This window comes from Bacteroides sp. AR20, assembly GCF_964250605.1.
GTDB lineage: Bacteria > Bacteroidota > Bacteroidia > Bacteroidales > Bacteroidaceae > Bacteroides > Bacteroides uniformis.
The window spans coordinates 57672-106941 of record NZ_CAXUGK010000013.1; the positions used below are offsets into that span (position 1 = coordinate 57672).

Annotated in this window: 31 protein-coding genes (1 of these 31 running past the window's edge); 11 read left to right on the forward strand and 20 right to left on the reverse strand. The window is 47.8% G+C overall.

Features of this window, described 5'->3' with window-relative positions:
- The 13 genes from ACESTD_RS08740 to galA form a co-directional block, all read right to left on the reverse strand.
- On the reverse strand, positions 1-590 hold the 5' portion of the coding sequence (locus ACESTD_RS08740) for a hypothetical protein (protein ID WP_005834823.1). Its footprint begins 268 nt before the window's first position; only the first 590 of its 858 coding nucleotides appear in the window; the start codon lies at positions 588-590; the stop codon falls past the left edge of the window.
- A gap of 26 nt (positions 591-616) precedes the next feature.
- Positions 617-2386 carry a RagB/SusD family nutrient uptake outer membrane protein gene (locus tag ACESTD_RS08745; RefSeq protein WP_175332373.1) on the reverse strand — a complete coding sequence of 590 codons (1770 nt, stop codon included), beginning with the start codon at positions 2384-2386 and terminating at the stop codon, positions 617-619.
- 12 nt (positions 2387-2398) lie between these two features.
- Complete coding sequence (locus tag ACESTD_RS08750; RefSeq protein WP_005825009.1) at positions 2399-5647, reverse strand: TonB-dependent receptor; 3249 nt, start codon at positions 5645-5647, stop codon at positions 2399-2401.
- 405 nt (positions 5648-6052) lie between these two features.
- Entirely contained in the window at positions 6053-7750 is a 1698-nt protein-coding gene (locus ACESTD_RS08755) for a glycosyl hydrolase (RefSeq protein ID WP_005825012.1), read from the reverse strand.
- Positions 7751-7817: 67 nt separating this feature from the next.
- A complete protein-coding gene (locus ACESTD_RS08760) occupies positions 7818-9803 on the reverse strand; it encodes a hypothetical protein (RefSeq protein ID WP_117713817.1) in 1986 nt (661 codons plus the stop codon).
- Between the two features lie 21 nt (positions 9804-9824).
- Positions 9825-11126 carry a glycan-binding surface protein gene (locus tag ACESTD_RS08765; protein WP_005834814.1) on the reverse strand — a complete coding sequence of 434 codons (1302 nt, stop codon included), beginning with the start codon at positions 11124-11126 and terminating at the stop codon, positions 9825-9827.
- Positions 11127-11142: 16 nt separating this feature from the next.
- Positions 11143-12864 carry a RagB/SusD family nutrient uptake outer membrane protein gene (locus ACESTD_RS08770; protein WP_373158805.1) on the reverse strand — a complete coding sequence of 574 codons (1722 nt, stop codon included), beginning with the start codon at positions 12862-12864 and terminating at the stop codon, positions 11143-11145.
- Positions 12865-12884: 20 nt separating this feature from the next.
- Positions 12885-16151, reverse strand: coding sequence for a TonB-dependent receptor (locus ACESTD_RS08775; RefSeq protein ID WP_117969094.1), 3267 nt, complete (start codon positions 16149-16151; stop codon positions 12885-12887).
- 225 nt (positions 16152-16376) lie between these two features.
- Positions 16377-17357 carry a glycoside hydrolase family 5 protein gene (locus ACESTD_RS08780; RefSeq protein WP_175332098.1) on the reverse strand — a complete coding sequence of 327 codons (981 nt, stop codon included), beginning with the start codon at positions 17355-17357 and terminating at the stop codon, positions 16377-16379.
- Between the two features lie 112 nt (positions 17358-17469).
- Complete coding sequence (locus ACESTD_RS08785) at positions 17470-18762, reverse strand: beta-galactosidase (protein WP_151853120.1); 1293 nt, start codon at positions 18760-18762, stop codon at positions 17470-17472.
- 91 nt (positions 18763-18853) lie between these two features.
- Positions 18854-20137: an acetylxylan esterase gene (locus tag ACESTD_RS08790; protein WP_151853119.1), complete on the reverse strand. Its 1284-nt coding sequence runs from the start codon at positions 20135-20137 to the stop codon at positions 18854-18856.
- A 72-nt stretch (positions 20138-20209) separates the two neighbouring features.
- Entirely contained in the window at positions 20210-21097 is an 888-nt protein-coding gene (locus ACESTD_RS08795) for an AraC family transcriptional regulator (RefSeq protein ID WP_009037794.1), read from the reverse strand.
- 350 nt (positions 21098-21447) lie between these two features.
- Positions 21448-23892, reverse strand: a complete 2445-nt coding sequence (galA, locus tag ACESTD_RS08800) for a beta-galactosidase GalA (RefSeq protein ID WP_118275024.1) — start codon at positions 23890-23892, stop codon at positions 21448-21450.
- Positions 23893-24114: 222 nt separating this feature from the next.
- Here galA and ACESTD_RS08805 point away from each other — a divergent pair, with 222 nt between their 5' ends.
- From ACESTD_RS08805 to ACESTD_RS08825, 5 genes are all read left to right on the forward strand, one after another.
- Positions 24115-26601 carry a GH36-type glycosyl hydrolase domain-containing protein gene (locus ACESTD_RS08805; RefSeq protein WP_005834800.1) on the forward strand — a complete coding sequence of 829 codons (2487 nt, stop codon included), beginning with the start codon at positions 24115-24117 and terminating at the stop codon, positions 26599-26601.
- A gap of 18 nt (positions 26602-26619) precedes the next feature.
- Complete coding sequence (locus tag ACESTD_RS08810; RefSeq protein ID WP_005825039.1) at positions 26620-27624, forward strand: aldo/keto reductase; 1005 nt, start codon at positions 26620-26622, stop codon at positions 27622-27624.
- Positions 27625-27630: 6 nt separating this feature from the next.
- Positions 27631-29646, forward strand: coding sequence for a glycoside hydrolase family 97 protein (locus tag ACESTD_RS08815; protein WP_005834798.1), 2016 nt, complete (start codon positions 27631-27633; stop codon positions 29644-29646).
- 191 nt (positions 29647-29837) lie between these two features.
- Positions 29838-30476 (forward strand): DUF4136 domain-containing protein, encoded by a 639-nt coding sequence (locus ACESTD_RS08820; protein ID WP_373158806.1) that lies wholly within the window; start codon positions 29838-29840, stop codon positions 30474-30476.
- Positions 30477-30599: 123 nt separating this feature from the next.
- Positions 30600-31229, forward strand: coding sequence for an outer membrane beta-barrel protein (locus ACESTD_RS08825; protein ID WP_117990750.1), 630 nt, complete (start codon positions 30600-30602; stop codon positions 31227-31229).
- 108 nt (positions 31230-31337) lie between these two features.
- Here the strand turns inward: ACESTD_RS08825 and ACESTD_RS08830 are convergent, their stop codons facing one another.
- From ACESTD_RS08830 to ACESTD_RS08845, 4 genes are read right to left on the reverse strand one after another with little or no spacing between them, the layout of a single operon-like run.
- Positions 31338-34382, reverse strand: a complete 3045-nt coding sequence (locus ACESTD_RS08830; RefSeq protein ID WP_117990752.1) for a glycoside hydrolase family 3 N-terminal domain-containing protein — start codon at positions 34380-34382, stop codon at positions 31338-31340.
- Positions 34383-34402: 20 nt separating this feature from the next.
- Positions 34403-37417 (reverse strand): glycoside hydrolase family 3 N-terminal domain-containing protein, encoded by a 3015-nt coding sequence (locus tag ACESTD_RS08835; protein WP_373158807.1) that lies wholly within the window; start codon positions 37415-37417, stop codon positions 34403-34405.
- Position 37418: 1 nt separating this feature from the next.
- Positions 37419-38336 (reverse strand): bifunctional UDP-sugar hydrolase/5'-nucleotidase, encoded by a 918-nt coding sequence (locus tag ACESTD_RS08840; protein ID WP_195292243.1) that lies wholly within the window; start codon positions 38334-38336, stop codon positions 37419-37421.
- 22 nt (positions 38337-38358) lie between these two features.
- A complete protein-coding gene (locus ACESTD_RS08845) occupies positions 38359-39129 on the reverse strand; it encodes a 5'-nucleotidase C-terminal domain-containing protein (protein WP_373158808.1) in 771 nt (256 codons plus the stop codon).
- Between the two features lie 259 nt (positions 39130-39388).
- On the opposite strand from ACESTD_RS08845, the gene rplS reads away from it, so the two are divergent.
- Positions 39389-39742 carry a 50S ribosomal protein L19 gene (gene rplS / locus ACESTD_RS08850; protein WP_373158809.1) on the forward strand — a complete coding sequence of 118 codons (354 nt, stop codon included), beginning with the start codon at positions 39389-39391 and terminating at the stop codon, positions 39740-39742.
- Between the two features lie 757 nt (positions 39743-40499).
- Here rplS and ACESTD_RS08855 read toward each other — a convergent pair.
- A complete protein-coding gene (locus ACESTD_RS08855) occupies positions 40500-41480 on the reverse strand; it encodes an ROK family protein (protein ID WP_005825067.1) in 981 nt (326 codons plus the stop codon).
- A 176-nt stretch (positions 41481-41656) separates the two neighbouring features.
- Between ACESTD_RS08855 and ACESTD_RS08860 the strand changes: the two genes are divergently transcribed.
- The 5 genes from ACESTD_RS08860 (at position 41657) to ACESTD_RS08880 (ending at position 47475) form a co-directional block, all read left to right on the forward strand.
- Positions 41657-42373 carry an ABC transporter ATP-binding protein gene (locus tag ACESTD_RS08860; protein WP_005825069.1) on the forward strand — a complete coding sequence of 239 codons (717 nt, stop codon included), beginning with the start codon at positions 41657-41659 and terminating at the stop codon, positions 42371-42373.
- A 54-nt stretch (positions 42374-42427) separates the two neighbouring features.
- Complete coding sequence (locus tag ACESTD_RS08865) at positions 42428-43687, forward strand: ABC transporter permease (protein ID WP_005825072.1); 1260 nt, start codon at positions 42428-42430, stop codon at positions 43685-43687.
- 5 nt (positions 43688-43692) lie between these two features.
- On the forward strand, positions 43693-44934 hold the full coding sequence (locus tag ACESTD_RS08870) for an ABC transporter permease (protein ID WP_195288371.1): 1242 nt from the start codon (positions 43693-43695) through the stop codon (positions 44932-44934).
- A gap of 78 nt (positions 44935-45012) precedes the next feature.
- Complete coding sequence (locus ACESTD_RS08875) at positions 45013-46116, forward strand: efflux RND transporter periplasmic adaptor subunit (protein ID WP_005834785.1); 1104 nt, start codon at positions 45013-45015, stop codon at positions 46114-46116.
- 30 nt (positions 46117-46146) lie between these two features.
- Positions 46147-47475 (forward strand): TolC family protein, encoded by a 1329-nt coding sequence (locus ACESTD_RS08880; RefSeq protein ID WP_272203066.1) that lies wholly within the window; start codon positions 46147-46149, stop codon positions 47473-47475.
- 84 nt (positions 47476-47559) lie between these two features.
- On the opposite strand, the gene ACESTD_RS08885 is transcribed toward ACESTD_RS08880, so the two are convergent.
- Positions 47560-48477 carry a hypothetical protein gene (locus ACESTD_RS08885; protein WP_035449740.1) on the reverse strand — a complete coding sequence of 306 codons (918 nt, stop codon included), beginning with the start codon at positions 48475-48477 and terminating at the stop codon, positions 47560-47562.
- A 14-nt stretch (positions 48478-48491) separates the two neighbouring features.
- Entirely contained in the window at positions 48492-49184 is a 693-nt protein-coding gene (locus ACESTD_RS08890) for a DUF4476 domain-containing protein (protein WP_005825088.1), read from the reverse strand.
- Between the last annotated feature and the right edge of the window lie 86 nt (positions 49185-49270).

The window sequence follows — 49270 nt, forward strand, 5'->3', positions numbered from 1 at the left end:
GAGAACCAACCATTTAATCCATCATCAGGCAATCCTTTTCCTACAGCTTGTTCATCAATTTGCCCTCTACCGTTTCCGACATCTCCCACAGCATCACAAATCCACCAACCGGGGCCGGTATTGCCGAGATAACCTCCATTACCCCAACAACCGTCTGCAGCTTCTGTATTCCAGACCCAAGTGGTTGTTCCATAACCACCGTCCGGAGTTGTGCCGAATACATCAGCATAAATAGCGGGAAGATCTGTATACTCCGTTACTGCTATTGATTTGGAAGCCGATTTTGTTATGGAGCCGTCCGAATTAATGGTTGTTACATATACTTGCAATTCTTTATTAGGAGGAGCTACTTGAACCGACGGAGCCGTACCTTCTGCCAACTTGATATCAGACGTAGCATCATAAACCTTCACATAACGTGACGGAGTAGGAACAATCTGAATGTTGTTGTTTCCCTGGTTCTTGGCCACAAGTTCAAAAGTAAGATTTTCCGGTGTGACATTGGGATCCGGACTGATTTCATCCACTATCGGATCGCAAGCCACCAGCAGCATTGCAAACAAAGGTATTGCGAATAATATCTTTTTCATATCTTTTTTCATTTTAAATTCATATTCTATTCTTGCCAACCATTATACTCAGCACTTGCATCCGTATAACCCTCATTTTGTTCTACCTTTCCTTCATTCAGGAGGACTTGGTTTTCGGGAATCTTCTGGAAACCTGCCGTAGCCTTATAACGTGCGGCATAACCACCGTTCTGCGCCACATTACGGCTTTCAGCCCCATTTGTATAAACCTTTGCTCCCGTCTGTCTTTCAAGGGCATCGGCAGCAATATGCCAACGGCGAATATCGTTCCAGCGAGTACCTTCAAAACATAATTCCCAACGGCGTTCATTCTGCAATGCAGCCAACGAATATGTACCAATAGGTTCAAGTCCGGCACGACTACGCACTATGTTTATACCGGAAACATCTTCCTTCAATTCAGACTGCATCAACAATACATCCGCAAAACGAATCAAAACCAAATCATGAATAGAACCGGTTTGCATCAGATTATCATTAATCCAGCCGTCGGCACCATACATTATCTTCTCAAATACCGGCTCAATCGTTTTATTTCCAGCCGCATCCGTACTATAAGCCATGATAGAACCTATTTTCATCTGATAATAATCCGTTTCTTGGATAAAGCCGTCACCACCACCTTTATTATAACTCGGCATATCCTCCGTCTTGAATACGGAGGCCGGACGACGGGCATCATCTTGTTCTGCCACACTCCAATCATTATAAAAATTGGGAGCTACAGGACCGGCACCCCATCCTTGTCCGAAGGGGAAAGAATTGGCCTGATCATTGCCACGTACACCAAAATGCAGAGCATAACCGTTACCATAACCGATAGTAGTGCTCCAAGATGCAAGTTTATTATATTTAATGGCAAACATGGATTCGGGATTTACCGCTGCATCATCTTCTACCCACTTCAATCCCTGACCGGCAGTAAACGGAAAATCTTCTACCGTACATTTATTGGTATATGCCCACAAATTACGAAACTCAGGAACAAGACTATAACCAGAATTATTCACACAATCATCAATATACCCAACCACATCCTGCTTGGTCAAAGTTGTCCCATCAGGCAAATCAACTGAAGTCAACGGACTATAGTTCGTACTAACCAAATCGTTCAGAGTTTCACCATTGCCATACATACCAGTATAATACAACCAAGCACGTCCTAACATAGCTTCAGCCGTATATTTATCAACATGCCCATCCGACTTGCGAACAGCCGGCATATTTGCAGCCGCATCGCGAAGATCCTGCAGAATCTGCCCCCAGATAACAGCGGCAGTCGGAGGAGTAGTATCTTCGGGCAACAAAGCAGTAATCACCAAAGGTACGCGCCCATACATGGAAGCCAACTCGTAGTAATAAAAAGCACGAAGGAACTTGGCTTCGCCCTCAGCCTGCGCTCTTACTTCCGGATCCATTTCAATACCAGCAAGAGCCTCCAACAACGTATTGGCACGGTTGATTCCTTGATAGCGAGCCACCCAGTAGTCCTGCGTAGCATTTGTACCCGTATTACAAATAAGGTCCAAAGATTGCATCAACTTATCATTGGGACCACCACCACCCAACATATCATCGCAAGCCAGCAGAGAATTATACAAGAAAGACTGCTGTGGAAAAGCATTGACATTATTCAGGTTCTGATATATGGCAGCTAAAGCCTGATTGGCATCTTCAGCCGTTTTAGGAAAATTGGTCGTATCTTTTTCCGTCAGACTCATCGAGTCCAAGCTACAAGAAGCAAACATTCCTGCTATCATCAAAGCTGCACCTATTAAATATGCTATTTTTTTCATCGTGTATCAATTTTAGAATTTAACATTAACACCTACCATATAAGTACGAGGTTGAGGATAGTTACCTACATCAACACCGGTTACCCACGGTTCTTTGTCATTGAGGGCTCTACCATTCTCCGGATCCATCCCTTTATAACCGGTAAAAGTAAATAGATTCTGTGCAGCAGCATACACACGAAGTTGCTGGAACGGACAGTTCTTCCAAATTCTCTTGAAATCGTATCCTATAGTCAGATTTTGAATGCGAACATAGTCGGCATCATCAATATAAATATCTGAAATGGCCTGGAAATTCTGTCCACTATTTCCCGGCGCAAGCAGCGGATATCTGTTTGAGGTTCCTTCGCCATGCCAGTAATCGTAAACTTCTGTCGTATAGTTTTCATACTGTCCATCTGAGAACTTTCGCCAAGAGCGAGCTACCTGTGCACCAAAAGCGCCATAGGTTGTTACAGAGAAATCAAATCCTTTATATTCCGCACTTAACGTAAGACCCATTGTCACGTCAGGATGAGGATTACCCAAATCAGTCTTATCGTCATCATTAATCACCCCATTTCCATCAACATCCACAAACTTCAAATCACCCGGTTTAATACTTGCACCTTGCTTAGAGTTTGCCGCATTTCCTTTACAATTCTGGTCAAGATATGCCTGCAAGTCATTCTGGTTCTGAATGACACCATCCGTCTTATAACCATAAAAATAGCCAATAGGATGTCCTTCTTCCATACGGACAAACCGACCCGTACTTTGAGCCAACAAATCATTACCGCCTTCAATAAAATGATTGGCGTTATTAACCTCCGTTACTTCATTCTTATTATAGGCCATATTGACATTCACCCCATACTTGAACTCCTTACCAATCTGATCTCTCCAGCCCATTGAAAGTTCAAGGCCAGTATTCTTTACCGTACCAGCATTTTGATATTGAGTAGCGAAACCGGAAGCCGCATTGGTACCCACTTCCACTAACAAGTCTTTCGTCTGCTTGCTATACCAGTCCATGGTAAAACTCAGACGGTTATCCAAGAAACGGGCATCAATACCGATATTGGTCTGTTCTGAAGTTTCCCATGTCAAATCGGGGTTAGCCAAACGATTCGGGTAAGCTCCGGTTGTACCTCCATTCTTATCCGAGCCAAATGTATAAAGACCATAATCGCCAAACTCGTAACCGGCACGCCAATTTGAGTTAGGGATATTGTCATTACCATTCTGTCCCCAACCAGCACGGACTTTCAAGAAACCAAGCCAAGAAGCAGTATTCTTCATAAAAGCCTCGTTTGAAATAACCCAACCAGCAGAGAATGATGGGAAATATCCCCATTGATTGCCTTTCGCAAACTTAGACGAGCCATCGGCACGAATGATAGCAGAAAACATATAAGTTTCCTTAAAGTCATAATTCAAACGTCCAAAATAAGACATCTTAGAACCATAATCCGAGGGATAACCATTTACTGTAGCAGTAGCTTTACGTTCTGTATTATGCAAATAAGCATGTGTAAAGTCACCAAAAGCACTATTATAACCGGTTGCCTCTACTGATTCGCCATAAGTTGGTCTTGATTTAGAATACTCTGTACCAGCCAAAACATCAAAATGATGTAAGTCTGTAATATCAAACCGATAACTCAACGTATTAGTCAAACTCCAGTTCCAACCCAAAGACACGTTATTTATCGTTTGGTCTTTATCACGGCTATCTCCCTGATTATTAATTTGGTAAACGGGAAGATATGAACGCCATGAACTTGACCATTGTTTGTAACTAACCTGACCTTTATAAATAAGATTCTTAAGTGGTTGTACTTCCAGATATGCCGCTGTGTTCAGATTAAAATTCTTATTCTTATTATTCCCAGCCTGATTATATACCATGTGAGCCATCGGATTAGAAGCATATGCAGTATAATCAAGTATACCATTAGCACTCGTTCCAAAATTCTTCAAATCATCATACATGAAGAAATCACCATTTTCATTATATACAGGAATCAGAGGAATAGCACGCAAAGCATTAGAAAGGTCATTCGAATATTGATTACCTAACTGCACACCTTGATTCTGTTTGTGCTGATAATATATATTCTCACCAAACTTTATCACATCCACATCTCCCTTACGATATATCACATGCTCAGAATTAATGCGGAAAGTAAAACGACGATAGTCAGTCTTCACCGGACCACCGAATGCACCATCCTGATACTGATAGCCTATACCTGTCGAAAATTTGGAGAATTCAGAACCACCTGTTACATTCAACGCATGATTAGTAACCACAGCATTTTTATTCCGGAATTCTTTTACCCAATCTGTACCAGGATTGGTACCATTCTGATAAGCAGTCAGCAAATCAGCATCTACGAATTTTGACCAATCATACGGTTGGCCTCCATTATTATAGGCCACTTGATCCATTACCGCCATATATTCTTTGGCATTCAACATATCAGGCATCTTATATATATTTGCCCAACCTATGTTTCCATCATAAGATACAGAAACCTTTCCTACCTTACCCTGCTTCGTAGTAATAAGGATAACACCGTTGGCACCGCTCGAACCGTAAATTGCACAAGATGCAGCATCTTTCAACACGTCAATACGTTCAATATCGGCAGGATTCAAGGCGTTAATATCGCCACCGGCTACACCATCAATAACGTAAACTGGAGCTGTATTTCCGTTAGTACCAGCACCACGAATATTAATTTTAAACCCATCACCCGGCTGACCGGAAACGGCCTGAATATTTACACCCGGAGACTGGCTTTGTAAAGCGCCCAATGCCTGCGTAGTATTTAATTTTGCGATGTCTTCGCCTTTTACCTCAACCGTAGCACCTGTCACCAGTTTCTTCTTCTGTACACCGTAACCCACTACGACTACTTCATCCAACAATTCCGTATCTTCCTTTAGCTGAATCTTGAAACTAGTCTGGTTACCTACCACTATTTCTTGCGGCTGATAACCGATAAAAGACACAACAATCGTTGCTCCCGGCTGAACATTCAATGTGAAATTACCGTCAATGTCGGTAATGACACCATTTGTGGTTCCTTTCTCCAATACATTGGCACCGATGACCGGTCCCATTGCATCTGTTACAGTACCTGTGATTTTTTTTGCTTGCTGCACAGCATCTATTGCATCGACCGATGCGGCGAAAAGTTGCGGAGTATAAGTCAGGCTGACAGCCGAACAGATACCCACGAGCAGCGCGGTTCTTCTGAAATTTAAATTCATACTTGTATTTTTCTTAGATTAATGAATTGGTATTGCCTGGCGGCATCTACCGTTTAATATAAGGTTAAACTTCTCTTTTTGAGGAAAAATTAAATATACCTTATTCTATAAAGTGGTTGGTATACATATCACTCCTTTCTCATAGGCATTTTTCATTTCATTAGCGGTTAAACATTATATGATTATTATCAAATTTTAATTAGGCTTGACAAAAGTAGACTTTTAGCAGCAAACCTTATAATACTATTTTATCAAATAACGACACTCATTTAACATCCATTACTATTTTTCCTAAAAAGTATAAAGCATGAATTCTATAACCAACAACTAAAAGCTATAAAAGACAGAAAGGGTTGCCCCGATACTAACCAGAGACAACCCTTTCTATTTTATTATTAAAAATTGCTATTCCATAGAAGGAAGCTCTTCACGGGAAACAACAAATTCCTGGCTCATAGCATCCTTCCACCATGCTTCATCAGCATGGACTACCGGGCTACCATCCTCATTTGTCCCGTCATACCACGGCATGAACCAACTCCAACGTGCACCAGATGCCCATTGTTCGGAAATAAGTCCGACCGTACCACATTCACTCAGCGAAACAATCTTGTTTCCATAATTTTCGGCAATGGAAGTATATTCTGAAACACAATCTGCAGTTTCCTTATTATAAACATCACGTCCCACGATGTCTACATATTGATCTCCCGGATACCAATCGGCATCATTGCCCTCGGTAGTCCAAACCCAGATAAGATTATCCAATCCTTCAGTCTTGAAGTAATTGAACATAGCAATCCACAGAGATTTAAAGCTGGCAGCATCCTTACCCCACCAGAACCAGCCACCGGCTGCCTCGTGGAATGGACGCCACAATACCGGAATATCCGCATCTCTCAATAGCTTCAAGTAAGCGGCAGCATTTTTCAAATCTTCGGTAAACACCTTGTTTTCCCAAGTGCCTTCCACTGTGGCATTGGTAGCATCAAACTCCGTATCTGCCTTATAAAAGGCATAATCCTTATTCGGGTCGAGAGCTGTACCGTTATTTTCAAGATAAACAGCAACTGCTGTATAATCATGTCCACCAATGATGAGACCACCTTCTTGCAGGGATTTCAAAACATCTTCGGTAATCACCAATGTATAGTCCCCGGATATGTCAAAATAATCAGTTCCTGAAGCAATCTCGCTCCAACCACTGTTTTTGAACGAACCTTGTGCACCCGCTGCCACATCCTTCACAGCCACGCGTATCACCTGACCCACTTGTGCATCAGCAAAGACAGCTTTTGCAGCATCATCCGTCATCTGTACATTTCCACTCCAATCACCCGGCATTACTGTCTCTCCTTCCCATATTTGGGTAGAAGAAGCTTCGCCTACAGCTTTCTTGGGTACATTCCAATGCCACATGGCAGCTACGATGCCACCTTTGTCAGACCAATCCTTAACAGGAGTAATGTCACCGTAATTAATCCAGTCTGCTCCAGCTACAGATGCCGGCAGATGAACATAGTCGAAACAGTTGATAGCCGGATATTTTCCAGTCCATCCATACACCTTTTCGGACATTTCCGTATTCCAGGCAACATTGGCCATCATAGCTGAAAGTGTCTTCGTCTCGAAGTTATCCAATAGATAATTGTACAGTTTCACAGCTTTGGCCGAACTAGCGGCAACCAGTGCCTTGTCCAAAGCGACAGTAGAGAACTGAACCGATACAGCCGGAGCAGGCATCTGGTTCGGTCCGGTTACTATTCCCTCGGGGATAGAGAGAGAACAAGCCGTCTCTCTCCCGGGAACATTCACTTTTACAGTCAGTATATTGCTTGCGCCAAGTACATCGGCACTTATCAGTTCACCACCGGTAAACTTGATTTCGCTCAGATTGTCTGTTGCAAAGAATATATTCTTGTCATATTTCACCTCAATAGTGATTTCTCCCGTTTTCACTTTGGCTGCTCCACTTTCAGGAGTAGTAGACACCAATACCGGTGTATCCACTGCTGGGATATCATGATCGACATCAGTATCGCAGGAGGCAAAAGTAAAAGCTGCTATCAACGAAAGCATCCATTTTATATTCAGTTTCTTCATCTTAATTATGATTTTATTTCATTCTTAATCAGGGCATCCATAGTCACATTCTTCAAGCCACAATTCATCAATTTACAATCGTTATTTTTGTAAACGTCAAATCACTGCCCTGAATAATGATACCTACATTTGTCTGGTCTTCACAATCTCCTTGTTTAGCTTGAATATTATCAAGTATCTCCTGAGTCAACGTCAACTCCATCACACGGCTCTCGAAACTCCAGCCGTAAATGTCGGTCGGTACCATAGTCTGATTAAACAAAGAGAACGTAATACCGCTCCAATCACCATAATTAAACTGAGCCTGTGCCCAAGTCTGGTCTTTCTGATCGAAATAGACTTTCATGACAGTACCTGCCGTTACCTTGGCAAAAGATGCAGCCGGTACCAATACACGTCCTCCATCACCCCAACTAATATCGAGCGGACCAGCCCAAACTGTTTCTTCATTGGCAACTACAAGAACATCATAAGCAATTTCACCATTTGAAGAAATCAGTTTCAGGCTATAAGTTCCATCCAGTTCAGCCGGTACATTCAACATCAATACCCCTTTAGCCGCATCATTGATATACTGGACTGAAGCCTCATTCAGCAATACATTTGTCAGTTTATCAGCATTAACAATCTCAAGTTCCACAATTCGTCCCCGAACCAATTTGTCAGGCAATGCCGGCAAATAGGCGCATACCGGTTTCTCTATTGTCAGAGACGGTGCTTCCACAGATTCACCATTGGCCATTTTCAAAAGTAAGGCCCCAGTTTCGGCAGTTGTAGGTACAGTCAAAGAAATGGCAGTAGCAGTGGCATCGGATACGGTAACTTCCACATTACCACTGAATACAACAGCCGAAACTACATCCATATTTATTCCTTTGACAGTCAAAGCCTCTCCTGCCGGGACCGTCGCCGCACTATAAGAAATGTTTTCCGGCTTTGCCGTTGCAATAGATACGGCAGTTGCTTTTCCACTATTTGTATTCAATTGCAAATCACCACTAATAGCCGCAGCCGGCATCAAGACCTTTATTTCAGTCGAGTTTTGTGATTCCAATCCTACTGCTTCTTCTACACCAGGGAACGTTACATCAGTCACCAAATCCATATTGGTACCTTTCAAGGTAATCATATCTCCACCACGCAAGTTCACAGCAGGAACAGCCACTACGTTCGAAGGCGTAGCTACTACAACAGTAGCAACCACAACTTTTACATCCGAAGCAGGAAGTACCGTAACTTCTCCGTCCGAGACATTATCCGGCAATGTAAAAGTAAGTTCATCTCCTTCGGAAGAGGCAGTCATCGTAAATTCAACTTCATCCCCATTCGGCATCTGCACTTTCTTCACCAAATCAAAGTTTTCACCAGAAACTCGAATGACATCCCCCGGCTTCTTATCTACCAGGTCGAGTGGAGCCTCTACCGATGGCAAAGTAACCTCCAGTTCCCCTTCAGAATAAATCCAATTGGGGATTTCAGCTCCATCAGACAAGATGAACTTACCGGTCTGAGCAGAATCAGGAACAATAACTTTAATCTCCTGACGGCTTTGACTGACAAACTCATCAGCAGGCACTGTTACCTCGTCAGCAAATATCACTTCTTTAATCAAATTCAAATATTCACCAGTAATGGTCAATTCACTACCAGGCTTTACTTCTGCCGGTGCAAAAGCCTCCAAAGCAATCGGCTCCGTAAATGTCAACTCGGTTTTTGTTGTAATATCCCCTTTCGGAGTCTTCAAGACAACCAACCCCGGCTGGGCTGTCTGAGGTACAGTGACACGGATTTCCGTATCACTGACTACTTCGATGTCTGTTATATCGTCGCAACCGGAAATAGCGACCGCAGTCACTTTATCCATGCCACTGCCTAGGAAACGGAGTACACCGCCGCGGGATACGGGACTCGGTCCGAATACATTCAGACTGATTCCCCCTTTATATTGGTTGGTATCTTCATCATCCCCATTGTCGCAGGCCGTAAACGTCAAGCAACTGAAGAGCATCAGGCACATCATCCACAGTGCCGGAAATTTATATGTTTTATTCATATCAGTATTCTATTTAAAAGGTTATTCAATAGGTACCACACGGATGTTGTCAATCATAATCACCGGATTGCAATCCTTACCTTCCACACCACCTGCCCAGACAAAGAATGTCAATCCGGTCAGCATAGTCTTGTCAAAAGTTCTATCACACTTATTACCTTCATGCGTCTTGTTGAACTCGGACAGATTCATGGAAACGGTTGTCCATTTACCACCCGTATCATACGAACCCGTATTCTTCCAAGGCAACCACAAACCGCGCGGCACATTCGTATCACTAAAATAAGCATTAGTTCCCGTCGCATAAGTCACCACATCATTACCCGTAAACATCACTTGTAGAGCGCAAGACTGCCACGGATTGGAAGAAGGAATATTCACCTCGAATTTCAGTTGCAAGCCATTGACGCCATACTCCTCGAGCAGTTCTGCAAACTCAGGACGTGCAGAAAGTTCGGGATAACCGGCAGACGGTTCCGGCCAATAGTTGAACGAGAACTCATCTTCTGCCCAAGTAGCTCCGATAGCACCGTCAAGTGCTCCGGTGAGACAGATATAAGCACCGTCAATACTGTTTTCATCGGCTTCTCTCAACACCTTGCTACCATCGCGCCAACCGTGGGCAATAGCCATACCGCCATGAGAACCGTCCCAGTCAAAGAGAATGTTACGTGTATCATAATAGCGGAACTTGGAACGTCCGGTACCATAAATGGACTTCACGTTGATATAGCCTGCAGGAGCATTGTCCGGAAGAATAAAGCTGACCGCAGTCTTGGTTATGTTCGTAATATTAGTCACTTCCACATTACCGGCCATCGTAATGGTCAGCGGCACATTCGGGTCATCAATGAAATAGTCACCAATCAGTGTCACCTCACTACCCGGCTTTGCAAACTCACAAGAAATGGAGTTCACGGTAGGAGCCGGAACCAACACCTTGAAATCATAATCTATGGTATCCTTTGCTTTGGTCACCATATAAATCTTATCAGTCACTACCGAAGGAATCTCTTTCGGAACATCTACCATAAGTGTATGGTCAGTGATGTAACTGGTATTAAGTATCGCCTTCTGGTCATTGAAATAGAGCTCGTAAACACTCCGCAGATTTTCACCGACCAGACAAATCGTATTCGCCATATAAGCCCCCGTCAGCAAAGAGTCTGCCGCTGCCGGATCAGGGACACGAACATATTTCAAGGTAGGCTTTCCCCCTGCCACTTCATATTTATCCGGTTCATCCTCACAAGCCGCCATGGAAAAGCCTGCTACAACAACAGCTGCCGCGAAGAACCAATTCGTATATCTATTATTTTTCATCTTTTCAAGCATTAAATTAATAACTGAATTCAGAACGTACATCTACGTGTACCGGGTCTTTCATCAAATTAGGATTGAACACCATGTCTTCTGTCGGGAACGGCAATGTAAAGCTGGAGACTGTCACATTCGGCGCCTTTGCATCCGGATTGTAACGGGTCTCGTCCGGATTCACCGTCCAACTGCCGTTTTCATAATAAGCCTTATAAGTAGTACCCAGACTATAATAAACATCACGGCGCTGTGCCTTCAGCTCATTGATAGCACGCTGGGAATCATAATATGCCAAACGTACATAATCATACCAACGGTCGCCTTCGCAAGCCAGTTCCAGCCGGCGTTCCTTCCAGACGTCCTCCCAAGTAATGGAGGTTTTCGGAGTAACTCCCGGAATGGCACGGCCACGTACTGCATTGAAAGCATCCAGTGCACTCTGGTCTGTAGTAGAGGTAGCCAGTCCCATTTTCGCCTCGGCATATACCAGATAGATATCGGACAGGCGCAGGATATGGGTTGCCAGGCCGCTGTACATATTACCAGCCGATACGCCCAAGCCCAATACATGGTCATTATTGTTACCATAGAGATGCTTCACGTGATTGGCACCGGTAGGAGACTGGTAATCGCCATTAGGTCCTCCCTTACCATATTCGGCATCATAAATAAACCGCAGATAATCAAATCCACCCTTGTCCTGCCAGAAATAATCGTATACATCACCTGCCATCATCATAGTAGCCTTACGACGGGTATCCGTATCCGAACGCGTCTCAGGACTTTCCAAAGCGGAAATTCCAAATGCATCCTGCAAATCAACCGACGGACCTGCATAGCCGCCCCAGCAATCACCAAATTCATCGAATCCCACCATTGCCAAGTCCGACTGCAACGTATTCTGCTGTGTCCAGGGGTCACGTCCTGCCGACCAGTGCCAGGAGAAGAGACACTCTTCATTCTTGTTGTTTGCCAAACGGAAAACATCGGAATAGTTAGCCAGCAAGTTACGGCCGGAATTATTAATTACATCCTTGGAATATTCTGCCGCTTTCGCCAAATCATCCGCATTGCGGGTACCGGAAAGGCCACTCTTAGTTAGATACACCTTAGCCAAAAGACCTTCGGCACAATAGCGGTCAATACGTCCCGTTTCACCTCTGGCCGGAAGCAACTCCATAGCTTTCTCCAGAGTCATAATGATATATTCGTACACATCTGCTGCCTCCACTTTGAATTTGGAGTTATAATTACCGGAATTCAATTCGTCCGTATTATCATGGATAATGGGTACTGCGCCAAAACTACGTACCAAATAGAAGTAAGCCATGGCTTTCCATGCCAGACACTCGCCCATACACTGATTTTTCACTGCTTCTGACGCATTTGCCGTCTTCAAACGAGTATATACAGTATTGGCATGGCCAATCACTGCCCATAGAGAATAGGACATGTTCACAAGGTTTTCATCCGTACCATTCACCGTAAAATTCAAGTAAGGGCTGTTTCCCTCGTATACGTTTCCGGACAAGATTTCACCGACTTTAATAAAACCGCGCTGAAAGTCATACCAAGGTGAGTTATAAAGATAATTAACCCCCTGCACACATTGTTCGTCATTCTGATAGAAGTTCGATTCGTTATAATTGTCTTCGGTAGGACGGTTCAGGAAATCCTCGCATGAAACTGTTCCCATACCGAGTACAGCTGCAAACGCCCAATATTTAATATATCTGATTTTCATGTTTTCTTCAATTTAAAGTGTTAGAATGAAACATTCAAGCCGAATGAATAAACTGTAGGAGACGGATAACGTCCGTTGTCCAAACCATAGACATTGACGCTTGAAGTGCTGGCACCAATTTCAGGGTCATAGCCGTCATAACCGGTAATGGTCAGCAGGTTCTGGATATTGGCATAGATACGCAAGTTGCTCAGTCCCAGTTTATCAATCGTCTTTTTCGGGAAAGTATATCCCAAAGAGATGTTCTTCAGACGGATATAAGAACCATCTTCAATATAACGGTCACTGATACGGTCGTTGTCATTCGGGTCATTGATAGTGGCGCGTGGAATGGAAGCTCCCGGGTTTGCCACCATGACGTTAGACACATCATTATACCACATCGTTCCATCTTCGTAGACCTTGTTCGGATTGATAGGAACAAGCTGTGCACGTCCGTTTACAGCATTCAGCTGGTTAGTCCAGGGAGAGTTCATATGTGTCAGCTTCATGGAAAGGTAGTTGTACACCTTGTTGCCATAGGAACCGTTGATGAAAACGGACAAGTCGAAGTTCTTGTAACGGAAAGTATTGGTCCAGCCAAAAGTAAACTTAGGCATCGGAGAACCGATATTGGTCTTGTCATAGTCGTCAATAACGCCATCGGGCACACCGTCAGGACCACTGATATCCTTATATTTCACATCACCCACCCATACGGTATTGGTACGGTCGAATACACCGTTTGCCGGGTACTTGGCAGGTTTCGGAGAAGTCTGAAGGTCCTCCAGGTCCTTGTAAACACCATCACAAACAAATCCATAGAAGTTATAAAGTGATTCGCCTACACTGGATACACTGACTACATCGGTCCACTGTCCGTAACCCACAATCTGCGCATTGGCTGTACCAGCCAATCCTTTCAGTTTGTTCTTGTTGAAAGAAATCTGGAAGTCAGAATCCCATTCAAACTTACCCGTAATAGGATGTGTGTTCAGAGAGATTTCAAAACCGGTATTCTCTATGTCACCATAGTTACCTTTCGGAGCAGCCAATGCAGAAGACGCATTACCGGAAGTACCCATATAAGAAGGCAACTGCAACGGCATCAACATATCACTGGAAGTTTTCTTGTACCACTCTACCGTCAGGTTGATACGGTCGTGCAGGAATCCCAAATCCACACCGACGTTCCATTGCTCCTGGGACTCCCATTTGATGGAAGTATTCGGTATATTGGAGGGGCGATACCCCATACCCAGACCGGAAGGCATACGACTCATGGATGTACCCCAAGCATAACCACCGATGTTGGCATTACCAGTTTGTCCCCATCCCAGACGCAACTTACCGTTACTGATGACCTTCTTCAACGGTTCAAAGAACGTTTCGTTGGAAAAGCGCCAGGAAGTAGCCAATGAATGGAAGCCTGCCCAACGGTTCTCGGGACCGAAGTTTGAAGAGCCGTCATAACGATAGGTATAAGTACCCAAATAACGGTCGGCATAGTTATAAGTCAGACGTGTAAAGAAAGATGCCATAGACGAGCTTCCAAAACCTGCATTGATAGTCGGGGTTCCCGTACCCAAGGCAGGATTGTGCACTTCATCCGAAGGCAGACCGCTATTGAACACACTCGTGAAGTCATAGCTGGACTCCCAGCACTCCTGGCCCACCATGGCTGTATAATGATGCTTGTCGCCTATGTTTCCGGAATAGGTCACATAGTTCTTCAATTGCCAGAATGTACTGCTGTTTTTCTGGATATTGCTTTCATTACTGGAACGTACCCATCCACCCAAATCAACCATCGGCTTGTAGCGCTCACCTTTGCTGGAACTGATGTCATAACCCAATTCGGCATGCCATACCAGATTTTTAATCGGAGTAACCTCAAAGAAAATATTACCCGTCAGTTTCTGACGGTCCAGCAGAATGTCATCCATCATGGCAAGGGCAATCGGGTTAGGATTCGTGTAGCCTTCGCGAACAACGGTGGCATAGCTGCCATCCAGATTATAGATAGGTATATCAGGAAGAGTGGTCAACGAGTAGTTAATCAAACCTTCATCACTGTCTGCCAGTTTCAGGTCATCACCCGTTGCTGTATAGGTGGCGGTCAAACCGAGTTTCAACCACTTCTTCAGTTGGGCATCCAAGTTGGCACGGAAGCTGTAACGGTTAAAGTTTGAACCGATGATGGTACCGTCCTGATCCATATAGGAAGCTGATACGTAGTATTGTATCTTCTCTGTACCACCTTGTGCCGAAATCTGGTGCTGATGCTGCAAAGCAGTCTGGAAGATGGCGTCCTGCCAGTTTGTACCTACTCCCAGCAGAGAAGGATCGGCATAATAATTACTAGGGTCAGAGATTTCACCCATGTTTGCCAAATCATTATAATAAATGGCATACTCACGCAGATTCATCATATCCAGACGCTTTGTCTGGCGTTGAACGGCAAACATACCGTCATAAGTAAACTTAGCCTCACCCGCCTTACCACGTTTGGTCGTAATCAAAACCACACCATTGGAACCTTGCGCACCGTAAATGGCGGTTGCCGAAGCATCTTTCAGAATTTCCATACTGACGATATCAGCAGGGTTGATGGTGGAAAGCGGAGAAATGGTGGAAACCGAGCCATTACCCAGTGCATCGCCCAAACCATAAGATGAACCGCTTTGTCCCTGACTCTGTACAATCACACCGTCAATTACATACAACGGCTCGGCATTAGCATTGATAGTGGCCTGACCACGTACGCGGATAGAGGAGGAAGAACCCGGAGCACCGGAAGTGCTGACTGCCGTCACACCGGCAGCACGCCCTTGAAGGGACTGGTCGAGATTGGTGATAATAGAACCCTTAATCTTGTCTTCACTCATGGAAACGGAAGCACCGGAAAGGTCGCTTTTCTTCATCGTACCGTACCCCACAACCACCACTTCGTCCAACATCTCGGAGTCTTCCTTCAGCGTGATGTTCACTGTTGTCTGGTTCGTTATCTTTATTTCCTGGCTGACATAGCCTATAAAGGAGACTACAATGGTAGCTCCCGGTTTCACATTCAAGGCAAAGTTACCGTCAATGTCGGTAATTACACCATTCGTTGTACCTTTTTCCAATACATTGGCACCGATAATAGGGCCCATAGCATCACTGACGACACCCGTAATTTTCTTTGTTTGCTGCACTGCCTCAACGGTATCCGTCGATGATACTGCGAAAAGCTGAGGAGCATAACCCAGACTGAACACCGAGCATATCCCCGCAAGCAGCGCTGTCTTTCTAAAATTCAAATTCATACTGTATTTCTTAGATTTAAAACAAACACAAAACCTCCCAAAAGAAGATTTTTTTAGTTAACAAAATGAGAGTAAGTCAAGAAACCGTGACATGCAATCAAGGCGTTGACACTTAAAATTACTTCCAAACAATTCATGTTTTCACAGCATCATTCTTCTTTTCTTCCATAAGCACAATTCTTTTTTCTTAATTATTAATGGTTAAATCATATTGTTTTTAAAGGGCTATTTTTTCAGTGTCGTCAATTCGTCACGAACCATTCTCCCCCACTCTTTCATGTCTGCATCTTTCCAGTTTCCCTCGGAAGAAGCCGACGGATAAAGCATGGAACAAGTCTCGTCTTTGTCCGACAAGGACCAAGCCACCCAACTGATGGAATGCCGCTGCATCCACTCCAGCCAATTCCCCCACTCTTCTTTACTGATGGGGCCGTCCCCACTTGCCTCCATACCGGCGCATTCGGAAACGAAAATCGGCAAGCCCTTGCCCAGAGCATAGTCGGCGCGGTCGCGCAGCCACTGTCCGTGGGTATTGGCATAAAAGTGAAGTGTATACATTATATTGTCATATACGGTAATAGGATCGTCCGCTGCCAAATGGATGTCCTGGTCCCAATGCGGACAACCAACGAGGATAACGGCATCCGGTTCTATGGCACGAATCGTCTTGATAACCTCCACAGAGTATGACTTCACCTGCTCCCAACTGTCTTCCACCGGTTCGTTGAAAACCTCATAGATGACATTAGGAACCCCTTTGTAACGGGTAGCCATTTGGGTGAAGAACTCCTTTGCTTCTTCCTGCCTCAGATTGTGGCTATGCCAGTCGATGATGACGTAAACGCCGTTCTCGATAGCAGCATCCACCACCTTTGTAACACACTCAATACCGAACTCGGGCTTGTTCACATAGCAGGCGCTATCCAAATCCACTCCCATAGAGGCCCGAAGCACCTGTGCGCCCCAGTCATTGACCAGATAAGCAACCGAAGAGGCATTGTAGAAACGAGGCCAGAACTGATGCCAGCCATAGCTGACACCGTGTAATACCACCGTATCGCCTTCGGTATTCATCAGCTGCGTACCATTGACCACCAATGCCGGTAGCGTTTCCTTTACATTTTCATTCTTCGACGGGTTTGTTCCACAACCAATGGTCATACCTAGGCAACAAACCGCCAACATAACTTTCCATATGCTTTTCATATCATACTTAGTATTTAGAGTAATAATCTTTCTTATATAACGGTACAAACGCTTTGTACACGCTTACATTCTAATTTTCAGGTAGGGATTACACGGAAAAGCACAGATAGGTTCAATTTTGCAGCTCCCGGTTTTCCGCTTTAATTATTTCAATAGTGCTGTCTGTGGCAAAGACAGAGTTCAGTCCTTGTTGTTCTTGAGCCGGGTCACCGGTATAGTCATCTCCCTTTTCCCAAAATACATGGTCGGGATTTTGTCCGGCAAAACCACCCCATGCCCAGAAATTGCATCCGGCAAAGAGTCCGCCGCTCTCACGGTCCTGGCGGATGAGGTCGAATACATAACGGTAATATTCATCGCGGGCAGTGGTCGGTGCCTCTTTGGAAAAGCTGAAACCGTCACGGGGAAAACCGAACTCCTCCAAAACAATCGGCTTGCTGTACTTCCGAGCAATGACCATGTGGTCATCTATATACTTCTTAGTATTTTCCTTGGCACGCGGAAGAAGTTCCTTCAGGCTGTCTGCCTTCACCCAACTCCAGTTGTAAGGCCAGATGTGGATATTCAGATAATTGATGTTGGGGTCGGCATGAATCTTCTCGAAAAGATTCATATCCATTTCGCATCCCCACGAGCCCTCACTGCCGGAAGACACCATGTGGTTCGGGTCGAGTGACTTGATTTGTGCAGCCACATCGGCCATCCAGCGGGCAAACGGTTCCTTGTTCTCGTCAGAGAAAGCGCGAGGCTCGTTACCAATCTGCCAGGACATAATAGTAGGGTCATCCACATATTTTATCTGATTATACCTATTGGTGCGTGAAACAATATAATTGACATGATTGGCAAACAAAGCCTTCGCGCTGTCCGATTGGGGGAACTGCTTGACATACTCCATATAGGCGGGCCATCCGTCTACGGCAGGTACCACGGCATCACCGTGTCCGGACCATTGCAGGTAAACGGAATAGCCACCGCTCCATTCCCAGGAATTGTTCAAATAGAGGACAGCTGTCATATCACGTTCACGCAGTTCATTCATAAAATAATCCAATCCGGCTAAAATAGTATCATTATAGACGCCCGGTGCCACTTGCAAAGAGGGCTCTACCCGCGTCTTTATGCCATTTTCACCGTCAGCACCCACCAATACGCGCAGGTTGTTGATGCCAATACTTTTCAGAAAGTCCAGCTCCTTATGCAACCGTTCACGATTGCCGCCTTCACCTTCGGAACCAAGAATAGCACCGTACCAGAAATTGGCACCTACAAAATAATAGGGTTTTCCGTCGCGAACGAACTGTCCATCGGCGTTGACCTTAATAAACGAATGCTCCGCAGGCTTAGGGGCACATGCTCCCAAAAAGAATAAAAGTACTGTCAGCAAAAAGAATTGTTTCTTCATATTATCAGTTTTTAAGCGATACACAAAGATACGCGGCTCATATCATAAAAAATGATACTATATTATCAGATTAATATGCCAATGTGATTAATCACATTGGCACATTAAGTTGTCTCCGTATCCAGTCCAGCCATTCATCCCACTGTTCCTGATACCAATAATGCCCGGTTTCCAGATAAGGATGCAATTCCTTCGGAGAAGAAATCACATTGTAGGCTGCATACATGGAAGTGGGAGGACAGACTTCATCGTTATACCCCCAACTGAACCAACCGGGCACATTCAGCAGGCGGGCAAAGTTTGCCGTATCATAATAGCGCACCGTTTCAAGCTGCTTTTCATCGGGAGCACCATAATAATAGAAATAATGGGGCCAGCCGCAAGCACGCTTCTTGAAGAACGCTTCGTGGTCGCACAGGGCAGGATGAACAGCCGCCAGGAAAGTAACGCGTGAATCAAGAGCCGCCGTAATCACAGACAAGGCACCGCCCTGGCTGGAGCCCGTAACGCCCAGCGCTTTCCCGTTGTACTGCGGCAGCGAACAGATAAAATCCACAGCACGCAAAGCGCCTACCACCACACGGTTATAGTAAGAAGCATCCCGATTGTCGCGGCCGAACATCCAATAATTGCTCAGCGCCCCACCTGCCAGCGCATCATATACAGACTGCTGCATCGTGACGGGAATTCCGTGGATACCCACCTCCAATATAATTACCTTTCCAGGAGCCGTATACGTATCTCCCGCATAAGGGCGGACACCCGCACCGGGCACACGCAGCAAAGCCGGATACTTCCCTTCTTTCTTGGGAATACTGAGAATACCGTAAAAACGTCCTCCCCAAGCTTTTGTCTGGAAGCTGACCTGATATACATTATCCGTTTCCGTACAGCGCTCGGGAAGCAGCGTCATAAGGGGATTCAACGGAGTCTTGCGCGCCTCTTCCAAGGTCTTGGCCCAATAATCCTGAAAATCGGCAGGAAGTTTCGTCACGGGTTGCAGCTGCTCAGGAGCATAGGCCGATGTAGCCAGCCCTTCATAAGTCCGGCCGTCCACATGCGCTTTGACCTTGCAGCGCAAGAAGCCTGCAGTCTTCATCGTGCCTTGCAACTTCAAGGTACCATCTTTCAGCACCACGTCTTTCTTTACTTCAGTAGGATACATTTCGGGGCCCAGTTCATAGTCAATCTTGACATCGGGCAAGAGGTTCTGTGCCTTCAGCACCCGGACGGTAAACGTACACTTCTCATTCAGACGATACACCCAATCGCTATGGTCGGGTGAAACGACTACACGAATTTCATTGCCGCGTATCTGCGCCGTCACAGCACATACACACAGCAGACATAAGAATAAGGAAAAAACTCTTTTCATGATATCAGATATTAGTATTAATCATCGGTGCAAAAATAGGCACTTTCAATGAAGAATACCAATACTTTTTTATCATATCACCAGCTTCTTTTTCCGATAATTCTCACGGAATTCCTTCGGCGAGCATCCCTTCTTCCGCTTGAACATACGATTGAAATTGGACAGATTGTTGAAGCCGCAGTCATAGCACACCTCTGCAATGGTACGCGTGGAATCTACCAACATACGCGTGGCAAAGCCCAGACGGATATCAATAATGTAGTCGGAAAGCGTCTTGCCGGTGCGCAGGCGAAAGAAACGGCTGAAAGAGACCGGGGTCATGCCCACCATATCGGCCAATGAAGCCAACCGGATATCCTCCTGATAATGGGTGGAAATGTATTTCTGCACCTTCTGTACCCGGCGGCTGTCAGAGAAAGTCTCTATCTTGGCAAACGAAGAACTGGACAACACCCGGGCATTGTCATAGAGGGAAAGTTCGTAAAGGATACGGAGAAAGTTCATCACGGCATAAAAGCCCTGCTCCTCGGAAGCCAGCTTATCCAGCCAGTTGTACACCTTCATGATGGCCTGCATGGGGAAACTAAGTCCGCACTGTGCACGCTCCAGCATCCGACGGATACTGTCGAACTGGTTCTTGTTGACAACGTTCCCGAAGAACAAGTCGGGAGAGAACTGGATGGTAATCTCCCGAATATCCCCGGAGGTACATTCATGTTGCTCCCATACATGCTCCAACTCCTTACCGGTTATCAGCACCAGGTCATAATCACCGATAATCTCGGCAGAATCGCCCACCACACGACGTACGCCGGAAGCATGTTCCGTGAAGTTCAGTTCATACTCTGCGTGACAATGGATGGGGTAGGTAAATTCTGTTTTGCGACGATCGGCAATATAGAAACAGTCACGTTCCGACAGAGGGGTTATCTCCCTCATGATATAGTTCTGGTTTTCCATAGGCATTGGTTAAAAAAATATCATGCCACAAATATACTCATTCTTTTTAATCCCACAACAGTACCATTTGTTACATTTAGAGGTAATAATTGTTATATATGAGCAGATACCCGGGAAAGTCCCACCCGGAAAAGCAAAACTTCCGTTCTTCTCCCCCTCAGGCTCTAATGTAAGGATGTATGAGATGTATATCTCATGCTGTACGAGATATACATCTCATACAACACGAGATGCGCATCTCGCACACTTACACACTATAGTTTGAGGAAGAAAGAAGCGGAGATCCCTCTCTTGCCCCATAGACAAAAGAAAGGTCTCCGCTTCGCCGGATGATATGAATGATAAGCTGCTTACTTCTGCAGCTTCAAAACGCAGGAAGTTTCCGGCAGGTTTTCCGAAACGACCGTCAGTGTGGCTTCTCCCGCTTCGCCGGTACTTTGCAACAGCACCTGTGCAAGTCCGTTGAATGCCTTTACCTGATAGGTGCGGGCATCGGCGTCGGCCGGACGTTCCGTAGCCTGATAAGCGGGGTCTCCATTCCCCACCCCAAGGATGCGTACCGGACCGGAGACGGTTATCGTCAAGTCGTTGCAGGCAGTGGGGACAAAACGTTTCTTCTTGTCCTGCAACTCAATGTTACACACTGCCACATCCCGATTGTCTGCCTGAATGACGGAACGGTCTGCCGTCAGGGAGATACGGGCAGGAGTACCGGTAGTCTCCACAGTACAGGCCAATATTTTCTTGCCGTTCTTATAGCCTACAGCCTTCACTGCACCGGGCTGGAAAACGGCTTTCCAGGAAAGATGGCCGTTTCGGGGCATCGGTTTGCGATCCAGTTTCTTGCCGTTCACAGTCAATTCCACTTCATCGCAGTTGCTGTATACCCAAATATCGATGCTATCACCTTCGTGACCTTGCAGATTCCAGTGAGGAAGGATGTGCAGCACCGGCTCATCCGTCCACCAGGACTTCAGATACCAGGCTTCGTCCTTGGGGAAACCGCAGTAGTCCAGAATGCCGAATTGTGAACCCGTAGCCGGGAACTTCATGGGGTTGGGCTCGCCGCGGTAGTCGAAACCCGTCCAATAGAAAAGACCCGCCAAATAGGGACGTTCGTCATAGAATTTCCAGCCACGCTCGATGCAGTTCAGCAGGCTGTCAGGTCCGTTCGGCTTGCGGTTGTGCGCCACCATGTGGCCTTTGTCGTGGGCATCGAAGTAGATGCCGCGCGTACCACAGCCCGTAGTCTCTTCCGAACCGAGCGCACGGCGGCCGGGATAATCCTTGCGGTGCTGCTCTACTGGATTCTGAAGGATGTAGTTATAACCGGCCACGTCTGCGGGAATCAAGATGGCAGGGCCACTGCTCGAAGCAACGGTCATGAGGCGCGTAGGGTCGAAACGGTGGCAATATTCGCGCATCGTGGCAGCAATGCGTGTACCGCTTTCTTTCCACTCGATGCCCCACTCCTCGTTGCCTACACTCCAAAGGATAATGCACGGATGGTTGCGGTCGCGGTCTATCATGCGTTTCAGCAGGCGAGTATGTTCCTCGTTGACACCCGTCAGACGGTTTTCTTCTATCACAAGGATGCCGAGGCTGTCGCAGGCATCGAGCATTTCGGGAGTCATCGGGTTATGGGAAGAACGGTAGGCATTGCAGCCGAACTTCTTCAGTTCCTTCAGTCGGTACACTTGCAGGGCATCGGGAATGCCGGCACCTACTCCGGGGTGGTCTTGGTGCATGTTCACACCTTTCAGTTTCAGAGGCTGTCCGTTCAAGAGGAAGCCCTTGTCGGCATCGAAGCGGATGTCACGAATACCAATCGGGGTGGCCACCACGTCCACCTGCCTACCGTTTTGCCAGACGCTGGTTTCCATTTTATAAAGGTAAGGATGTTCTGTACTCCATAGCTGGGGATTCAGCACTTTGGTACGCACCTTTACGCTACGCGTTTCTTGCGGCAGCAGGGTTATCTCTTCCGCCTCGTCCTCCATCTGCACTTGTCCGTCGGCATCAAGCAGACGGCACCATACTTTGCCGGAGACGGGGTCTTTTCCCGAATTCTTCATCTGCACTTCGGTCACCAGCACAGCCTTGTCGAAAGGAGCTTCCAGCGTGGAAGATACAAATACGCCGAAAGGAGCTACATGCAACGGCGCCGTCTTGTTCAGCCATACATGGCGGTAGATGCCCGCACCCTCGTAAAACCAGCCCTCCTCGAGCGTGGCATCCGCACGGACGCAGATAAGATTCTCTTCTCCGTAATTCAGGTATTCCGTAATGTCGTATACCTGCGTGGCATAGCCGCTGGGTTCGTGTCCCAGGTAGAAACCGTTTATCCAGATACGGGCATCACGGAAGATACCGTCGAACTGAAGATAAAGATGCTTGCCGAGGTCCTCTTGCGGAACAGTGATACTTTTCCGATACCATCCCACAGAGTTTTCGGGGAATTTATAGCCGACGGCTTTATAACCATGACTGTGGCTCGCCTCTTTGGCATAAGGCAAATCAACCACCCAGTCATGCGGAAGGTTGACCGTCTTCCAGTCCACGCCCCACTTCTCCGGATTGAACTTGGGGGAGTAAGGACCCTCGTTATGGATAGAGGCTGCCTTGGTCAGATAGTTGAAGTACTCCGTTCCGCAGCCGAAGTCTTTCTCCGGTGAGGAAGCATTGCCAAAAGCAAACTGCCAGCCGTCGTCCAGCAAAATACGTTCGCGGACGGATTGGGCAGAAAGAGAAAAGGTAATTCCAAGAAGGAACAGAAATGCGAATAAGTGTTTCATATCGGTTAATCATAAAATGTGTTTACAAAGATAGAGCGAAAAAGATTCGTGCGGTGATACTTTTGTATCATTTTCCGGTACTTCATGTTTCCGAGGGGAAAAAACACGCCGGGCAAACAAGGGTGATAGGAGAAAAGTTTTTAAATTTGAAGCGTGCTTCCGGGAAAATGGCCGGATGGCACAACTAATGAAGAATGTATCAAACTAAATACAAGAAATAATATGCAAGACAAAAGATTCGGATATTTCGATGACGACAACCGCGAATACGTCATTACCGACCCCAAGACACCTTGGCCATGGATTAACTACCTGGGCAATGAAGATTTCTTCTCACTCATCTCCAATACTGCCGGAGGCTATTCCTTCTACAAGGACGCCAAGTTCCGCCGCATCACCCGCTACCGCTACAACAACGTGCCGATGGACAACGGGGGACGCTACTTCTACATCAATGAAGGCGGCAACGTATGGTCTCCCACCTGGAAGCCCTGCAAGACTGCACTCGACAGTTACGAGTGTCGCCACGGCATGAGCTACACCCGCATCACCGGATCCAAAGACGGCATCGAAGCCAGCCTGCTCTTCTTCGTCCCACTGAAGACCTGGGGAGAGGTGCAGAAGCTGACCTTGCGGAATACTTCTGCCAAAGTGAGAAAACTCAAACTATTCTCCTTTGCCGAATGGTGCTTGTGGAATGCCGCTACGGACATGGAGAACTTCCAGCGTAACTTCTCCACGGGAGAGGTGGAAGTGGACGGGTCTGTCATCTACCACAAGACGGAATACAAGGAACGCCGCAATCACTACGCCTTCTACAGTGTCAATACACCCGTAGACGGTTTCGATACCGACCGCGAAACATTCGTGGGACTCTACAACGAGTTTGCCGACCCGGAACGGGTAGTAGAAGGCAGACCGGGCAACAGCATTGCCCACGGTTGGAGTCCCATCGCCTCGCACTATCTGGAAGTAGAACTGCAACCCGGCGAAAGCCGCGACTTCATCTTCCTGCTGGGCTATGTGGAAAACAAGCAGGAGGCAAAGTTCGAGGAACGTGAAGAATCTCTGCATGAAGCGTTCAAGCAGAGTGTACCCTCTTCACCTATTATAAATAAGGTAAAGGCTAAGGCGATGATTTCGGCCTTCGACACTACCGCCAAAGTAGATGCTGCCTTTGCCGAACTGAAAGCCTACTGGGACCGCCTGCTGGACATCTACGTCGTGAAGACCGACGAAGAAAAACTGGACCGCATGGTGAACATCTGGAACCAGTATCAGTGCATGATTACCTTCAACATGTCCCGTTCCGCCTCTTTCTTCGAGAGCGGCATCGGTCGTGGAATGGGTTTCCGCGACTCCAACCAGGACCTCGTGGGCTTCGTGCATCAGATACCGGAACGAGCCCGCGAACGAATCATCGACATAGCTTCTACCCAATTCCCCGACGGAGGATGCTACCACCAATACCAACCGCTGACCAAACGCGGCAACAACGACATCGGCGGCGGCTTCAACGATGACCCCATGTGGCTTATCTTCGGTACGGTGGCATACATCAAGGAATCGGGAGACTTCAGTATCCTGGATGAGCCCGTCCCCTTCGACAACAAAGAAGGTTCGGAAGTGTCTCTGTTCGAGCACCTGCGCGTCTCCTTCAACCACGTCATCGAGAACCTCGGCCCCCACATGTTGCCCCTCATCGGCCGTGCCGACTGGAACGACTGCCTGAACCTGAACTGCTTCTCCTGGGATCCGAATGAATCCTTCCAGACCACGGAAAACCAGACGGAAGGCAGCCAGGCAGAATCGCTGATGATTGCCGGCTTGTTCGTGGTATGCGGACGCGACTACGTGGAGCTGTGCCGCCGCCTGGGTAAAGACGACGAAGCAAACAGAGCGCAAACCTACATAGACAATATGGTGGAAGCCGTAAAAAAACACGGCTGGGACGGAGACTGGTATCTGCGCGCCTACGATTACTTCGGCCACAAGGTAGGCTCCAAAGAGAACGAAGAAGGACAAATCTTCATCGAATCGCAAGGCTGGTGCACCATGGCAGGCATCGGACTGGAAGAAGGCATGGTAAAAAAAGCGCTGGACTCCGTAAAGGAACGCCTGGACTGCGAGCACGGTATTGTACTCAACAATCCACCCTTCACCCGCTATGTTGTGGAGTATGGAGAAATCTCCACCTATCCCGCCGGCTACAAGGAGAACGCAGGTATCTTCTGCCACAACAACCCGTGGGTCATCATCGGAGAAACCGTACTGGGACGGGGTGACCGTTCCTGGGAGTATTTCCGCAAGATATGCCCGTCGTACACCGAAGAGCACAGTGCCCTGCATAAAGTAGAACCTTACGTATGCTGCCAGATGGTGGCCGGCAAGGACGCCGCCCGCCCTGGTGAAGGCAAGAACAGCTGGCTGACTGGAACGGCTGCCTGGATGTGGTATGCCATCACGCAATTCATACTCGGCATCAAGCCTTCGTATGAAGGTCTGGAAATCAATCCTTGTATCCCGGCAGGCTGGAAAGGCTTCAACGTGAAGCGTAGGTTCCGCGGGGCAGAATATCATATTACCGTGAAGAATCCCGATGGTGTGTGCAAAGGCATCAAGTCCGTCACAGTAGACGGCCAGCCGATAGAAGGCAATGTGGTGAACCATCTGCCGGGCACGCATACAGTAGAAGTAATAATGGGATAACCCACAAAATACAATATCATGATAAACCCTATTTATTCTCCAGCGCCCGAACGCTATGACAACGGCATGAAATTCCGCCGTTGCGGGCAAAGCGGCATCCTGCTGCCGGAAATATCACTCGGATTGTGGCACAACTTCGGCGACGTGAACACATTTGCCAATTCCCAGGCCATGGCGCACTATGCCTTCGACCGTGGAATCACACATTTCGACCTCGCCAACAATTACGGTCCTTCCTACGGTTCCGCCGAAGAGACTTTCGGAATGATTATGAAGAAATCCTTCATGCCCTATCGGGACGAACTATTCATCTCCACCAAGGCCGGACACGACATGTGGCCCGGCCCCTACGGGGAGTGGGGCTCACGCAAGTACCTGATGAGCAGCCTCAACCAAAGTCTGAAACGGATGAACCTGGAGTATGTGGACATCTTCTACTCCCACCGCTACGACCCGGATACTCCGCTTGAAGAGACCCTGCAAGCACTGGTTGATATCGTACGGCAAGGCAAAGCACTCTATGTAGGAATCTCCAAATATCCCAAAGAGGCGGCCGAGTTTGCCTACAAATACCTGGAAGAACGGGATGTACACTGCCTGCTCTATCAAGGCAGATACAATCTCTTCAACCGCGAACCGGAAGAAGAAGGTATCCTGCAGCAAGCCAAAGGGAACGGAACCGGCTTCATCGCCTTCTCCCCGCTGGCGCAGGGCCTGCTGACCAACCGCTACCTAAATGGTATTCCCGAAGATTCGCGCATGGCAAAGGGGGCTTTCCTAAAGAAAGAAGCACTGACCGACGAGACGCTGCAAAAAATCAAGGCACTCAACGAGGTTGCTGCCTCACGCGGGCAAACCCTTGCCGAGATGTCACTTGCCTGGCTGTTGAAGGACGACCTGGTGACAAGCGTCATCATCGGAGCGAGCTCCGTTGCCCAACTGGCAGATAACCTGAAAGCGACTGAAAATACAGACTTCTCTGCCGAGGAACTGGAGAAGATAAAGAAAATCATTCAAAAATAAATCAACATGAAAAGCCTCCTTATTCAAACCTTTTGTTTATTATTCCTTTGCTTGGGCACGGTCCGTGCACAGCAATACCAACTTGCATCACCCAACGGAAAACTATCCGTTACGGTAGATGCCGGAGAAGCCCTCACCTGGCAGATAGCACACGACGGAACCACGGTGCTGCAACCCTCTGCCATCGCCCTGCAAGGCAGAGATGAAAAATCAGCCAAGAAAGCAATAACTTTCGGTAAAAATGTAAAAGTAATCCGTGCAGAACGCAAGTCTGTAGAGTCCTCCTTCCCCACTCCCCTCTATAAAAAAGCAAGTGTGAAGGATGTCTACAACCAGCTGACACTGAAATGCCGCGGAGGCTACAGCGTACAGTTCCGCGCATACGATGACGGCGCTGCCTACCGCTTCATTTCCGAACAGAACAAGCCGTTTATCGTCCTCAACGAAACTGCGGACTTCAATTTCGACAAGGATTACCAGGCATTTGTACCTTACATAAACGACAACCGCAACGGTGAGCGCTATTGCTTCTCCTTCGAGTCTTACTACGACGAAGCCCCGTTGTCCAAAATGTACACCGACTCACTCTCCATCACCCCACTGATGGTTTGCCTGGACGGAGGAAAGAAAGCCGTTATCATGGAAGCCGGATTGGAAAACTATCCCGGCATGTTCCTCACTGTAAATCCCCAGACACGTCAAGGAGTGCAGGCAGCATTTGCCCCCTATCCGCTGGAGGAAATAATCGGCGGACACAACCGGCTGAACCTGATACCGACAAAACGTGCAGACTACATCGCCCGTTGTGCCAAGCAGGAGCTCCCCTGGCGTGTGGTGCTCGTCACCGAGAAGGACACGCAGCTTGCCGACAATGACATGGCACAGCGTCTTGCCCCCGCCTGCCGCATCAAAGACATTTCCTGGATTAAACCCGGCAAAGTGGCTTGGGACTGGTGGAACACCTGCAACCTGACTGGCGTAGACTTCAAAGCCGGCATGAACACCCCGACTTATAAGGCATTCATCGACTTTGCCGCCGACAACAACCTGGAATATATCATCATCGATGACGGCTGGAGCGGAAACGAATCCTTATTGAAAGACCTGAATCCGAATATCGATTTAAAGGAACTGGTAGCCTACGGAAACCAGAAGGGCGTCGGCATCATTCTCTGGGCAAGCTGGCGAAACTCTGCCAAAGATACGGAAGCCGCATTCAGCCACTATGCACAGATGGGCATCAAAGGCTTCAAGATAGACTTCTTCGACCGTGACGACCAGCCACTGGTACAGTCTGTAGAACGCATTGTAGCCTGCGCCGCCGAGCACCGCCTGGTATTGGACCTGCATGGACTCAAGCCATACGGTATACAGCGCACCTATCCCAACGTCCTGAACTTTGAAGGTGTAAAGGGACTGGAGAATGCCAAATGGGAACCGATAGTGAACGGTAGCCCGCTCCACAACTTCCCACGCTATGACGTGACTGCTCCCTACCTGCGCATGCTTGTCGGCCCGATGGACTACACACCGGGAGCCATGATGAACGCAACCCGCGAAACCTTCCGTGCCGTCAACGACCATCCAATGAGCCAGGGTACGCGCGTCCACCAGATGGCGATGTACACCCTCTTCGAAGCCCCGCTGCAAATGCTTGCCGACAGCCCCAGCAAATATATGAAGGAGCAGGAATGCACGGACTTCATTGCCAAAGTGCCTACCGTTTTCGACGAGACCGTGGCACTGGACGGTGAAGTAGGCGAATACCTTACACTGGCACGCCGCAAGGGAGACGTCTGGTACATCGCCTCCATGACCGACTGGACACCACGCGACTGTACCATCGACCTTTCCTTCCTCGGAGAAGGAAGTTACGAAGCCGAAATCTTTTCCGACGGCATCAATGCCGACCGGGAAGCAACCGACTACAAGAAAGAAGTACGCACCGTGACCTCGGGAGACAAGCTGAACATACACATGGCACCCGGAGGAGGATGGACAGCACGGATATGGAAAAGATGATAGGGTGATAAAGTAATGACATGATAAGTGCAATAGGGTGACAGTTACGTTAAAAGTGCTGTCACCCTATTCCTTTATCACTTTTAACATACCTCTACGTGAACCTTTTATATCCTATCTTGTTTTTTCTCACAAAAGCCTAAGGTACCATAGGGCAGGAATTTATATTAAACCTAAACAATTATAAAAGTATGAAGAAATTTATTCCCCTATTATTAGCGGTCTTTGCAGTGACGCTTGCATCTTGCGAAAAAGACCCTGACATGGATAAGCTGGACAATAATTATCTGGTTTATACCAACTATGACAAGAAGGCGGATTTCAAAACCTTCGAAACTTATTACTTGCCGGACAGCATTCTGGTCATCGGTGATAAGGAAAACGCCGAATACTGGAAAGATGAGAATGCCCAGGAAATTCTCAGCGCTTATGTTGCTAACATGAACAGCCGCGGCTACATCCGTGTGGATGACCGGGAAGAAGCCGACCTTGGCTTGCAGGTAAGCTATGTCAGAAGTACCTATTACTTCACCGACTACGGACGTCCCGAATGGTGGTGGAACTATCCAGGCTACTGGGATGCTCCTTACTGGGGCAACTGGGCCGGATGGTATTATCCCTATGCCGTGAACTATTCCTACAGCACCGGTTCCTTTATCAGCGAATTGTTGAATCTGGAGGCGCCGCAAGGCCAGAGCGAGAAACTTCCTGTTCTGTGGACCAGCTATATGAGCGGCTTGCTGAGTGGTTCTACTTCTGTCAATACCAAACTTGCCGTGCAAGGTGTAAACCAAGCTTTCACTCAATCAACTTACCTGACTAACAAGTAGTGACAAGCTACGAGCTATAAGTGACAAATGACGGGTTACCCAATATTAAGGTAACAAGAATAATACGGCAGCATCCTTTCCGGACTGGGAAGTTGCCATTGAACCAAAAAACAAGAACAAAGTATGAAAACAATAAAATATCTTTCCTTGAGAGTATTTGCGATTGCCGCTCTTGCTCTCGTCTTCGCCCTACCGACGAAGGCACAGATGACCGATAACGGTTATGCCAATATCGACTGGCAATATAACTTTCCCCTCAGCAACAACTTCGCCGACAAATCAAGCGGCTGGGGTATGAATTTTGAAGGCGGTTACTTCCTGACAGACAATTTTGCATTGGGAGCTTTCTTGAACTACCATAGCAACCATGAGTATTTCGGTCGCCAGACACTTCCCGTAGGCGAAGGCGGCAGTCTGAATACCGACCAGCAGCACACTGCATTCCAGTTGCCTTTCGGTCTGGCCTCCCGCTATGTATGGAACCGTGGAGGTGCATTCCAGCCGTATGCCGGTGTAAAACTGGGTGCTGAATATGCACAGTTGAAGTCAACTTTCAACGTATTCGAAGCCAACAAAGATACATGGGGTTTCTATGTATCTCCTGAAATTGGTTTCAATGTGTATCCTTGGGCTTATGGACCGGGCTTGCATTTCGCAGCCTATTACAGCTACGGTACGAACAAAGGTGACCTCTTTACGTACAGCGTAGACGGTTTGAGTAATTTCGGTCTGCGCGTAGGTATTGCGTTCTGATAAGACACACACTTAAAGCTTAACAGATAGAATTTAATTGTTTCAAAATTGAAGAAGAAAAGAGCCTTTCCTGCGTGAGCAAGGGAGGCTCTTTTTAATTTGTACCAATTATTTTTTTCCTCTCAGCATCGCCTTATATACCGCCTCCTGAATCCTCGTCCTTATATCCAGCCTCATCAACTTGTTATTCCACACATCCGGATAGGTGCGGTTGCTCAAAAAGACATAAACCAAGCCGTTCTCCGGGTCTGTCCAGGCGCAAGTGCCCGTGAAACCGGTATGACCGTAAACAGAAGCAGGGGCAGACTCTGCGCAGGGACTCTTCTGGGGATTATGCCGGTCGGGCTTATCAAATCCCAGCCCCCGGCGGCTTATCCTTGAGACGGTGGTAGTAAATACCCTGCAGGTCTCCTTGCTCAAATAGCGTTTACCGTCCAGTTCACCCCCATTCAGCAGCATCTGATAGACTTTTGCCACTTCTCCGGCAGTGGAGAACAGCCCGGCATTACCGGAAACGCCACCCTGAAAAGCTGCAGATTCATCATGTACAAATCCTTGCAAGGTAGTCTTACGCAAGAAAGGATCTGTTGATGAAGGTACAATATCTTCCTTCTTCAAGAAGCGCAGAGGAAGATACCCCGTACGCTCCAATCCCATCGGAGTATAGAATTCCTTGGCCAGATATTCGTCCATAGACATGCCGGTGCGCGCCTCGACCAACTGCTGCAACAAGATAAAGCCCACACAACTATAACGGTAACGTTTATCTCTAAGCGAAGTATCCACAATCTTCTGCAAGTACTCTTGCTTGAAGGAACGGTTCAGCCAAAGGCTGTCGGACACTTGCATCGTATATTCCGGTGTCTGCACCTTCGACGTCAGTCCCTGACGGAAGCGGAACTTAGGGTTCGCCCAAGTCTGCCGTCCGATGCGTGCGGAATGCCGGGCATCGGGACGTGCCTTGAACAAAGTGCCGGTGTAGCTCTCTTCATCAATCGCTTCCTGATAGAATAGCAAGGTAGAAGGTAGACCGGATTCATGCATCAGCAGTTCGCGTACCGTAATATTCTTCTTGTCCGTATCCTGTAGGAAAGGCAGATAATCCGACACCCGGTCTGTAAGATTGAGGCGTCCGCCATCGTACAACTTCATCACAGCAAGCAGCGTGGCTGTGGTCTTTGTCAGCGAAGCGATGTCGTATACATCCGTCTTCTTTACGGGAAGCGCCTTGCTTCCGGCCTCGTTCCAGACGTGGGTACCGAAAGCTTTATTATACATCTCCCTACCATCCTTCAGCACCACCACCTGGCAACCGGGGTAAGCCCCTTCACGAATGCCTTCTTCAGCTATCTTGTCTATTTCAGCCAGCAGACGGGAATTCATACCATGCTCTTCGGGTACAAAGCGGGGGGCGCTTTGAGGAGTCAGCGTCACTCCCGCACCGGCAGCAAACCGACTACCGATACTGGCAGACAAGCGTCCCTCTGAACAAGCGCTGCCATAAACAATCCGGGCAACCTGCCGCTGTACCTCCTCGTTGGAGGAGTGTGCCAAAATCACCGCTTCAGCAGCAGCGTCCCCTTGTTTTATCTGCAATACCTGCTTGCCAGGAATAAAGAATAGATAAACCACCGGTACGTCAGGAGCGAACTTTGCAAAGAAATTCTGATAGGGCGTCAAACGGTGTTCGGTGACACAGACCAGAATACGTTTGTACTTGGCCAGCGCATTCCTCAAACGGTTCCCGTCAGCCTCCGGCAGATTCTTGCCCAAATGGAACTCCACAGGACGGGTATACTGCGACAGTTCCTTGAGGAACGGCTGGATTTCCTGCGCTTCTCCCACATTGAGCACGGCAACTTCACCGATGGAAGGGTCCAGCGGAAGTACCTCGTCCCGGTTATCCAGCACAGTGATGGCCGCCAAGTTCAGCCGGCGCATCAAATCACGCGTTTTCGGAGTATTGATGCGGGTCCCCAAACCTGAAAGCTGTACATGGGGTTTCTTTTCCAACCCAAGGGCATATTTATATTTCAGTACTTTACGGCATTTCGCCTCTATCTCTTTCTCTGTCAGCTCCCCTTTTTTCACAGCGGCAAGCACAGCCTCCACTTCTTCCTTAATACGCCGGGGGACAAGCAGCAAATCATTGCCGGCTTTCAGCGCCTGCAAACAGATGCTTTCATTGCCCGATACCCCTTTCATGGCAAGGGCATCTGTAAAGACAAGCCCCTGAAAGCCGAGGTCATTCACCAACAGACCGGAAACTACCTTACGCGAAAGCGAAGACGGGAGCCCCTTTTGCGGCTCTATGGTAGGCACCTCCAAGTGCCCCACCATCATTCCTCCCAATCCGGCACGAATGGCTTTTCTGAAAGGATAAAGCTCTATACTGTCCAGACGGGCACGGGTAAAAGGCAGCACGGGCAACGCCTTATGAGAATCCACATCCGTATCCCCATGCCCCGGAAAGTGCTTGCTGACAGAAAGTACACCACCATCCTCCAACCCTTTGGAGTAGGCAACAACCTTGTTCGCCACATTGAACGGACTTTCACCGAAGGAACGGGTATTGATAACCGGATTCTTGGGATTGATATTCACATCCGCTACAGGAGCAAAATTCACTTGCACCCCCAGTTCACGGCATTGGCGGGCCACTTCGCGCCCATATTCATAAATCAGTGTATCGTTCTGTATGCAGCCCAGCACCATGTTTCGCGGAAAGTTCGGAGTACCGCGGAGGCGCATAGCCAGTCCCCATTCACCGTCAAAGGTAATCATCAGCGGAACTTCCGCCATCCGCTGCGCCTCATTGGTCAACATCACCTGGTTCTGCATCAATCCGCCGGAGAATAACAGACCGCCTACCTTATAGTCCTCCACCACCTTACGCAGCAGTTCCTTGTTGGCCTTGTCCTGCTGGGGGGCAATCGTATAGATGAACAGTTGTCCGATGCGTTCTTTCAGAGTCAGACGCTGCATGACGGAATCCACCCACTGCCTGCACCGCACGTCACTGTTCAAGAGACGTACAAGCGAAGGGTCGTTCGGCGGCACCGGAGTAAACGGCATCGGGCCAAGCTGCGCTTTCAGAAGCGGACAAAGACAACACAATATAGTGATATAGGCAAGCAGGTATATTCTCTTCATTCCTTATAGATAGATTGTTTTTAGGGGATTTGCGGAATAATACTTTTATAAATCAATTCCTGGATATCTCTTCTTATATTCATGTCACCCAGTTTCGTGTTCCATACATTGGGGCACAAGCGGTTGCTGAGGAATACATACACTGTCTTGTTTTCCGGGTCCACCCAAGCACAAGTACCGGTAAATCCGGTATGTCCATATACTGCTTCCGGAGCGGAAGGAGCACAAGGGCTGCGCTTCACAATGGATACATCCGGCTTGTCGAATCCCAGACCGCGACGGCTGATGGCAGATTTCTCCGTCGTAAACAAACGGCAGGTTGCCTCACTCAAGAAACGCTTGCCATTGAATTCACCGCCGTTCAGCAACATTTGATAAACCTTTGCCACCTCTTCGGCCGTAGAGAAAAGTCCTGCATTACCGGACACCCCACCCATGCAGGCAGCAGTCTCGTCATGCACATATCCGCATATATCCTGGCGACGCAGGAAGTCATTGGATGCCGTGGGCATGATTTCCGCTTTGGTGAACTTCGTCAAAGGCAGAAACATAGTACGTTGCAATCCCATCGGGGCATAGAACTCACGGGCAAGGTACAAATCCATCGGCAGCTCCGTCACCTTCTCCACTACCTGCTGCAACAGCACGAAGCCGAGGTCGCTGTAAACATAACGTTTGCCATCCAACTCGCACTTGGCTATCCGCTGAAGGATAGAATTCTTGAAACTCTTGTTCAGCCACATGCCATCTGCCATGTGCAGGGTATAGACCGGTGTATTCTTGTCGGACACCATCCCTTTCCGGAACTTAAAATCGGAACAATAATAGCTATGCTCGCTTACCTGCGTACGATGCCACTCGTCCACCCAACTCTGGGAGTACGGACCGTGTACCGAATTCGGGTCTATGATGTCCAGGTAGAAGCGGATATAGGGAGGAAGCCCCGATTCGTGGAACAAAAGTTCGCGGATGGTAATGTTCCGCTTGTTGCCATTGCGCAAGAAGGGCAGATAAGCGGAAACCTTGTCATCCAGTTTTATCTTGCCCTCATCATACAGTTTCATGACGGCAAGCAACGTAGCCGTAGTCTTGGTCAGCGAAGCCAAATCAAAAAGGTCCGAAGAACGGACAGTAGTGGTATCCTTATCAGAGTGGGTTCCGAAGCCTTTGTCATATACCGGCAGTCCGTCTTTCCACACCAGCACGCGGCAACCGGGATAAGCTCCCGCTTCCAGTCCCTTCCGGGCAACGGCATCGATACTTTGCAGCACATACGATTTCATGCCGTAATCTTCCGGAACAGTCTTCCCCGGTTTCATGCCCGGTTCAATCATACAGCCCGTTCCCGCTGGAAACAGTTTACCGATACTCATCGACATTCTGCCACAGGCCGGCTTTTTGGCAAAAAGAACATCAGCCACGTATTGCTGCAAATCCGTCTCTGCCGAATGTGCCAGCACCACAGCGCTGGATTTGGCAAGTGCGGGCATCAGAGGTTGCAATGTACGGTAAGAGGTAAAAAAAGTATAGACCAGCGGAGCACGCAGGTTCAAGCCTTCCAGAAGGGCCACATCACGGTCGCTGACATAAGCCGAACCGGTGATGCTGATAACCACGCGACGGAAAGCAGCCAACTGCCCCTGCACTTCCTGCCAGAGAGCCTCATCGGCATTCCAAGGCAAGTGGAAATGGCTGATGCCTGCATTCTTTTTCATAGCTTCCACAAAGGGAACATCCGCCTCCTTCTCTCCGATGCTGAGCACGGCAATATCACCTTCCACCGGTGCCAGCGGGAGGACATCGAAATAATTGTTCAATACAGTCACTGCCGAACGGCGCAACTTGGCAGCCAACGCCTGCGCTTCCTCCGTATTGATGCGATAGCTCATTCCGCTGACCCGAAGTTGCGGCTGGCAGTTTCTCAAACCAAGCATATACTTGTACATCAATACCTTGCGGCACTTGGCATCAAGTTCGTCCTTACTCAGTTGTCCCGACTCCACTGCATCTACCAGCTCCTGCACCGCATTCTTCGTATTGAACTGTACCAGCACCATATCATTTCCCGCCAGCAGCGCTTTGGTAGTTACCTGCGGAATGGCAGACACACCCTTCATGTCCAAGGCATCGGTAAACACCAGCCCTTTAAAGCCGAGTTCATCCTTCAACAACCCGGTCACCACATTCCGCGACAAGGAAGAAGGAGTCACCCCATCCGGGTCCAGCGCCTGCACTTGCAGATGGCCTACCATGACACCCCCCAATCCGGCACGTACCATTTCCTTGAAGGGATAAAGTTCCACACTGTCCAGGCGTGCACGGTCGTAGTGCAAGGCAGGAAGCGCCTTATGAGAATCCACATCCGTGTCGCCATGCCCGGGGAAATGCTTGCAAACGGAAAGTATGCCCCCGCTTTCGAGCCCACGGCTGTATGCCACCACCTTTTCCGCCACCCGCTGCGGGTTCTCACCAAAGGAGCGTACGTGTATCACCGGGTTCAGCGGATTCGTATTGACATCCGCATCGGGTGCAAAATTGACGTGTACCCCCAATTCGCGAAACTGGCGGGCCACCTCACGTCCATATTCTTCAATTAGGCCATTGTCCTCGATACATCCCAAGGCGGCATTACGGGGATAGTCCGGAGCGCCTTTCAGCCTCATTGACAGTCCCCACTCTCCATCGAAAGTAACCATAACGGGAATCTTGGCATCCTTCCGGGCCATATTGGTCAAGATAGCCTGCTCTTCCGGAGTACCTTCGGAAAACAGCAAGCCACCGACCTTGTATTTCTTTACCAGCTCGCGCATCTGCTTTTTCGTGGCCTTGTCTGCTCTGGCCGGAATGGTGGCAACGATGAGCTGCCCCACTTTTTCGTGTACATTCAGACCTGACAACACGGAGTCCACCCATTGCCGGCACCGGTTGTCTGCAGCCGAAGGAAGAAACGGGCCTCCCGTCTGGGCGTGAAGTGAAGATAATCCCAATATAAACAATCCTGCAACCCATAAAAGGAGGGTGAGTCTTTTCATCATGCTATTTTTCAGTTAAAGTAAGTACCATTTCTCCTACGTAGATGCCACTCTTTCCGGTGTGCAGCACGGGAACGCTCTTGCCGTCCGCATTCAGATAAACGGCAGGCTTTTCCATAAAAGTATGCGAATGTCCTCCCAAAATGACATCAATGCCACGCGTCTTGCCTACCAAGTTCTCGTCGGAAGCGCCTTCGGGATTTGCACTGCGGATACCCAAATGAGACATGCAAATCACAACCTCGCAATTCTCCTTCTCCCTGAGAAGGTCTGTCATTTCTTGGGCCACCTTTATCGGGTCGTTGTAGACAATGCCTATGCATTTATCCGCCTGCACCAGCCCTTCCATCTTAGGGGCCAGGCCGAAGATTCCGATTTTCACCCCTTCGCGCACCAAGGTGATATAAGGCTTCACCAGCCCTTCGAGTACCGTACCCGTCACGTCATAATTGGAACAGACCACGGGAAAATCCGCCATACGGAACAATTCCGCCATATTCTCAAGTCCGAAATCAAATTCATGATTACCTATCGTCATGGCATCATAGCCCATGAGGTTCATCATCTTGACCTCCAGCTCGCCTTTGAAAAAGTTATAATAAGGGGTGCCTTGCGAGATGTCTCCGCAATCCAGCAGCAACATATCCGGATGCTTGCCGCGAAACTGCTTTACAAAACCGGCACGGCGCACCACACCGCCCATACCGGCATACTCGTCGGCCGCCTCGGCGCTGATGGGTTCTATACGGCTGTGCGTATCGCTGGTGTGCAGGATAAACAGTTGTTTTCCGGATTGGCCGGACGATACAGAATCGGCGGACACCAGGCAAAGGGGTTCTTCAGTAATGACACGCTCCTCTTGCTGTGCCGATGCGGGGAGCATGAAAAGCAGCAGGGCTGCCAAGGAATACATATGTTTCATAGAACTTCTGTTTTTTTAATGCTTACTCTTTAACGACCACTCTTCCCTCCATGCGCGAAGTCACCTTCTTGCCGGCTGCCGTCTGCTTCTCCACATACTTCATGAACAGACCGCGCAGTGTAGCCCCATCCGGGCACTCCCTTTTATCCGCCTGCAGGAAAGCCGTCATTCCATCGTTTCCATCAGCCAGATAATCAATCGTGGCAACCGTATAGTCACGGTCATCCTCCACCGGATTGCCGGCAATGGAAGCCTGGAGCAGCTTGCCATCCTTGCTGATTTCCAACTGTATACCACTCACCCCTTCACCAAGTCTCACCGCAATGTTTTCAAACAAGTGCGTCATGGCAGAGCCTTTCATCGTCAGCACACAGAGCGAATTCTCAAAAGGCAATATCTCATAGATGTTTTCGGTAGTGATATCTCCTTCCGTCAGGGAATTCCGGATTCCACCGATATTGATTAGCCCCATATCGGCCGGTTTGCCCAGCACTTCCACCGCAGCCTCACGCAGTACATCTGCAATCAGATTGGATAAAAGGCTTTCGGGCCGGAATCTGTCCATCGACATTTCTGCGGTTCCCACCACATGATACATAACGCTGTCCATCCGGGCCTTGTAAGGCGCCAGCAGAGCCACGGCTTCGGCATCCGGCTCGGCATCCCAGACAGAGTTCATGGGAATTCTGCCTCCCTCTACCTTGGTCACTTCGTAAGAAGAATGGCAGGAAACCAATAGAAGCGCAACCGCCAACACTGCCCCCGCAAGGAGACTGAAAGTTTGTTTCTTCATATTCATTTAGTTTTAAATTGCTACAAATATACTTTTCTTTTGCGACTGAGCCACACAATTAACCGATTATTTAGACTTGCGTTTAGCAGAATGAAACGCTCAAAAATCATCCCAACTGGCGAAAAAAAGCTTGAAGCACTTGTGTATCTGGCAAATAATTCGTTCCTTTGCACCGCTTTCGCGCAATCGCTGTCAGGACACCAAGAGAGAAGCCTGGTATGTTGCGTTGTAACGATGAAACAATTTAATAATAAAAACAATGGATTTAATTAAAATTGCAGAAGAAGCATTTGCTACCGGAAAACAGCACCCGAACTTCAAGGCAGGTGACACTGTAACAGTAGCATATCGTATTGTCGAGGGTAACAAGGAACGTGTACAGCTGTACCGTGGTGTTGTTATCAAGATTGCCGGACATGGAGACAAGAAGCGTTTTACAGTACGTAAGATGTCAGGAACCATAGGCGTAGAACGTATTTTCCCGATTGAATCACCGGCTATCGACAGCATCGAAGTGAACAAGGTGGGTAAAGTTCGTCGCGCTAAACTGTACTACCTGCGCGCTCTTACCGGTAAGAAAGCAAGAATCAAAGAAAAAAGAGTTAACGGTTAATTCCAGACTCCTATTTCGAAATAAAAAAGGGAAACTGACAATGTCGGTTTCCCTTTTTTAGTGATATACACAGTAGGCATACACACCATGCGATACTCTACTGCTACTCCCTCATTCAAAACATTGTAAGCCTGCGCTCCTTTCCTTTCACATAAGCCTTCCTTCTTGCTGATATGTTAGTTTATCAGCGCCCAACGGCCGTGAGACGCTCTGCTAACGACCGTCAACAAGGTGCTTTATGGCCGTTAGGCGAACGCCTCACGGCCGTTAAACAGCTCTCATATGCATAGCTTGCCTATACTGAATACCTATCTTATCCATACCAAAAACCTGACTTCCACCTATTATCGCACGGGCTTTTACGAAGTTAATACCGTGTTTGCAGGAAACCAATAGCTTGTTTACACGATATTGGCAAATTGCCCCATATCCTATTAATTTATTGTACTACAAGACATTAATAGATTATTTGGCGTAAATTTAAGGTGGAAGCAAAAGTTGCTTCCACCTTTTCAAGTTGCTTCCACAGCATCCGCAACCCCAATGAATAAAGGGATACAGAGAATGGGTGGAAGTGTGGAAGCAACTTGTGACATAACTTTATTGCTGAGGAATATGTGCCACCAAAGAAAAAAAGGTGTGTCGAAACTCTCATAAACTAAAAATCACCCTCGCCACAGATAGGTGTAGCGAGGGTGACTTCGATAGAAGGGGAGTTTTGACATATCCCCTCCTTTATCAGTTTCCCTAATATTGATTACTTGATATCTCTCAGCTCCCAGCCCAACGCACTGGCACCCAGCACTGCAGCATCAGAGTCCTTCAACTCGGAAGCCAGCAACTTGGTCTTACCTTTGTAGATATTCAATACATTGTCGTCAATAGCTTTCTGGATAGGCTTGAAGATATAGTCTCCCGCTTTTGCCAGACCACCGAACAACACGATAGCTTCCGGACTGGAGAAAGCGATGAAGTCAGCCAAAGCCTCACCCAAGATGGTTCCGGTAAACTCAAAGATGTCTTGAGCAATCTTGTCACCCTTCACCGCTGCATCATACACATCCTTGGAAGTAATGTTTTCTGCCGGAATGTCGCGCAACAAACTCGGTTCGGTACTCTTGGTCAAGAACTCACGTGCAGAACGCGCCACACCCGTAGCCGAACAATAAGTTTCCAGACAGCCGTGACGTCCGCATCCGCAGAGACGTCCGTTTTCACGACGGATAATAGTATGTCCCAACTCTCCGGCAAAACCGTCATGGCCATATACCATCTGACCGTTAATAACGATACCGCTACCTACACCGGTGCCAAGAGTTATCATGATAAAGTCTTTCATACCACGAGCCGCACCGTAAGTCATTTCACCGATACCGGCAGCATTGGCGTCGTTTGTCAAAGCGGTAGGGATACCCAAGCGCTCTTCAAACATGGCAGCCAAAGGAATTACACCCTTCCAGGGAAGGTTCGGGGCAAACTCAATAGTACCGCTGTAATAGTTTCCGTTAGGAGCACCGATACCGATACCTTTTATCTTGTCTACTCCACCGTTGGCAATAATGAGCGGCAACAGATTCTTGCAAACTTCGTCTACGTAATCATTGACGTCCTCATAAGCTCCGGTTTTGATGGAACTGCTTGCAATAATAGTTCCGCGTGCGTCTACAATACCAAAGACGGTGTTTGTTCCGCCTATGTCAATGCCCACTACATAGGGCTTTTCCATGTTTGAATTCATGATATTACTTTTGTTTAAAGGGTTAGTTAATCACATTCATGGTTACAAAAATCACAAAGAAAAACGACACTGCAAAATCTTTTTTTAAAAAAGTTTGCAACTTTTGCAACTTTTCGTAGCATTGCTGCGTCTAATAGTGAAAATTAATAAGAGTAAAGCAATAAACAGGGAAAACAGTGATACAACTAAAAGACATTAACAAGACCTACAACAACGGAGCACCGCTGCATGTGCTCAAAGGTATCAACCTCGACATTCAGAAAGGCGAATTTGTTTCCATCATGGGCTCATCGGGTTCGGGAAAGTCCACTTTACTCAATATACTGGGTATTCTGGATAGTTACGACACGGGGGAATATTATCTGAACGGTACCCTCATCAAGAACCTCAGCGAAACGAAGGCAGCCGAGTACCGCAACCGTATGATTGGTTTCATCTTCCAGTCCTTCAATCTCATTTCCTTCAAGAATGCAGTGGAGAATGTGGCGCTTCCTCTCTTTTATCAAGGAGTGAGCCGCCGCAAACGTAATGCGCTGGCACTGGAATATCTGGACCGCCTGGGGCTGAAAGAGTGGGCACACCACATGCCAAATGAGATGTCCGGTGGACAGAAACAACGTGTAGCCATCGCCCGTGCCCTCATTACCCAACCGCAGATTATCCTTGCCGATGAACCTACCGGCGCGCTCGACAGCAAGACTTCCGTAGAGGTGATGCAGATTCTAAAGGAACTGCACGATACGGGCATGACCATCGTAGTCGTGACCCACGAAAGCGGTGTTGCCAACCAGACGGACAAGATTATCCATATCAAAGACGGTATCATAGGTAGCATCGAGACGAATCTGAACCACGATGCAAGCCCGTTCGGAAAAGACGGATTCATGAAATAATAAAGGAAGAGCCCCCTCCCCCTTTAATTTTTAATTCTTAATTTTTAATTATCAATGATAGACCTTTGGCAAGAAATATACGGAACCATCAAACGCAACAAACTGCGTACATTCCTGACGGGCTTTGCCGTGGCATGGGGAATCTTCATGCTCATCGTGCTGCTCGGAGCCGGAAACGGTATCATACATGCCTTCGAGCAAAATGCGTCGGAGCGTGCCTTGAACTCTATCCGCATCTTCCCCGGCTGGACCACCAAGTCATACGACGGTCTGAAAGAAGGACGCCGCGTCCAACTGGACAACCGGGACATGGATGACACGGAGAAGCAATTCACTGAAAATGTCATCAGTGCCGGTGCCACCGTGCGTCAAAGTAATGTAAACGTCAGCTTCGGACAAGAATATATCAATATCTCTCTGCTGGGCGTATATCCCAACTACACCGAAGTGGAAACCGTGAAAACAGCGGACGGACGTTTCATCAACTACAACGACCTGAAAGACCGACGTAAAGTCATCATCCTCCATAAGAAATCTGCAGATATCCTTTTCGGAAAAACGCATACTGAACCCATCGGACAATTTGTCAATGCCAGTGGAGTGGCCTATCAAGTAGTAGGCCTCTACAATGACCAGGGAGACCGCGAGGCAAACGAAGCGTATATCCCCTTCTCCACCTTGCAGACCATCTATAATAAAGGAGACAAGCTGAATAACATCATCTTTACAACCAAGAACCTGCACAGCATAGAAAGTAACGAAGCCTTTGAAAAAGAATACCGCAAGGCTATTGCCACCAATCACCGCTTTGACCCCACAGATGAGAGCGCCATATGGATATGGAATCGTTTCACCAACTATCTGCAGACACAGAATGCAATGGGTATCCTCCGGACTGCAATCTGGGTTATCGGTATCTTCACACTGTTGAGTGGGATTGTCGGCGTGTCGAACATAATGCTGATTACCGTGAAAGAACGTACCCGGGAATTTGGTATCCGTAAGGCATTGGGAGCAAAACCTTTCTCCATCCTTTGGCTGATTATTGTGGAAAGCGTGACTATCACTACGCTATTCGGTTATATCGGTATGGTGGCAGGCATCGGGGTGACGGAATGGATGAACTCTGCTTTCGGTAGCCAGACGATGGATGCCGGCATGTTCCAGCAGACCATGTTCTCCGATCCCACCGTAGACCTCAGTATTGCTATCCAAGCTACCCTGACCCTTATCATAGCGGGTACGTTGGCTGGGTTCTTCCCGGCTAAGAAAGCGGTAAGTATCAGTCCTATTGAAGCACTTAGAGCAGATTAAAGATTATGAGAATAGACATAGATACGTGTGAGGAAATCCTCATCACAATAACAAGGAACAAAACGAGAAGCCTGCTTACGGCGTTCGGCGTATTCTGGGGTATCTTTATGCTGGTGGCGCTTATCGGTGGCGGCCAGGGCATGCAGGAAGAACTAAAATCCCAGTTCGAAGGATTTGCAACCAACTCGGGCTTTATCGCTGCACAAAAGACAAGCGAAGCCTACAAGGGATTCCGCAAGGGACGCTGGTGGGACTTGGAGATGGAAGATGTAGACCGTGTAAGCAGTGTGGACGGCATAGCACTCGCCACGCCTTCAATCGCCCTCTGGGGACAAGTTGCCGTCTACGGAGACAACAAGTACGACTGTAGTGTGAAAGGCTTGTATCCCGAATATGAACAGATAGAGCATCAAGAGATGGCCTACGGGCGTTTCATCAATGATGTCGACATTAAAGAGTCACGTAAAGTGTGCGTAATCGGCAAACGTGTTTACGAAAGTCTCTTCAAACCGGGTGAAGACCCCTGCGGCAAATATGTCCGGGTGAATGGCATCTATTACCGGGTTATCGGAATGTGTTCATCCGAAGGCAATGTCAATATACAAGGGCAGGCCTCTGAAGCCATTACATTGCCTTTCTCCACCATGCAACAGACCTACAACCTCGGAAAGAAACTGCATGTGGTATGTTTCATCATGAAACCGGGAGTAAAAGTAAAAGACGTGCAGCCCGAAGTGGAACGCCTCGTAAAAGCGGCACATTACATTGCTCCCGATGACAAACAAGCCGTCATGTTCCTGAATGCGGAAGCCATGTTCTCCATGATGGACAACCTGATGACCGGAGTACGCTTTCTTATCTGGATGGTAGGGTTGGGGACATTGTTTGCCGGAGCTATCGGTGTATCGAATATCATGATGGTAACCGTCAAGGAGCGCACAACGGAAATAGGCATACGCCGTGCCATAGGTGCCCGTCCTAAAGACATCCTGCAACAAATTCTTTCGGAAAGCATGGTACTGACCACTATAGCGGGTATGGCAGGCATTTCTTTTGCCGTATTTGTACTGCAAATACTTGAAAAGGCCGCCAATGACCCTGGAGTTATCAAAACCCACTACCAGGTTTCATTCGGACTGGCTATCGGAACCTGCATCCTCCTCATCGCATTAGGAGTACTTGCCGGACTGGCACCTGCCTATCGCGCCATGGCAATCAAGCCAATTGAAGCCATCAGGGATGAATAAACTTATAGAGAGACCACTAACCGTAAGCCATGAAATAATGGCTATATCAATCGTAAATAATTAAATCGTAAATATAAGATGAAAACAAAGAAGTTTCTGAAAATCGCATTATTGGTAGTAATTGCTGCCTTATTCATTTGGACATTCGTTTTTCTGTACCAGAAGTCCCAACCTAAAGTAACAGTATACGAAACGATAGTTCCGGAAGTGACAGACCTTGAAAAGACTACCGTAGCCACCGGCAAAGTGGAACCGAGAGATGAAGTCCTTATCAAGCCGCAGATTTCCGGTATTATTGCCGAAGTATACAAGGAAGCAGGACAAAGTGTGAAGCAAGGGGAAGTGCTTGCCAAAGTAAAGGTGATACCCGAACTGGGACAATTGAACTCTGCCGAAAGCCGCGTACGATTGGCGGAAATCAACGCTGCCCAAGCCGAAACGGATTTCGCCCGTACCCAGAAACTGTACAACGACAAGCTTATCAGCGCTGAAGAGTACGAAAAAGGGGAAGTAAGCGTGAAGCAGGCACGCGAGGAACTGCAGACAGCAAAAGATAACCTGGAAATTGTAAAGGAAGGCATCACCAAGAACAGCGCTTCTTTCAGTAGTACCCTGATCCGTTCCACCATTACCGGTCTGATTCTGGATGTACCCATCAAAGTCGGTAACTCGGTTATCATGAGTAACACTTTCAATGACGGAACCACCATCGCTACCGTTGCCAACATGAACGATTTGATTTTCCGCGGCAACATTGACGAAACGGAAGTGGGCCGTGTGCACGAAGGCATGCCGGTGAAACTGACAATCGGCGCCCTGCAGAATCTTTCGTTCGATGCCACACTGGAATACATATCTCCGAAGGGTGTGGAAGAAAACGGTGCCAACCAGTTTGAAATCAAAGCTGCCATTGCCGCACCGGACAGCGTACAGATACGTTCCGGCTATTCTGCCAACGCAGAAATCGTATTGGACCGTGCCCAGAAAACGCTTGCCGTACCGGAAAGTACCATTGAATTCAATGGTGACAGCACCTTTGTATACGTAATGACGGACAGCGTACCGGTACAGAAGTTCGAACGCCGCCCCATCCAGGTCGGCATGAGTGACGGCATAAAGATTGCCATCAAAAGCGGTATCAGTGCCCAGGATAAGATTCGCGGTGCAGAGAAAAAGGATTAACAAACGGAATAGCTTAAAAAGATATACGATATGAATAAAAAGATATTCTTATACCTCGCAATATTCGGCAGTGTCTCAGTGCAGGCGCAGGAACGATGGTCTTTACGCCAATGCATAGACTATGCCATCGAGCATAACATCAGTATCCGCCAGACAGCCAACGCTGCCGAACAGAGTGCTGTCGAGGTAAATACAGCCAAATGGGCACGATTGCCGAACCTGAACGCCAACGCCGGCCAGAGCTGGAACTGGGGACGTACGCAAACAGCCATCAAGAACGAGGATACGGGAGACTACTCCACTGTATACGTCAACACCAGCAGCCACGGTACCAATATGTCCGTCAGTACAAGCATACCCATCTTTACCGGTCTGGAGATTCCCCACCAGTATGCATTGGCGAAACTGAACCTCAAAGCTGCCATTGCCGACCTGGACAAAGCCAAGGAAGACATTGCCATCAATATAGCTTCGGCCTACCTTCAGGTGCTGTTCAATGAAGAGCTCCACCAGGTGGCGTTGGGACAAGTGCAATTGAGCAAAGAGCAATATGTCCGCATCAGCCGGCTTGCTGACTTGGGAAAAGCCTCTCCGGCAGAACTGGCAGAAGCCAAAGCACGTGTGGCACAAGACGAGATGAATGTAGTGCAGACAAACAACAACTATAAGTTGGCCCTGCTCGACCTTAGCCAGCTTATCGAACTGGAAACACCGGAAGGGTTCAATCTGGAATCTCCGGCAGTCAATCTGGACTTAGTCCCTCTCACTCCTCCGGATGAGATATTCCAAACAGCCATGGTGAGTAAGGCTTCCATACAAGCTGCACAGTTCCGCTTGGAAGGCAGTAAACACAATATCCGTATTGCCCAGAGCAACTACTACCCGCAACTGAGCCTGAACGGTAGTCTCGGTACGAATTACTATTCTACCATCGACCGTACTTTCAGCCAGCAGATGAACGATAACTTCAACAAATATGTAGGATTCAACCTCAGCGTACCTATTTTCAACCGTCTCTCTACCCGTAACCGGGTACGCACGGCACGCCTGCAACGTGAAAACTATGCCTTGCAATTGGATAATGCCAAGAAGACACTTTATAAGGAAATCCAACAAGCATGGTACAACGCCGCTGCTGCCGAAAGCAAATATACCAGTAGCCATACAGCCACCGTTGCCAGCGAAGAGTCTTTCAAGCTGATGAGCGAAAAGTATGAGAACGGAAAAGCAAATGCCGTAGAATACAATGAAGCAAAACAGAACCTTATGAAATCCCAATCAGACGAATTGCAAGCCAAGTATGACTATCTGTTCCGTACCAAGATTCTGGATTTCTATAAGGGAGAACCGATTGAATAAAAAAAGAAGTATAATTTTAGTTGTTGTGTTTGATTCTCCCCTCTCCCTGCCTCCAGGCTGACAAGAGGGGAGTTTTTTGTTCTTCTATCTCCTTTCCGAAGAGCGGGAAGAGCTACTGCCGGTAGAACTGCGGGTAGTGCTTGAAGAGCTGCTGCGACGGCTTTCGGAACTCCGTACGCCGGAAGCATTTCTTCTTTCCTTGCTTGCCGTCTTTACCCTGCTACGGCTGGGGCTCTTATCATTATTTTTAGTTCTTGTGGTTTCTATTTTCTCTTTACTCGACTTTCTGCCACTATCCACACTACTACGTCGCGTACTGCTGTTACGTGTACCTGTGCTAATGCGATTATTACTACTGTTGCTACGTCGCGTGGTATATACATCATCCCTGCCTGCCGGACGCTTATGCGAATTAGGGCGGATGTTCACCGAACCGAAATCTGAACGGCGGCTGGTGTGGTACGACTTATCATTCCGAATACTCCACGAACCAGTATAGTGCGGATGATGGTAACGACCGCGATAATAGCTGTTGTGATAGTGCGTACGATAATGCCCACCGCAATATGTACGGTAATGATACGGCCGCGGGAAATAGAAATGATTATGGTTGGTGTAAGTGATGTAAACCCTAAAAGACCAACGACCACCACTTACATAAACCGGACGGTAAAAATAGGCGGCCTGCATGAAACGGCCGTACTGCCGGTTATTCAGCACCCATCGAAGGTCGTCATTGCGCACATCCAGATAATCGTAATAGCGATTCAAGGCCCATTCCTCCCCCCGAAGAACGTCATCCATCAGATAACGTATACCGGAAATGAAATCATAGTTTATTTCGTACACGTCATTATACTGTTCTGTACTCAGGTTCAATTCATAGGCCATCTTGTCCGTAAGAAAGCGGGTCTCTTTACGCACTTTGCTGTTGCTCATTGCCGCACTACAAACAGCTGTACTCATCATAGCGGCAAGAAATATAAATATAATCCGTTTCATAACCCCTCCTTTTTTTAGTTATTCTTCTCATGATATTGTTTGATGAAGGCATTTATCTCGTTCTTGTCCGACGAGAAGGTCAGCTTGTCTATCGCATAATAGAAATTCGGTTTATCGGCTATTTTAGGATAAATCTTCTTCATCAACTGTTTCTTTTCACTGTCGAAACGATAAAAATCCATCAGACGGATACACTGGTCAGTAGTGAACCAAGAGGTCAGCAAGGCATGGTCGAGCACTTCCTTACGGTCTGAATCGAAACTCTGTTTTTCCATCAGCCCCATAAACTGTTCGAAGGCAGATGGTGACATCACCGGTTCATGCTGCTCGCCTCCTAACGGTCTGTCACCGGGTCTGCCAGGCTTGTGATGATTAGAAGTACCCCAGTTTCCACCAGGTCTTTTGTCCTCTGGAATGAAAATATCTTCCACTTCATTGATGGAGCAATGCACACGTTCATCATATAGGAGTTTTCCTCTTCGGGAATTCTCCCCACGGGATGGCGCTTCATAAACCTCTACCCGACAACTACCACGCAGATTGGCTACAAAACAACTGAAAGTAGGCAGGCAAACCTGCTGTCCGTCGACCAGTACCACCACTCTACGGTATGGACTTTCTATACGGATTCCGTCTATGGGCGCCGCTTTTATTGCGGGAAACGCTACCAGAACTAGACAAACACTTAATATCAAATGACGTATCATGACTTTTCTTTGCTGAATTCAACTTGCAAATGCAACAGAATTCTGATTAATAATTTGTTTAAATTTTTCGTTTGGCGTGAGGTATC

Excerpts from the sequence above, each read along its gene's own strand:
- ACESTD_RS08880 (WP_272203066.1), top strand. The coding sequence starts at position 46,147 with ATGAATAAAAAGATATTCTTATACCTCGCAATATTCGGCAGTGTCTCA.
- ACESTD_RS08770 (WP_373158805.1), bottom strand. The coding sequence starts at position 12,864 with ATGAAAATCAGATATATTAAATATTGGGCGTTTGCAGCTGTACTCGGT.
- ACESTD_RS08745 (WP_175332373.1), bottom strand. The coding sequence starts at position 2,386 with ATGAAAAAAATAGCATATTTAATAGGTGCAGCTTTGATGATAGCAGGA.
- ACESTD_RS08845 (WP_373158808.1), bottom strand. The coding sequence starts at position 39,129 with ATGAAGAAACAAACTTTCAGTCTCCTTGCGGGGGCAGTGTTGGCGGTT.
- ACESTD_RS08875 (WP_005834785.1), top strand. The coding sequence starts at position 45,013 with ATGAAAACAAAGAAGTTTCTGAAAATCGCATTATTGGTAGTAATTGCT.
- ACESTD_RS08870 (WP_195288371.1), top strand. The coding sequence starts at position 43,693 with ATGAGAATAGACATAGATACGTGTGAGGAAATCCTCATCACAATAACA.
- ACESTD_RS08795 (WP_009037794.1), bottom strand. The coding sequence starts at position 21,097 with ATGGAAAACCAGAACTATATCATGAGGGAGATAACCCCTCTGTCGGAA.
- ACESTD_RS08805 (WP_005834800.1), top strand. The coding sequence starts at position 24,115 with ATGCAAGACAAAAGATTCGGATATTTCGATGACGACAACCGCGAATAC.
- ACESTD_RS08790 (WP_151853119.1), bottom strand. The coding sequence starts at position 20,137 with ATGAAAAGAGTTTTTTCCTTATTCTTATGTCTGCTGTGTGTATGTGCT.
- ACESTD_RS08820 (WP_373158806.1), top strand. The coding sequence starts at position 29,838 with ATGAAGAAATTTATTCCCCTATTATTAGCGGTCTTTGCAGTGACGCTT.
- ACESTD_RS08840 (WP_195292243.1), bottom strand. The coding sequence starts at position 38,336 with ATGAAACATATGTATTCCTTGGCAGCCCTGCTGCTTTTCATGCTCCCC.
- ACESTD_RS08755 (WP_005825012.1), bottom strand. The coding sequence starts at position 7,750 with ATGAAGAAACTGAATATAAAATGGATGCTTTCGTTGATAGCAGCTTTT.
- ACESTD_RS08815 (WP_005834798.1), top strand. The coding sequence starts at position 27,631 with ATGAAAAGCCTCCTTATTCAAACCTTTTGTTTATTATTCCTTTGCTTG.
- ACESTD_RS08885 (WP_035449740.1), bottom strand. The coding sequence starts at position 48,477 with ATGAAACGGATTATATTTATATTTCTTGCCGCTATGATGAGTACAGCT.
- rplS (WP_373158809.1), top strand. The coding sequence starts at position 39,389 with ATGGATTTAATTAAAATTGCAGAAGAAGCATTTGCTACCGGAAAACAG.
- ACESTD_RS08835 (WP_373158807.1), bottom strand. The coding sequence starts at position 37,417 with ATGATGAAAAGACTCACCCTCCTTTTATGGGTTGCAGGATTGTTTATA.
- ACESTD_RS08785 (WP_151853120.1), bottom strand. The coding sequence starts at position 18,762 with ATGAAGAAACAATTCTTTTTGCTGACAGTACTTTTATTCTTTTTGGGA.
- ACESTD_RS08890 (WP_005825088.1), bottom strand. The coding sequence starts at position 49,184 with ATGATACGTCATTTGATATTAAGTGTTTGTCTAGTTCTGGTAGCGTTT.
- ACESTD_RS08865 (WP_005825072.1), top strand. The coding sequence starts at position 42,428 with ATGATAGACCTTTGGCAAGAAATATACGGAACCATCAAACGCAACAAA.
- ACESTD_RS08760 (WP_117713817.1), bottom strand. The coding sequence starts at position 9,803 with ATGAATAAAACATATAAATTTCCGGCACTGTGGATGATGTGCCTGATG.
- galA (WP_118275024.1), bottom strand. The coding sequence starts at position 23,892 with ATGAAACACTTATTCGCATTTCTGTTCCTTCTTGGAATTACCTTTTCT.
- ACESTD_RS08765 (WP_005834814.1), bottom strand. The coding sequence starts at position 11,126 with ATGAAAAATAATAGATATACGAATTGGTTCTTCGCGGCAGCTGTTGTT.
- ACESTD_RS08775 (WP_117969094.1), bottom strand. The coding sequence starts at position 16,151 with ATGAATTTGAATTTTAGAAAGACAGCGCTGCTTGCGGGGATATGCTCG.
- ACESTD_RS08825 (WP_117990750.1), top strand. The coding sequence starts at position 30,600 with ATGAAAACAATAAAATATCTTTCCTTGAGAGTATTTGCGATTGCCGCT.
- ACESTD_RS08810 (WP_005825039.1), top strand. The coding sequence starts at position 26,620 with ATGATAAACCCTATTTATTCTCCAGCGCCCGAACGCTATGACAACGGC.
- ACESTD_RS08750 (WP_005825009.1), bottom strand. The coding sequence starts at position 5,647 with ATGAATTTAAATTTCAGAAGAACCGCGCTGCTCGTGGGTATCTGTTCG.
- ACESTD_RS08780 (WP_175332098.1), bottom strand. The coding sequence starts at position 17,357 with ATGAAAAGCATATGGAAAGTTATGTTGGCGGTTTGTTGCCTAGGTATG.
- ACESTD_RS08830 (WP_117990752.1), bottom strand. The coding sequence starts at position 34,382 with ATGAAGAGAATATACCTGCTTGCCTATATCACTATATTGTGTTGTCTT.
- ACESTD_RS08855 (WP_005825067.1), bottom strand. The coding sequence starts at position 41,480 with ATGAATTCAAACATGGAAAAGCCCTATGTAGTGGGCATTGACATAGGC.